Here is a 57,671-nt window from a genome sequence, read left to right on the forward strand (position 1 = left end):
TAGCGTCGTGGACAGTCATTCATCTATTCTGTCTCACAAAGCAAAAACCCCGCCGAAGCGGGGTTCTATAAAGAGTGAAGCTGACCGATAAGCCGGGTTCTGTCGTGGACAGTCATTCATCTAGGCCAGCAATCGCTCACTGGCTCAAGCAGCCTACCCGGGTTCAGTACGGGCCGTACCTTGTGAACCCCTATTTGGCCTTGCTCCGGGTGGAGTTTACCGTGCCACGGACTGTTACCAGCCGCGCGGTGCGCTCTTACCGCACCCTTTCACCCTTACCTGATCCCACTTGCGTGGGCCATCGGCGGTTTGCTCTCTGTTGCACTGGTCGTGGGTTTCCCCCCCAGGCGTTACCTGGCACCCTGCCCTATGGAGCCCGGACTTTCCTCCCCTCCGCCCGTCTCCCCCGAAGAGGACGACGACGAAGCGGCGACTGTCTGGTCAGCTTCGGCGCGCAGTATAGAGGGTTCGTGCGCCTTTGTCACCCCGCACTACGCATTCCGATTGCCAGCGTGGCAGCGATATTCCTTGAAGCGCGGTAAATATTATCCGATGCCCCGCGGAAAGCGTCCTCCAGCGTGCCGATCCGGGTTAATACGCTAAACACCGCATCAATGCCATATTGGTGTACCACGTCCACATCGCGTGTCAGGCTACCCGCAATACCAATTACTGGTTTATGGTACTTCTTCGCGACGCTCGCCACGCCCACCGGCACTTTGCCATGCACACTCTGGCTGTCGATACGTCCCTCACCGGTGACCACCAGCGTACAATCGTGAATATGTTCTTCCAGATTGAGCGCCTGAGTCACAATCTCGATACCACTGCGCAGCTCCGCGCCTAAAAAAGCCATTAACGCGGCCCCCATTCCACCAGCCGCTCCCGCGCCAGGTACGTCTTTCACATCCACCCTGAGCGATTTTTTAATGATATCGGCATAGTGGGAAAGATTGCGGTCCAGCTCGACAATGTGTTCCTCAGTTGCCCCTTTCTGCGGGCCAAAAATGCGCGAAGCGCCAGAATCGCCAATGAGTGGATTGGTCACATCGCAGGCAACACGGATTGAACAGGTTTTTAAGCGCGGATCCAGCCCCGAAACATCGATGGTATTGAGGCAAATCAGGCTACCGCCGCCGTAACCGATTTCAGTACCGTTGGCATCACAGAGTTTTGCTCCCAGTGCCTGCACCATACCCGCGCCGCCGTCATTGGTCGCGCTACCGCCAATGCCGATAATGATACTTTTCGCACCGCTTTCCAGCGCCTGCAAAATCAACTCTCCGGTACCACAAGACGTTGTCACTAGTGGATTGCGTTTTTCAGGAGGAACCAACGCCAGGCCGCTGGCTGCAGCCATTTCGATAAACGCGGTTTTACCGTCACCGGACATGCCCCAGCAGGCATTCACTTTTTCACCCAGCGGCCCCGTCACCCACGCGGAATATTCACTCCCATGCGTGGCGGCAATCATGGCTTCGACCGTTCCTTCGCCGCCGTCGGCCACCGGAACTGAAACATATTGCGCATCGGGAAATATTTCCCGAAATCCTTTTTCTATTGCCTGAGCGACCTCAGTGGCAGATAGACTTTCTTTATAAGAGTCTGGGGCAATTACGATTTTCATAGTTATGTAGCCTGACTGTGCCGCGCAAGGCAAGAAATACAGGGCGCACATCCGCGCCCTTCTTGTTAGCGTGTGACTTCCACTTTCGCCAGTTTTTCGTAGTAGCATGCGAGCGCGCTGTGATCGGCGGTGCCCAGCCCATCTGCACGCAGCGCCTGCATCATCTCCATGACCGCAGCAGTCAGCGGCAACTGCGCGCCGACCCCATGAGAAGTGTCCAGCGCATTCGCCAAATCTTTGATATGCAGGTCAATACGGAAGCCTGGCTTGAAGTTGCGGTCCATAACCATCGGCGCTTTCGCGTCCAGCACGGTGCTTCCCGCCAATCCGCCACGGATCGCCTGATACACCAGATCCGGGTTCACACCCGCCTTGGTCGCCAGCGTCAGCGCTTCAGACATCGCCGCAATGTTCAGCGCCACAATCACCTGGTTCGCCAGCTTAGTGACGTTACCCGCGCCAATGTCGCCGGTATGTACCACTGAACCAGCCATCGCTTTCAACAGATCGTAATACTTGTCGAAAATCGCTTTATCGCCGCCGACCATCACCGACAACGTGCCATCAATCGCTTTCGGTTCGCCGCCGCTTACCGGTGCATCCAGCATATCCACGCCTTTCGCTTTCAGCGCGTCGCTGATTTCACGGCTGGCCAACGGTGCAATGGAGCTCATGTCGATAAGCACTGTGCCCGGTTTCGCCCCTTCAATAATTCCGCCTTCACCCAGCGCCACTTCCTTAACATGCGGGGAGTTCGGCAGCATGGTGATGATCACATCACACTGCTCAGCAATATCTTTCGCCGTGGCGGCGGTTTCTGCACCTGCGGCAATGACTTGTGCAATGGATTCCGGGTTACGGTCAGCAACCACCAACGAGTAACCTGCCTTGAGGAGGTTTTTACTCATTGGTTTACCCATGATACCGAGGCCAATAAAACCAACTTTCATTGTCATGTCTTTATCTCTCTCTACTGTCGATGGTGGTTATTTCTTAAAAGAATCAGCCAGTTTCTGCGTGGCTGAACGGAACACGCCAAGGTCGCTGCCAACAGCAACAAAGGTCGCGCCCCACTCCAGATAACGACGCGCATCCGCCTCTACCGGGGCCAGAATTCCGCTTGGTTTGCCATGTGCTTTCGCGCGGGCAAAAATGTGCTGGATAGCTTTCTGCACATCAGGATGTGACGCATTGCCGAGATGGCCTAGCGCCGCAGCCAGATCGCTTGGGCCGACGAAGACACCGTCTACGCCTTCGGTCGCCGCGATAGCGTCAACGTTATCAACGCCCTGCTGACTTTCGATCTGCACGATGATGGTGATGTTCTTATTCGACTGCGCAAAGTAGTCCGGTACGGTGCCAAACATATTGGCGCGATGGGAGACGGACACGCCGCGAATACCTTCCGGCGGATAGCGGGTCGATGCCACGGCGTTCACCGCCTCTTCTTGTGTCTCAACGAACGGGATCAGGAAGTTGTAAAACCCAATATCCAGCAGGCGCTTGATAATCACCGGCTCGTTGGTCGGTACGCGCACGACTGGCGCGCTGGCGCTACCTTTCAGCGCCATCAATTGCGGGATAAACGTCGAGATATCGTTCGGCGCGTGTTCGCCATCCAGCACCAGCCAGTCAAAACCTGCCAGGCCTAAAACCTCGGTACTGATTGGGTTGGCTAATGCAGACCAGCAGCCAATCTGAATCTGTTGCGCCGCGAGGGCCGCTTTAAACTTATTCGGAAAAATCGTGTTATTCATCGCCTATACCTTTGTTTATTTCTGCAATTCCATACGTTTAATGTCACCGACAATAAACAGGTAGCAAACCATCGCCATCAGCGCCGAGCATCCTACAAACATCAGCGCAGCATTAAATGAGTGCAGCTCGCTCACCAGATAACCAATCACCAGCGGGGTGACGATGGAAGCGACGTTGCCAAATACGTTAAATACCCCCCCGCACAGACCGACGATTTCTTTCGGTGCGGTATCGGAGATCACCGGCCAACCCAGCGCGCCGAAGCCTTTGCCGAAAAACGCCAGCGCCATCAGCGCGACGACCAGGGTGGTGTTATCGGTGTAGTTACACAGAATAATGGTTGACGCGAGCAACATTCCGAGCACAATCGGCAGCTTACGTGCCAGGGTGATGCTGAAGCCGCGTTTAATCAGATAATCAGAGAACACACCGCCGAGCACGCCACCGGCAAATCCGCACAGCGCAGGAATCGACGCCACCAGACCCACTTTCAGAATCGACATGCCTTTTTCTTGCACCAGGTAGATCGGGAACCAGGTCAGAAAGAACCAGGTGATGGTATTGATAAAATACTGTCCGAAGAACACCCCAAGCATCATGCGATTAGTCAGCAACTGCTTGATATAATGCAGCTTAGGACCGCCAGATGCCGCAGCGCCCGGCTTCTTGTGATCCATATCCACAACCGCGCCGTTGTCAGAGATAAACTTCAGCTCTTCCTGCGACATACGCGGGTGATCGGTTGGGTTATGAATAAACTTTACCCACAGGCCGGTGAGCACAAAACCGATAACGCCCATCACGGTAAAGACGTGCTCCCAACCCCAGGCGAAGGTCAGCCAGCCCAGCAGCGGCGAAAACAGCGCCAGAGAGAAATATTGTGCGGAGTTAAAAATTGCGGATGCCGTACCGCGCTCTTTCGTCGGGAACCAGGCCGCCACAATACGGGCGTTCGCCGGGAAGGACGGCGCTTCCGAGAAGCCCAGCATGAAACGCATGATGAACATTGAAATACCCGCCCAGGCCAGCGGAAACATATCCACGAATCCCTGCAGGAAGGTAAACAGCGACCAGAAAAACAGGCTGTAAGTGTAGACTTTCTTCGAGCCGAACTTATCGAGCAGCCAGCCGCCGGGGATTTGCATCAACAGATAAGCCCAGCCGAAGGCGGAGAAAATGTAACCCATTGAGATGGCGCTAAGCTGTAGCTCTTTCGCCACTTCCGTACCGGCAATAGACAACGTCGCACGGTCCGCGTAGTTAACGGCGGTAACAATAAAGATTATCAGCAATATTAAATAACGAGTGTGCGTACCTTTCTTTTTCTCTACCACCGTATCCAGTATCATACTATTTACCTCAGGTTACCTCGGGCACATGTCTTTTATTATTCGGCAGGCATTTTTAAGAATTAATTACCACCAATAAAAATACGCAATAATTTATCAGGTGCTATGAAACCGTGATTTAGTATAATCAGCACAACAAGGTTAATCATTGTGCAAATGCTCACTAAAGAAAATACGTTAGAATATTATCCTGGGCAAATGCACATAAGCATGGGCGCTAATGCACACATTTACGTATTGCCACCTCTGGCAGCATGATGTACCTGAGTTTAAGTGATCATGGTCACATTCTCAGATTTAATCTCCTGACATTCTTATTTCACAATACCAAGTTTTTATTGCTTTTAATTATCTGCAATATAACAACACCCATACAATTATTATCACCACCTGGCTGGAGAATACTGGACAATGGCCGACATCGAAATTAGACAAGAATCGCCAACGGCGTTTTATATTAAAGTTCACGACACAGATAATGTGGCGATTATTGTCAATGACAATGGTCTGAAAGCCGGGACATGTTTTCCGGATGGACTGGAGCTAATTGAACATATTCCCCAGGGTCATAAAGTGGCGCTCGTGGACATTCCTGTTCACGGCGAAATCGTGCGTTATGGCGAAGTGATAGGCTATGCCGTTCGCGATATCCCCCGCGGCAGCTGGATTGATGAATCAATGGTTGAGCTGCCCAAGGCTCCGCCGCTGGAAACATTACCGCTGGCAACCAAAGTCCCGGAACCGCTGCCGCCGCTGGAGGGGTATACCTTCGAAGGGTACCGCAATGCTGACGGCAGCGTCGGCACCAAGAATCTGCTCGGCATCTCCACCAGCGTGCACTGTGTGGCGGGCGTGGTGGACTATGTAGTGAAAATCATTGAGCGCGATCTGCTGCCCAAATATCCGAACGTCGACGGCGTGGTGGGGCTCAATCACTTGTACGGCTGCGGCGTGGCGATCAATGCCCCTGCCGCCATCGTGCCGATTCGTACAATCCACAATATTGCGTTGAACCCGAACTTCGGCGGTGAAGTAATGATCATCGGCCTTGGCTGCGAAAAACTCCAGCCTGAGCGCCTGCTGGAAGGTACTCACGATGTGAAAAGTATTCCGGTAGACAGCGCCAGTATTGTCAGCCTGCAGGATGAAAAACACGTTGGCTTTAAATCCATGGTAGAAGACATTTTGCAGGTCGCTGAGCGCCACCTGGCAAAGCTCAATCAGCGCCAGCGCGAAACCTGTCCGGCATCTGAACTGGTTGTCGGCATGCAATGCGGCGGCAGCGATGCGTTTTCTGGCGTAACGGCCAACCCGGCGGTAGGTTATGCCTCCGACCTGCTAGTTCGCTGCGGTGCGACCGTGATGTTCTCGGAAGTGACCGAAGTCCGCGATGCGATCCATCTTCTGACCCCACGGGCAGTTAACGAAGAGGTGGGCAAGCGTCTGCTCGAAGAGATGGCCTGGTACGACAACTATCTCGATATGGGAAAAACTGACCGCAGCGCTAACCCCTCTCCGGGTAACAAGAAAGGCGGTCTGGCAAACGTGGTGGAAAAAGCGCTGGGTTCTATTGCCAAGTCAGGCAAGAGCGCGATTGTCGAAGTATTGTCGCCGGGTCAGCGTCCAACCAGGCGCGGCCTGATTTATGCCGCCACCCCGGCAAGCGATTTTGTCTGTGGTACGCAGCAGGTTGCTTCCGGCATTACCGTGCAGGTGTTCACCACCGGTCGCGGTACGCCGTACGGTCTGATGGCCGTGCCGGTGATAAAAATGGCGACGCGAACTGAACTGGCTAATCGTTGGTTTGACCTGATGGACATCAACGCAGGCACCATCGCGACCGGAGAAGAAACCATCGAAGAAGTAGGGTTAAAGCTATTCGAGTTCATTCTCGACGTGGCCAGCGGTCGTAAGAAAACCTTCTCGGATCAGTGGGGATTACATAACCAGCTGGCGGTATTTAACCCGGCACCGGTAACCTGATTTTTCACTGTTTTTTCTTCAGGAGCATGTCTACGGGCATGCTCTTTTTTTTGGCATAAACTTTCGCAACCCTCCCATTACTTTCGAAACTTTCATTTTTCAGATCGAAATCACAAAAAAACATTACGAAACCCTATACTTTATTTCGAAGAAAGAAATCGAAAGACTTCGGAGGAAGTATGTTTATCATTTCAAGCAAAACGATGCTGAAGAAGGCTCAACAAGAAGGCTACGCCGTCCCCGCGTTTAACATCCACAATCTCGAGACCTTACAGGTTGTCGTGGAAACGGCTGCCGAGCTACGTTCTCCGTTGATCGTCGCCGGAACGCCAGGTACGTTTAGCTACGCTGGTGTAGGTAATATAGTCGCTATCGCCAGCGAGCTGGCCAGAAGCTGGAACCACCCCCTGGCAATTCATCTCGATCACCATGAAAGCGTCAGCGATATTGAAGCGAAAGTCTCCGCAGGGATTCGCTCTGTCATGATCGACGGCTCCCATTTACCGTTTACCGATAACATCGCGTTAGTCAAACGCGTGACGGATTACTGCCACCGCTATGACGTCAGCGTTGAAGCAGAACTGGGACGCCTGGGCGGGCAAGAAGATGATCTGATCGTGGATGGCAAGGATGCACTTTATACCCACCCTGAGCAGGCTCGAGAGTTCGTAGAAAAAACAGGTATCGACTCACTGGCAGTCGCCATTGGCACTGCCCATGGCTTGTACACCGCAGAACCAAAACTGGACTTTGAACGGTTAGCAGAAATTCGTCAATGCGTTGATATTCCTTTAGTTTTACATGGCGCTTCCGGCCTGCCCCCTCAGGATATTAAACGCGCAATCACTCTCGGGATCTGCAAAGTCAACGTCGCTACCGAACTCAAAATCGCCTTTGCTGACGCACTCAAAAACTACCTGAGCGCCCACACCGATGCAAACGATCCACGGCACTACATGGTGCCAGCAAAAACAGCGATGAAAGAGGTGGTACGTAAAGTCATTGCCGACTGCGGCTGCGAAGGAAAGCTGTAAGTCCTTCATTAATTTGAATTGCACGGGTGCTGACAAAGGTTTGTTTTTAAAGCTGGATCACGAAAGATGCTTTTACCCTTTGCCTTCAATCCAAAAATATTATGAAGATAAACAAAAGATATCGGAGATAGAAGTGAAAGAAATAATCTCTCGTCATAAAGCGGGTGAACATTTGGGCATTTGTTCTGTTTGTTCAGCCCATCCGCTGGTGATTGAATCCGCATTACGTTTTGATCTCAATACAGACAGTAAAGTGCTGATCGAAGCGACATCTAATCAGGTAAATCAGTTTGGCGGCTATACCGGGATGAAGCCTGCCGATTTCCGTGACTTTGTGCATAACATTGCAGAACAAGTCGGTTTCCCTCGTGAAAGACTGATTCTCGGGGGCGATCACCTCGGTCCTAACTGCTGGCAAAATGAACCGGCAGCAGAGGCAATGGCGAAATCCGTAGATTTAATTAAAGCTTATGTCGCCGCTGGATTCAGTAAAATCCATCTTGATGCCTCTATGTCCTGTGTTGACGATCCCACACCGCTGGATCCAATGGTTGTCGCCGAGCGCGCCGCTGTGTTATGCCAGGCCGCAGAAGCAACAGCCACTGAAGAACAGAAACGCCAATTAACTTACGTTATAGGGACAGAAGTTCCTGTACCTGGCGGAGAAGCCAGTACTATTGGTACCGTACATGTTACCCGCGAAGAAGATGCTGCCCGTACTCTGGAAACACACCAGGTCGCTTTTCGCGCATTAGGGCTTGAAGAAGCATTAACCCGTGTGATCGCCATTGTCGTCCAGCCAGGCGTAGAGTTTGATCACACACAGATCATTCACTATCAACCACAAGCCGCACAAGCGCTTTCCGCCTGGATCAAAGAGACGCCGATGGTCTACGAGGCGCACTCCACAGATTATCAAACCCGTCAGGCCTATCGTGACCTGGTACGTGACCACTATGCGATTCTGAAAGTCGGTCCCGCGCTGACTTTCGCCCTTCGCGAAGCTATTTTTGCGCTGGCACAAATGGAAAATGAGCTGATCTCTCCGGAACAACGGAGCCGGGTGCTGGAGGTGATTGATGAAGTCATGCTGAATGAGCCGGATTACTGGAAAAAATACTATCGTCCAACCTGGAGCCAGGCGATGGTCGATATTCACTTCAGCTTGTCTGACCGTATTCGCTACTACTGGCCTCATCCGCGTATTCGTCAAAGCGTAGAAAAGTTAATTGCCAACCTGAACGGTGTGGCATTACCGCTGGGGCTAATTAGCCAGTTTATGCCCGTGCAGTTTGAGCGCCTGTCAGAAGGAACGCTCACGGCTACACCACATAATCTGATTATCGACAAAATCCAGGACGTTCTGCGTGCCTATCGCTTTGGCTGCGCGCCAGTTATCGCCTGAAATCTGGAGAATATATGAGCCAACTCTTTGTCCGAACCGGAATTAACTTTAGCTCGTGTCAGCATGCGCTGGTGCACATTGGGGAAGAGATGCTGGCCAAAGGGGTCGTGCATGAAAGCTACCCGCAGGCCCTGATTGAGCGTGAAGCAACCTTTCCAACTGGAATCGCGCTGGAACATCATGCCGTTGCGATCCCGCACTGTGAAGCCGTTCATGCGAAATCGCCAGCTATCTATCTGATTCGCCCAGAGACGCCTGTCAACTTTCAGCAGGCAGATGATGATGAAGAGATAGCGGTCTCTTTAATTATTGCCTTAATCGTTGAGAACCCGACGGCGCAGCTGAAGCTCCTGCGTCGTCTGTTTAGTGAGCTGCAAAACCCGAACACCATTGAAGCATTATTGAATGCGCCAGATGCTGAACTGGCAATGCTCTTTCGGGAAAAAATCCTTGAGTCTGAGCCTTGCGCCCAGGCTTGATAAAAAACTGATAATAAAAGGAATACCCTATGAAACGTAAAGTAATTGTGGCTTGTGGCGGTGCTGTAGCAACTTCAACAATGGCAGCAGAAGAAATTAAAGAACTGTGTGAAGCCAACAATATCCAACTCGACCTGGTTCAGTGCCGGGTAACGGAAATCGAAACCTATATGGATGGAGCAGATCTTATCTGTACCACCGCCCGTGTTGACCGTACTTTTGGCGATATCCCTGTGGTCCACGGCATGCCTTTTGTTTCAGGCGTGGGTATCGAAGCGTTGCAGCAAAAAATACTGACTATCCTCGTGGGGTAACGCCATGTTTAGCGAAATAATGCGTTATATCCTCGATTTAGGTCCAACGGTTATGTTGCCGCTCGTGATCATCATCTTCTCAAAACTATTGGGGATGAAGCTCGGGGATTGTTTTAAATCTGGTCTGCATATTGGGATCGGCTTCGTCGGCATTGGTCTGGTTATTGGCCTGATGCTGGATTCTATCGGGCCTGCCGCAAAAGCAATGGCGGAGCAGTTTCAAATCAACCTGCATGTCATTGATGTTGGTTGGCCGGGTTCATCACCAATGACCTGGGCTTCGCAAATTGCGCTAATTGCGATTCCTGTCGCCATTGGTGTGAATATCCTGATGCTGGTTACCCGCATGACCCGCGTGGTGAACGTCGACATCTGGAATATCTGGCATATGACGTTTACCGGCGCCATGTTGCATCTGGCAACCGGTTCATACTGGCTGGGCATTCTCGGCGTGGTTGTTCATGCCGCCTTCGTCTACAAACTTGGCGACTGGTTTGCGAAAGACACGCGCGACTTTTTCGGTCTCGAAGGTATTGCCATCCCACACGGCTCATCAGCCTATCTGGGGCCAATAGCGGTCCTGGTTGATACGATCATTGAAAAAATCCCGGGTCTGAATCGCATTCATTTCAGTGCAGATGATGTACAGAAACGCTTCGGTCCTTTTGGTGAGCCAGTCACCGTCGGTTTTGTTATGGGCTTAGTGATCGGCTTGTTAGCCGGGTATGACATCAAAGCAGTATTGCAACTGGCGGTAAAAACTGCTGCCGTCATGCTGCTCATGCCGCGCGTCATTAAACCGATTATGGATGGCTTAACACCTATCGCGAAGCATGCCCGCAAACGCCTGCAGGCGAAATTTGGCGGTCAGGAGTTCTTAATTGGTCTGGATCCCGCATTGCTGCTCGGCCATACGTCGGTGGTTTCCGCCAGCCTGATCTTTATTCCGCTGACCATTCTGATTGCCGTCCTGGTCCCAGGTAATCAGGTTCTGCCCTTCGGCGATCTCGCCACCATTGGGTTCTTCGTCGCAATGGCGGTAGCCGTTCATCAGGGGAATCTGTTCCGCACGCTGATCTCTGGCGTCATCATCATGGGCATCACCTTGTGGATCGCCACCCAGACCATCGGCTTACACACTCAGCTTGCCGCCAACGCCGGGGCACTGAAAGCAGGTGGAATGGTCGCCTCTCTGGACCAGGGGGGCTCGCCGATCACCTGGTTACTGATTCAGCTCTTTACCTGGCAAAACGTCGTGGCGTTTGCAGTTATTGCCATCATTTACTTCGCAGGTGTGCTATTGACCTGGCGCCGGGCACGTAATTTCGTCGCCGCCGAAAAAGCAGCCGCTATCTCAGAAAGCCAGCCCACATCTTAATTTCTGGGGAGCATTTGCTCCCCTTCACATTTCTGGAGACTCTTATGAAATCAGTGGTTATTCACGCTGAGGGAGACGTACGCGTTGAAGAACGTCCCATGCCCCAACTGCAAGCCGATAACGATGTATTGGTCAGGGTGGTTAGTTCAGGACTTTGCGGTTCTGATATCCCGCGTATTTTCTCTCATGGTGCGCATTATTACCCAATAACGCTGGGTCATGAATTTAGCGGTTATGTTGAATCCTATGGCACTGGCGTTACTGATATGCAACCAGGCGACGCCGTTGCCTGCGTGCCGCTGCTCCCCTGCTTCCACTGTCCTCAGTGTGAGCGTGGTTACTTTTCGTTATGTAAGCAATATCAGTTTGTCGGTTCGCGTAGCGAAGGGGGCAATGCGGAATATGTGGTCGTAAAACGCGCCAATCTGTTCCGACTGCCATCAGATATGCCGATTGATGACGGGGCATTCATCGAACCGATTACCGTCGGTTTGCATGCCTTCCATCTGGCCCTGGGCTGCGAAGGCAAAAACGTGATTATCGTTGGCGCAGGCACTATCGGTTTGCTGGCGATGCAATGTGCCCGCGAACTCGGTGCAAAAAGTGTCACGGCAATTGATATCAACCCACAAAAATTGACGTTAGCGAAAGAGTTGGGAGCCACTCACGTATTCAATAGCCGGGAGATGGGCGCGGCGGAAATCTATTCTGCACTGGCCGATTTGCAGTTCGATCAGCTTGTACTGGAGACAGCAGGAACACCACAAACCGTAGCCCTGTCTGTAGAAATTGCAGGTCCTCGCGCACAGGTAGCGTTAGTGGGTACATTGCATCAGGACCTGACGCTGACTTCCAGTGTATTTGGCCAAATACTGCGTAAGGAATTAACGATTCTCGGCAGTTGGATGAACTACTCCAGCCCATGGCCAGGAGAGGAGTGGGAAACCGCTGCACGCTTGTTGACCGAAAAACGTTTACAGCTGGAGCCGTTAATTGCCCATAGCGGCGATGCTGACAGTTTTGCCAAAGCGGTAACATCGCTCAATGGCGCACCGATGCAGGGAAAAATTCTGCTCAAATTTGCCTGACCTCACGAGCCAGCAACCTGCGCTGGCTCACATTTCCTTTCGAAATTTAGCGTTCACCTTTCGCAATCCTTCGATTAAACTAGTGATAGTTAAATTATCAGGTAAATCAATATGAACTCATTTGAGAGAAGGAACAAAATTGTCGACCTGATTAATACGCAAGGCAGCGTGCTGGTAATGGACCTTTCGAATACCTTTGGTATTTCTGAAGTGACTATTCGCGCCGACCTGCGGTTATTAGAGGAGAAAGGTCTTGTCACCCGTTTTCACGGCGGAGCGGCAAAACCAGGAAGCCACCTGGCTGAAGGCGACAATCAGGAAGTGATATTGGAAGAGCGGTATCAACTTGCCAGCGATCCGAAAAAAAGGATCGCCCAGGCCGCGACCGCAATGGTCGAAGAAGGCATGACCGTCATTCTCGATAGCGGAAGCACCACCTTGCTTATCGCGGAGGCGTTAAACCGAAAAAGTAATATCACCGTTATTACCAATAGCCTACCCGCCGCATTCACGTTGTCGGAAAACAAAGACATTACGCTGGTCGTCTGCGGTGGAACCGTGCGCCATAAAACGCATTCAATGCATGGCACTATCGCTGAACGTTCCCTACAAGGGATCAGCGCTGACCTGATGTTTGTGGGTGCCGATGGGATTGATGCCACAAATGGCATTACGACATTTAACGAAGGCTACTCCATTAGCAGCGTCATGGCAGCTGCCGCACATAAGGTCATCGCGGTGCTGGACGCGACAAAGTTCAATCGCCGTGGCTTTAATCAGGTATTGCCGATGGAGAAGATTAATTGCGTGATAACCGACGATAGCATCAGCAAGCAGGACAAATCAGCGCTGGCTAAAACAGGCGTTGAGTTACTAATCGTTTAGTTTTTTACCCGCCACATCCCGCTTTTCTTCGCACCAACGCGTTGCAACTTTCCTTTTTGCTGCAACGCTTTCAGATAGCGTTCAACTGTTCGGGGTGAAATTTCACACTCATCAGCGATACTTTTGGCAGTTCTACCAGGCTGATTCGACAAGATTCGTAGAATGCGCTTTTCCATATCCAGTAAATCAGACGGCATTTCTTCCGACATTTCTTCCGACATTTCTTCCGACAGGGTCGATGATTGTCCTAATCCCTCTTGCAAAGCAGAGATAATGTTTTCCAGAATAAATTCTATAAATGGCGTGCAGCTGCTTTGCCGATCGCACACTCCTAGCACCTGGTAATAGCGATCCTGCTGGTAGTGGATCAGCGTTTCCACCGGCAACCAGGCTAATTCTGAACGCCACTCACTCAGGATTAATGTCTGCCACAATCGCCCCATCCGTCCATTGCCGTCGGCAAAAGGATGAATAAATTCGAACTCATAATGGAATACAGCACCAGCGATAAGCGGGTGAAGTTCTGTCGTTTTTAACCAGTCCAGTAAGTCATTCATCAAGCGAAGAACTTGTGAGACCGGCGGGGCCATATGAATCAGCTGTTTTTCCCTGTAAACACCGACATTGCCAGATCGCAATTGGCCCGGGTTATCGACAAGCCCCATCATCAGGACTTGATGTGCCTGTAAAAGATCGGAGAGTTTTTCACTTTTCCACTCCGACATTTTTTCATATGCCAGAATCGCATTTCTGACTTCCTGTATATCTTTAGCCGGAGCCAAAATACGCTTACCGTCCATCAGGGCTGTAACCTGATCCGTCGTCAACGAATTATGCTCAATCGCTAAAGAGGCCTGAATAGTGCGAATACGATTCTCTTTACGCAAAAGAGGAGATGCCCTGCCCGCCATCACCGCCCAATGCCCCATCAGTTCACCAATCTCAATAACTTGATTGAGGATCAATGGCGTAACGGTAAAAGGCGGTTGATAGGTGCTCACGTTTACTCTCCCTGCTGTTCCAGTGCGTGCTTATACAGTGCATTCTTTTTCACGCCGTGGATTTCAGCGGCCAGCGCGGCGGCCTTTTTCAGCGGCAGTTCTGCCTGTAATAAAGCCAACGTACGCAGCGCATCGGCAGGCAGGTCATCTTCCTGCGCTTTATGCCCTTCGACAATCAGCACCATTTCTCCTTTACGACGGTTTTCATCTTCCTTGACCCACGCCAGCAGTTCGCTGACCGGTGCGCCGTGAATGGTTTCCCAGGTTTTGGTCAGCTCGCGCGCCAGTACCACGTAACGGGATTCGCCCCAAACGGCAACCATGTCTTCCAGGCTATCCAGCAAGCGGTGGGTAGATTCATAAAAAATAAGCGTACGCGGCTCTGCCTCAATGGCTTTCATCGCATCACGACGCCCTTTCGATTTGGCAGGCAGAAAACCTTCATAGCAAAAACGGTCTGAAGGCAGACCAGCAGCGCTCAGGGCAGCAATCGCCGCGCAAGGGCCCGGCAGAGGAACAACGCGGATCCCCGCTTCGCGACAGGTGCGCACCAGATGGTAGCCAGGATCGTTAATCAGCGGCGTTCCGGCATCGGAAACCAGCGCAATGTTTTGCCCTTCTTTGAGTTTCGCCACCAGCGTTTCCGCTTTTTGTTGCTCATTGTGATCGTGTAACGCAAACAAACGGGCGTTAATCGCGAAGTGTTGTAACAATAATCCGGTATGACGGGTGTCTTCAGCGGCAATCAAATCAACGGCTTGTAAAACTTCGAGCGCTCGTTGGGTAATATCAGCCAAATTTCCTATAGGAGTAGGTACAATAAAGAGTTGGCCTTGAGAATTATCCGCCGATTCGTGTTGTTTCATTGTGTCGTCCGTATTGCCGATTTAATATTGAGCATTGAGTAAAAAAATATCACTGGATACAGTATGGTACCCTCAACATTTTCTCGTTTGAAAGCCGCGCGCGCGCTACCAGTCATTCTGGCTGCACTGATTTTCGCAGGCTGTGGCACCCAGGCGCCAGACCAGAGTGCAGCCCATATGCAGGGCACTGCGCAGGCTGATTCCGGCTTTTATCTGCAACAAATGCAGCAAAGCTCAGATGATAGCAAGACCAACTGGCAATTACTCGCCATTCGTGCACTGCTGAAAGAAGGCAAGAGCCAGCAGGCTACCGAGCTATTCAACCAGCTACCGCAGAAACTCAGCGATACTCAGCGTCGTGAGCAGTCGTTGCTCGCCGTCGAGATCAAGCTCGCGCAGAAAGATATCGCTGGCGCTCAGGCCCTGCTGGATAAACTCACTCCTGCCGATTTCGATCAAAACCAGCAGGCCAGATACTGGCAGGCGCAAATCGACGTCAACCAGGGTCGCCCGTCGTTGACGCTATTGCGCGCCTTGATCGCCCAGGAACCGCTGCTGGCCGCGAATGCTAAGCAGAAAAACATCGATGCCACATGGCAGGCGCTGTCATCCATGACCCAGGAACAAGCGCAGGCGCTGGTCATCAATGCAGATGAAAACGTGCTGCAAGGCTGGCTGGATCTCCAGCGCGTCTGGTTCGATAACCGTAACGATCCGGACATGATGAAAGCAGGTATTGCTGACTGGCAGAAACGTTATCCGCAAAACCCGGGCGCAAAAATGCTGCCAACGCAGTTGGTTAACGTGCAGAGCTTTAAGCCCGCCTCCACCAGCAAAATTGCGCTGCTGCTGCCGCTGAACGGTCAGGCCGCTGTATTTGGCCGGACTATTCAGCAAGGCTTTGAAGCGGCGAAAAATATGGGTACTCAACCCGTAGCGGCCCCTGCTGTAGCTGCGCCTGCTGTGGATACAACAGCTGCGACGACCACAGAACAGCCGCAAACGACTGACGGCGTTGCCAGCCCTTCTCAGGCGTCAGTCAGCGATCTGACCAACGAGACGCCAGCTCAGCCAGAAACACCTGCTGCGCAGCCCGCAGCACCCGCTCAGCCAACAACCGCCAGCGCACCGGCGAATCCATCAGCAGAGCTGAAAATCTACGACACCTCATCACAGCCGCTGAACCAAATCCTGACTCAGGTCCAGCAGGATGGCGCCAGCATCGTGGTTGGTCCGCTGTTGAAAAACAATGTTGAAGAGCTGATGAAAAGCAACACGCCATTAAACGTGCTGGCGCTTAATCAGCCGGAGTCGGTGAAAAACCTGCCGAACGTCTGCTACTTCGCTTTGTCGCCAGAAGATGAAGCGCGCGATGCCGCACGCCACATCCGTGAACAAGGAAAACAAGCACCACTGCTGTTGATCCCGCGGAGTTCGTTAGGTGATCGCGTTGCCAATGCCTTTGCTCAGGAATGGCAAAAACTGGGCGGCGGCATGGTGCTGCAGCAGAAGTTCGGCTCCACCGCCGAGCTGAAAATGGGCGTCAACGGCGGCTCGGGGATTTCCCTGACGGGTAGCCCGGTGGCGTCCTCTGTACCTGCGCAACCTGGCGTGACGATTGGCGGTCTGACGATACCGGCTGCGCCTACCGATGCCCAAATCACTGGCAGCAGCGGTCGTGTTGATGCCGTGTATATTCTGGCAACGCCGGAAGAAATTGCCTTTATTAAGCCGATGATCGCCATGCGTAACGGCAGCCAGAGCGGTGCGACACTGTACGCCAGCTCCCGCAGTGCGCAGGGTACCGCTGGCCCGGATTTCCGTCTGGAGATGGAAGGTTTGCAGTACAGCGAAATACCGATGCTGGCAGGCGGCAACGAGCCGCTCATGCAGCAAGCGCTGAGTGTAGTACGCAATGACTACTCACTGGCGCGCATGTATGCAATGGGCGTCGATGCCTGGTCGCTCGCTAATCATTTCTCGCAAATGCGTCAGGTGCAGGGCTTCGAAATTAACGGCAACACCGGCGCATTGACCGCAACGCAGGATTGCGTAATTAACAGGAAGTTATCATGGCTCAAATACCAGCAAGGACAGGTCGTCCCCGCCAGTTAACGAGCAAACAGACCGGTGACGCGTGGGAATCCACCGCGCGTAACTGGCTGCAAAGCAAGGGACTGCATTTTATCGCCGCCAACGTGCGTGAACGTGGCGGCGAAATCGACCTGATAATGTGTGAAGGCAGCACCACCGTCTTTGTTGAGGTTCGCTATCGGCGCTCGGCCCAGTTTGGCGGCGCAGCGGCGAGTGTGACCCGGAGCAAACAACACAAATTATTACAGACCGCCCGCTTGTGGCTTGCACGCCACAATGGGAGTTTTGATACTGTGGATTGCCGGTTCGATGTGTTAGCCTTCACCGGAAATGATGTTGAGTGGTTTAAGGATGCGTTCAAAGACCGCTCATAGTTGAAGATTCAGAGCCTGGTTCTTAAGGATTAGCGTGTTAGATAGAATTAAAGTCTGCTTTACTGAAAGCATTCAAACTCAGATAGCTGCGGCTGAAGCACTCCCGGATGCGATCTCCCGTGCAGCCATGACGCTGGTTCAGTCCCTGCTCAATGGCAACAAAATTCTCTGTTGTGGTAATGGGACGTCCGCTGCCAACGCACAGCATTTTGCTGCCAGCATGATCAACCGTTTTGAAACAGAACGCCCAAGTTTACCTGCGATTGCACTAAATACTGATAATGTGGTCTTAACTGCGATTGCCAACGATCGCCTGCACGACGAAGTTTATGCAAAACAAGTCCGTGCGCTGGGACATGCAGGTGATGTTCTATTGGCAATTTCTACGCGTGGTAATAGCCGCGATATCGTAAAAGCCGTTGAAGCAGCCGTTACGCGCGACATGACGATCGTTGCGTTGACCGGTTATGACGGAGGGGAGCTGGCCGGGTTGTTGGGGCCACAGGATGTTGAAATCCGCATCCCGTCACACCACAGCGCCCGCATTCAGGAAATGCATATGCTGACGGTCAATTGCCTTTGCGATCTCATTGATAACACGCTTTTCCCTCACCAGGATGATTAAGGAGTACACATGAAGGCATTTTCGCCGCTCGCCGTCGTTCTCTCAGCATTGCTGTTGCAAGGCTGTGTAGCTGCCGCCGTTGTCGGAACAGCAGCTGTCGGGACGAAAGCAGCAACGGATCCTCGCAGTGTCGGCACCCAGGTAGATGATGGGACCCTGGAATTACGCGTCAATACGGCGTTGTCGAAAGATGCCCAGATCAAGAAAGAAGCGCGAATCAACGTGAGCGCATATCAGGGTAAAGTGCTGCTGGTCGGTCAGTCGCCAAATAGCGAACTGTCTGCGCGGGCAAAACAGATTGCGATGGGCGTAGAAGGTACGACTGAGGTCTTTAATGAGATCCGTCAGGGCCAGCCAATCGGTCTGGGCGATGCATCCAACGATACCTGGATAACCACCAAAGTACGTTCCCAGTTACTGACCAGCGATCAGGTGAAATCCTCTAACGTGAAAGTCACCACCGAGAATGGAGAAGTGTTCCTGTTAGGTCTGGTGACCGAACGCGAAGCGAAGGCGGCGGCAGACATCGCCAGCCGGGTAAGCGGCGTGAAACGCGTCACTACGGCCTTTACGTTTATTAAATAATACTGATGCCGGATAGCGACGCCTGAGCGTCTTATCCGGCCTACAGGACGTTATCGTTTGTAGGTTGGATAAGCGTCAGCGCCATCCGGCATTTTATTTAGCCCTTTCGCGCAGCTCTGAAGAGGTCAGTATCGTAACGCCCTCCGGTCCAGGCGCCAGCGCCTCCGCCAGCATAGCTCGCGCAACATCGTGCGCTTCAATCGACTTCCAGTTACCCGGCAGCAACCGAAATAATGGCGCTAAAAACATTTCATTCGCCCGCTGTTTATCCCGATCACCCAGTAGCATAGAAGGCCGGGCAATCGTCAGCCGGGGCCATTTCTGCGCGATCAGCGCCTGCTCCATTTCCCCTTTCACCCGATTATAAAAAAACGGCGAATGTGCATTGGCTCCCATCGAACTCACCACCAGCATATGCTGTGCCCCCAGCCGACGCCCCGCCAGAGCTGTATCCACTACCAGCGTATAATCCGCGTGGATAAACGCCTCTTTACTACCCGCTTCACGTCGGGTCGTACCCAGACAACAAAAGACAATATCGACCGGATCGGTAACCTGCGCCAGAGCATCGGTTAGCTGCGGATCGTGGGGATTATAGATGCCAACCGTATCAGCCAGCGGTCGACGCGTCGGCGCCGTAATGGCATTGATCCGGGGTTCATTCAGTAGCATCCGCAATAAATGTCCACCCACCAGACCCGTTGCACCGGTTATTAACACCTGGCTCATCGTTTATTTTCCCCTGACGCTTCAATCACTCTTTTAACTATAGATCACGTAGCCAGTGCATCTTTTTACCGAAGCCCAGCGTGTTGTCAGTGAATTTGACTTCATCCAGTCGAATCTCCCACACGGGCGCTGGCAACATTCTGGCGATGGGGAAACGGCGGTTGTAGGCGTTACGCGCGGTTTCACTCTCCTGCCCTTCAAGACGGCGAATTTCCCCCTTAAACTGCACGCCACGAATCAGGGCGACCGTTTTGGGCTGACCGTTTACCGTGCCGGCAATCGGTGCACACGGTCCCGACATCTGCGCATGGCGTGTTTTATCTTCGGTCAGCACATAGAATGCCATCTTCTGCGCATCAAACAGGTAAAACGCATTGGCGCACCACAATTCACCTTCATGGTGTACACACCAGGTCACGACGTGCTGTTTTGCCAGCCAGCGAGACACCGCAGTCAGTGTTTCCATTTCTGTTCTCTTTTATACTGTAGGCCTGAAAATTATCACGTCGATGGTGACAATGACACCCTGGTATCTGTACCTGATCCGTACTGCGGACAATGCCTTATACACCGGAATAACCACCGATGTGCAGCGCCGCTATCAGCAGCATCAGAGCGGGAAAGGTGCGAAGGCGCTACGTGGAAAGGGGGAACTCACGTTGGCATTTGCGGCGCAGGTTGGCGACCATTCGCTGGCCCTGCGCATAGAGTATCGGGTCAAGCAGCTTACAAAACGCCAGAAAGAGCATCTTGTGGAAGGCGAAGGGCTTGAGGCTCTACTGAGGAGCCTGCAAACCCCCGACACTTAAAAGCGATTGAAATGGTCGTGATATTCCACCAGGCCAGAGACGCCCTCCAGCGCATCTTCTGCCAGGCGATGCACCTGGAATGCACTTTCTGTACCCGGCCAGCGACAACGCAGGTCATGATGCGCTGCCAGCTCAAAGCCAAAGCGGCTGTACAGTGCCGGATCGCCCAGCGTAACCACCGCGGCGTAGCCAAACTCGTTCAGGGAATCGAGTCCTTCATAGACCAGTTGACGCGCCAGGCCCTGTCCCCGGTAGTTTTCATCCACCGCGAGCGGCGCCATGCCGACCCATTGCAGATCTTCACCCTGCACATCAACAGGGCTGAATGCGACGTAGCCCACTACCTGACCTTCATCATCGGTAGCAACCAAACCCAGCGTTAAGAAACCATCTTCACGCAGGTCGTGGACTAATTTTGCTTCCGCATCGCTCTCAAATGAACGGCGCAGCAATGCATCAATACCAGGGGCATCAATGGGAATCTCAACTCGAATCAGCATGGCTCACCTACCGAGGTCTGTTTGGTTTCTGGCGACGTTTTCATACCCGCCTCAACAAAATCCGCCAACTGCAGCAGCATGACACGTAACGCTTTCGGCATCTGCTCCAGTTCGATGGCGTCCATCAGATTTTTAACATACAGCCCTAATTCTGTATCACCTTCGATCACCAGGCGACGCTGGAAGAAAAGCGTATCCGGATCCTGCTTGCGGGCCGCGATCATCAGGAGATCGCTGGCATCGGCGCTAAAACTCACATCCGCATCTGCATTCTGGCTGACGATAAGTTTATCGTTCTCAACAGAGGTATACCATTTGAGGTCAATGTCACGCACATGAATGCTCAGCCAGCGACCTTCGAGAAACTCCAGCTCCCCATCGGCCAGCGCCTGACTAAACTGCCAGCTCAGGACCTGTTCCAGAACCTGGCGCTTCAGCGCAAAGGGCGTCAGTTTAACCGGTACACTGATCAGAGAAGGACCTAAATGTACTAAGCGTGAACGCAGTTTATCCAACACGAGCTTTACTCCCTGTTTCAATAGTCCTGCTATTTTGCCATATCAAATAAACGACATAGCGGCATAAATCAACAATTCGCTACGAAATTGTTACCTCTTTATTGGTGTCACCAATACGACTTTAACTGCCTCAAATCAAAAATTGTCTCAGCAAGGTTAACTAAAATCCCTCTTCGTTAACATTTCTGCGCCCTACATGGCGCAACGTTCAGGATAAATTATGGAGCTGCTCTGCCCTGCCGGAAACCTCCCGGCGCTTAAGGCGGCCATCGAGAACGGCGCTGATGCTGTCTACATCGGGCTGAAAGATGATACCAACGCCCGTCATTTCGCCGGCCTTAATTTTACCGAGAAAAAATTGCAGGAAGCGGTGAGTTTCGTTCATCAGCACCGCCGTAAGCTGCACATTGCGATTAACACCTTTGCGCACCCGGATGGTTACGCGCGCTGGCAGCGTGCCGTTGATATGGCAGCGCAACTGGGTGCAGATGCGCTGATCCTCGCCGACCTCGCCATGCTTGAGTATGCCGCAGAGCGCTATCCCCATATTGAGCGCCATGTCTCCGTTCAGGCATCTGCGACTAACGAAGAGGCAATTAATTTCTACCATCGCAACTTTGACGTTGCGCGGGTCGTACTGCCACGCGTGCTGTCGATTCATCAGGTGAAGCAATTAGCCCGCGTAACCCCAGTTCCGTTAGAAGTGTTTGCCTTCGGCAGTCTGTGCATTATGGCAGAAGGTCGTTGCTACTTATCTTCTTATCTGACAGGCGAATCGCCAAACACCGTGGGTGCCTGCTCCCCTGCTCGCTTTGTGCGCTGGCAACAGACCCCACAAGGGCTGGAATCCCGTCTAAACGAAGTTCTGATCGATCGCTATCAGGATGGAGAAAACGCCGGTTATCCGACGCTGTGTAAAGGTCGCTATCTGGTTGATGGCGAACGCTATCATGCACTGGAAGAGCCCACCAGTCTGAACACGCTGGAACTGCTGCCCGACTTACTGGCCGCCAATATTGCTTCGGTCAAAATCGAGGGACGTCAGCGCAGCCCGGCTTATGTCAGCCAGGTGGCGAAAGTGTGGCGTCAGGCGATCGACCGCTGTATGGCCGATCCTCAAAACTACGCCCCGCAGGACGCGTGGATGGAAACGCTCGGTTCAATGTCCGAAGGCACGCAGACCACGCTTGGCGCGTATCACCGTAAATGGCAGTGAGAGAAGCAATGAAATATTCCTTAGGGCCGGTGCTGTGGTACTGGCCGAAAGAAACGCTGGAAGATTTTTATCAGCAGGCCGCCGTAAGCCAGGCCGACGTTATCTATCTTGGCGAAGCGGTATGCAGTAAACGTCGCGCCACCAAAGTGGGCGACTGGCTGGATATGGCGAAATCACTCGCGGGCAGCGGTAAACAGGTGGTGCTCTCTACGCTGGCGCTGGTGCAAGCTTCCTCTGAGCTGGGAGAACTGAAGCGCTATGTTGAAAACGGCGATTTCCTGGTGGAGGCCAGCGATCTCGGCGTGGTAAACATGTGCGCCGAGCGCAAGCTGCCGTTTGTCGCAGGACATGCGCTCAACTGCTACAACGCGGTAACCCTGCGTTTGCTGCTCAAGCAGGGCATGACGCGCTGGTGTATGCCGGTTGAGCTGTCCCGTGACTGGCTGGTAAACCTGCTCAACCAGTGTGATGAGCTGGGTATTCGCAATCAGTTTGAAGTCGAGGTGCTGAGCTACGGGCATCTGCCGCTGGCGTACTCTGCTCGCTGCTTTACCGCGCGTTCCGAAGATCGGCCAAAAGACGAATGTGAAACCTGCTGCATCAAATACCCCAACGGGCGTGATGTGCTGTCGCAGGAAAATCAGCAGGTCTTTGTCCTCAACGGGATCCAGACCATGAGCGGCTATGTCTACAACCTCGGCAACGAGCTGACATCGATGCAGGGTCTGGTTGATATTGTGCGTCTGTCCCCTTCAGGCACTGAAACATTCGCCATGCTCGACGCCTTCCGCGCCAATAAAAATGGCACGGCCCCATTACCCCTTGCCGCCCACAGTGACTGCAACGGCTACTGGAAGCGACTGGCTGGTCTGGAGCTGCAGGCGTAAAAAAGCTCACTTTGTTAACAACGGTAATCAAATTTTAATGCAGTATTAAAAGATTAACCGGTAACAAAGTGAGCCGTTATGACTGACAAAACTATTCCGTTCTCGCTGCTGGATCTGGCACCGATCCCTGAAGGTTCTTCTGCAAAAGAGGCCTTCACACACTCGCTTGATCTCGCCCGACTGGCCGAAAAGCGCGGCTACCACCGCTACTGGCTGGCAGAACATCACAACATGACCGGCATCGCCAGCGCCGCAACTTCAGTGCTGATTGGCTATCTGGCTGCCAATACCACCACACTGCATCTCGGTTCCGGTGGCGTTATGCTGCCTAATCATTCGCCGCTGGTGATCGCCGAGCAGTTCGGTACCCTGAATACGCTGTATCCGGGACGCATCGATCTTGGGCTTGGCCGCGCGCCGGGGAGCGATCAGCCAACGATGCGTGCGCTGCGCCGCCACATGAGCGGTGATATCGATAACTTCCCACGCGACGTAGCTGAACTGGTGGACTGGTTCGACGCCCGCGATCCTAACCCTCATGTGCGCCCGGTTCCCGGCTACGGCGAGCAGATCCCGGTCTGGTTATTGGGCTCCAGCCTGTACAGCGCACAGTTGGCAGCCCAGCTCGGCCTGCCGTTTGCCTTCGCGTCGCATTTTGCTCCAGATATGCTGCATCAGGCGCTGCATCTGTATCGCACCCAGTTCAAACCCTCAGCGCGGCTGGCAAAGCCGTATGCGATGGTGTGCATCAACATCATTGCCTCTGACAGCAATCGCGACGCCGAATTTCTTTTCACCTCAATGCAGCAAGCGTTTGTGAAACTGCGTCGTGGCGAAACTGGCCAGCTACCGCCGCCGGTAGAGAATATGCATCAGTTGTGGTCCGCTTCTGAGCAATACGGCGTACAACAGGCGCTGAGCATGTCGCTGGTCGGTGATAAGGCGAAAGTGCGGCACGGTCTCGACGCGATTTTGCGTGAAACCCAGGCCGATGAGATTATGGTTAACGGCCAGATTTTCGATCATCAGGCACGGCTACATTCGTTTGATTTGGCGATGCAGGTGAAAGAAGAGTTGCTGGGGTAGTACGTTGTTTTGCCCGGTGGCGCTTCGCTTACCGGGCCTACAGGATCAAGTAGGCCGGATAAGGCACAGCCGCCATCCGGCACAACAACGTTACTGATAAACCGGTAACAGATTAAAGCTCGACAGAATATGGATAATCGCGTTGCCAATACCAAATACCAGGATCAGCGCAATCATCGGCTTGCCGCCCCAGACGCGGAATTTCGGGCTACCGAAACGCTCGCGGGATTTACGCGCCAGCAACGCCGGAACAATGGCGGCCCAGATGGTTGCCGCGAGTCCTGCATAGCCAATGGCGTACAGGAAACCGTTCGGCCACAGCAATCCACCCACAATTGGCGGGACAAACGTCAGCAATGCCGTTTTAAAACGCCCCATCGCCGAGTCATCAAAGCCAAACAGATCCGCCAGATAGTCAAACAGACCGAGCGTGACGCCGAGGAATGAACTCGCCACCGCAAAGTTAGAGAACACCACTAACAGTAGATCCAGGCTGCGGCTGTTCAGCACACCGCTCAGCGCCTGTACCAGCACATCAATGTTACCGCCCTGCTGCGCAATACCGATAAACTCCGGACGTGGAATATTCCCCATCGTTCCCAGTAACCATACGGTATACAGTACCAGCGCCAGCAACGTGCCATACACCAGACACTTCACAATGGTTTTCGGATCTTTACCGTAGTACTTCATCAGGCTCGGGACGTTACCGTGGTAGCCGAACGACGCCAGACAAAACGGCAGCGTCATCAACAGGTACGGTGTATATGAAGCGTTGCTTTGTGCCACGTTAAACAGCGTAGTGGGCGTAACATGCCCCAGCAGACTGCCAAAGGTCAGGAAAAAGGTAATCACCTTTGCGCCCAGCACAATTGCCGTCATGCGGCTAACCGCTTTGGTGCTTAACCACACCACAAATGCCACCAGCAGCGCAAAGCCAAGACCTGCCGCGCGCGCCGGAACATTCAGCGACATCTCGGAGAAGGTGTGATGCAGAATCGACCCGCTCGCTGAGATATAGGCGTAGGTCAGGATATAGAGAACGAAGGCGATCGAAATGCCGTTCACCACGTTCCAGCCTTTACCCAGCAGATCTTTCGTGATGGTGTCAAAGCTGGAACCAATGCGGTAATTGAGGTTCGCTTCGAGGATCATCAGTCCGGAATGCAGCATACAGAACCAGGTGAAGATCAGCGCCGCCATTGACCAGAAAAACCACGCCCCGGACATGACCACTGGCAGAGAAAACATCCCCGCGCCAATAATGGTGCCGCCGATAATCACCACGCCGCCGAGCAGCGAAGGTGACGTTTGGGTGGTGGTTAGTGTTGCCATTTAGCCATCTCTCCAGTCATTTATATTGTGACTACATCTCAATGTGCTGCACTGTACCAGTACACGAGTACAAATGAAATAAAAAAAGCCCCGATTGTTGAGATCGGGGCTGTATATATTACTTTACGCAGTGAAACTTATGCGTCACCGCCGAAACGACGACGACCAGCGGAGTCATCACGACGCGGAGCAGAAGAATCGTCACGACGCGGACCACGGTTGCCTTCACGACGTTCGCCGCTGAAACGACGACCATCGCCACGACCGCCTTCACGGCGCTCACCGCTGAAATTACGACCGCCTTCACGACGCTCGCCGCTGAAACGGCCACCGCCACGACGCTCACCACCGGTGTGCGGAACTGCATCGCCAACCAGCTGCATATTCATCGGCTTGTTCAGGATGCGAGTACGGGTAAAGTGCTGCAGCACGTCGCCCGGCATACCTTTCGGCAGCTCGATGGTGGAGTGGGAAGCAAACAGCTTGATGTTACCGATGTAACGGCTGCTGATATCGCCTTCGTTAGCAATCGCGCCAACGATATGACGAACTTCAACACCGTCATCACGGCCCACTTCAATGCGGTACAGCTGCATATCGCCAACGTCACGACGTTCACGACGCGGACGATCTTCACCACCACGGTCATTACGCGGGCCACGATCGTTGCGGTCACGCGGACCACGATCGTCACGGTCGCGGAATTCGCGTTTCGGACGCATCGGCGCATCTGGCGGCAGGATCAGCGGACGTTCGCCCTGAGCCATTTTCAGCAGTGCGGCTGCCAGCGTTTCGATATCCAGCTCTTCTTCCGGCTGCATTTTCGCCAGCAGAGCACGGTACTGATCCAGATCGCTGCTTTCCAGCTGCTGCTGTACTTTAGCGGCGAATTTTTCCAGACGGCGTTTGCCCAGCAGTTCTGCGTTCGGCAGTTCTACTTCCGGAATCGTCAGCTTCATGGTGCGTTCGATGTTACGCAGCAGACGACGCTCACGGTTCTCAACGAACAGCAGCGCACGGCCAGCACGACCCGCACGACCAGTACGGCCGATACGGTGAACGTAAGACTCGGAATCCATCGGGATGTCGTAGTTAACAACCAGGCTGATACGCTCAACGTCCAGGCCACGGGCCGCAACGTCGGTTGCAATCAGAATATCCAGGCGGCCATCTTTCAGGCGTTCCAGAGTCTGCTCACGCAGGGACTGGTTCATGTCGCCGTTCAGTGCAGCGCTGCTATAACCGCTACGCTCCAGCGCTTCTGCCACTTCCAGGGTCGCATTTTTGGTACGAACGAAGATAATCGCCGCATCAAAATCTTCTGCTTCCAGGAAACGCACCAGCGCTTCATTTTTACGCATGCCCCATACAGTCCAGTAGCTCTGGCTGATGTCAGGACGCGTAGTAACGCTGGATTGAATGCGTACTTCCTGCGGCTCTTTCATAAAGCGGCGGGTAATACGACGAATCGCTTCCGGCATAGTCGCGGAGAACAGAGCGGTCTGATGACCTTCCGGGATCTGCGCCATGATGGTTTCAACGTCTTCGATGAAGCCCATACGCAGCATTTCGTCTGCTTCGTCCAGTACCAGACCGCTCAGTTTAGAGAGGTCCAGAGTCCCGCGCTTCAGGTGATCCAGCAGACGGCCCGGCGTACCGACGACGATCTGTGGTCCCTGACGCAGGGCACGTAATTGCACGTCATAACGCTGGCCGCCGTACAGGGCAACCACGTTCACGCCGCGCATGTGTTTAGAGAAATCCGTCATGGCTTCTGCAACCTGAACCGCCAGTTCGCGGGTCGGTGCCAGCACCAGAATCTGAGGTGCCTTCAGCTCAGGATCAAGATTGTTGAGCAGCGGTAAAGAGAACGCTGCAGTTTTGCCGCTACCTGTCTGGGCCATACCCAGAACATCGCGACCGCCCAGCAGATGCGGAATGCACTCTGCCTGGATTGGAGATGGTTTTTCGTAACCCAGATCGTTAAGGGCTTCAAGGATAGGAGCCTTCAGGCCCAGATCTGCAAAAGTGGTTTCGAATTCAGCCATGTAGTACGTGTGCCTCAAAATTAATGGCGGCCAGTCTACATAACTCATCATGAAATTGATCTGCAATTTTCATTGAAAAGTGTGAACCGGCTCAAAGTAGGTGTATTAACGAACAACAACGCCCTCACCCGTGAAGGTGATGGCAATCAAAAAAGATTACGGGCTGATGTGTACGTCAGCTATTGCTGGTCCGATTCTGCCAGGTCATCTTGGTCCTGGCCCAGGAGCGATAATTCCAACAATGCGTATCGGTGCTCAACAAAGTTATGAACGTTGTTAGCCACCGCCAGTTTGAACAATGCCGTAGCGTTGCCCAAATCCCCCAGACTTAGGTAGTACTTACCTAAATAGAAGTTGGTTTCACTGAGATGCTCAGCGAGCGAGGTGTTATCCGTTGCGTCCGCCTTCAGGCGTTCCATCAGCGTTGCTTCGCTAATGTTGCCCAGGTAGAACTCGACAATGTTCCATCCCCATTGCTCTTTATCCGATTTCTCAAAGCGTTGCTTTAACGCTTCTTTAGCCTGCTTCTCATCGAGCTTCTGCTCGGCGAGATAAAGCCACAGACTACGGAAAGGATCATTGGGATCGTCTTGATAAAACGCTAGCAGATCATCTTGCGCTAACTTGTCGCGACCGCCGTAATACAATGCGATACCGCGATTTAAGTGCGCGTAGTTGTAAGTTGGATCAAGCTCAAGTACAGAATCAAACGCTTCATAGGCAGCATCAAAATTGCCTGCCTGCGTTAAATATATACCTAAGTAATTGAATACTTCAGGCATATCTGGTCGGATTGCCAGCGCTTGTGAAAAATCATTTCGCGCCAGTGCCCTCAGACCGAGACTATCATACAACACTCCGCGCTCATATAAAAGCTGTGCGCGTTCGTCATCGGTTAAAGCCCGACTGGCAAGAATTTGTTCCATACGTGCCAGAATCACTTCCTGCTGCAAAGTCGGTTGCAATGGTACTGCGAGGACTTCACTCTTACGCCAGGTGGAATTACTGCATCCAGCCAGCGTGAGTGCTGTCGCAACGAAACACCAGCGCAAAAAAGGCTTCATTTCCCACTCCCGAAGACAACGATTGAATGAACGTCCAGGTTCCCCGGTTGCTAACAAGGCATCCTGCCGGGTTAAAGGCCCTCCGCTCTCACGGAGGGCAATGGCAACCTTACTCGCCCTGGCTTGCCGGAGCTTCCGGTTCGCCTGCAGGCTGAGACTGCTCAGTTGCTTCTTTAATGCTCAGACGTACACGGCCCTGGCGATCAACTTCCAGAACTTTGACCGGTACTTCCTGACCCATCTGCAGGTAATCGGTCACTTTCTCAACGCGCTTATCAGCGATCTGAGAGATGTGTACCAGGCCTTCTTTACCGCCACCGATGGCAACGAATGCGCCAAAGTCAACGATACGGGTCACTTTACCATTGTAGATACGGCCTACTTCGATCTCTGCGGTGATCTCTTCGATACGACGGATAGCATATTTCGCTTTTTCGCCGTCGGTCGCAGCAATCTTCACGGTACCATCATCTTCGATTTCAATGGTGGTGCCGGTTTCTTCGGTCAGAGCACGGATAACAGAACCGCCTTTACCGATAACGTCTTTGATCTTGTCCGGGCTGATCTTGATGGTGTGGATACGCGGAGCAAATTCAGAGATATCGCCACGCGGTGCGTTGATCGCTTGTTCCATCACACCCAGGATGTGCAGACGCGCACCTTTAGCCTGGTTCAGAGCAACCTGCATGATTTCTTTGGTGATACCTTCAATTTTGATATCCATCTGCAGTGCAGAGATACCGTCGCGGGAACCCGCCACTTTGAAGTCCATATCGCCCAGGTGGTCTTCGTCGCCCAAGATGTCAGACAGAACAACATAGTTGTCGCCTTCTTTCACCAGACCCATCGCGATACCCGCAACGGCGGCTTTGATTGGCACGCCTGCGTCCATCAGCGCCAGGGAAGCGCCACATACGGAAGCCATAGAAGAAGAACCGTTAGATTCGGTGATTTCAGAAACCACACGCACGGTGTACGGGAATTTATCCAGTTCCGGCATCACTGCCAGTACGCCACGTTTCGCCAGACGACCGTGACCAATCTCACGACGCTTCGGAGAACCGACCATACCGGTTTCACCTACGCAGTACGGAGGGAAGTTGTAGTGGAACAGGAAGTTGTCAGTACGCTCGCCCATCAGTTCGTCGAGGTTCTGTGCATCACGAGTGGTGCCCAGGGTCGCGGTAACCAGCGCCTGAGTTTCGCCACGGGTGAACAGTGCGGAACCGTGAGTACGCGGCAGAACGCCAGTACGCACGTCCAGGCCACGGATCATGTCTTTTTCACGGCCATCGATGCGCGGCTCGCCTGCCAGTACGCGGCTACGAACAACGTTTTTCTCGATAGCGTGCAGAATTTCACCCAGTTCGTTAGCGTCCAGGGTTTCGTCTTCAGCCACCAGAGTCGCGATGGTTTCAGATTTGATTACGTCAACCTGAGCATAACGCTCTTGTTTGTCGGTGATGCGGTAAGCGTCGCTCAGGCGAGCTTCTGCCAGTGCGGCAACGCGCGCGTTCAGCGCTTCGTTGACGGCTTCTGGCTGCCAGTCCCAACGCGGTTTGCCAGCTTCTTTCGCCAGCTCGTTGATGGCCTGAATAACAACCTGCTGCTGTTCGTGACCGAATACCACAGCGCCCAGCATCTGGTCTTCGCTCAGCAGTTCAGCTTCGGATTCAACCATCAGTACGGCAGCTTCAGTACCCGCAACAACCAGGTCCAGCTTGCTTTCTTTCAGTTCGTCCTGAGTCGGGTTCAGTACGTACTGGTCATTGATGTAACCAACACGTGCAGCACCGATCGGGCCGTTGAATGGAATACCAGACAGAGTCAGCGCAGCAGATGCACCAATCATTGCCACGATGTCTGGGTTAACCTGCGGGTTAACGGAAACAACGGTGGCGATAACCTGAACTTCGTTAACGAAGCCTTCCGGGAACAGCGGACGAACCGGGCGGTCAATCAGACGCGCAATCAGGGTTTCGCCTTCGCTCGGACGGCCTTCACGACGGAAGAAGCTACCTGGGATACGGCCAGCAGCGTAGGTACGCTCCTGATAGTTAACGGTCAGCGGGAAAAAGTCCTGGCCTGGTTTCGCTTTTTTCTGGCCAACAACGGTAACGAATACCGCGGTGTCATCCATGCTAACCATAACAGCGGCAGTCGCCTGACGCGCCATCATGCCGGTTTCCAGCGTAACGGTATGCTGACCGTACTGGAATTTACGAACGATCGGATTAAGCAAAATAATATCCTTTCTCTATTTTTTGACGGCACATTTTTGCGCCATCGTTAATACCCGATCTTCTGCGCATCCTCGCGACTAATGACAACCCTAACCCATAAGCATGAGTAAAGCCTCTCATTAGCCGCGCGAACCTCTGCAACGGAAGATCATTCATAGCAACAATACATTAGTTTCCAGCGAATTGCTGCCATCTGCTGGAAAAAAGGGGCCATGAAGGCCCCCTCTTTCTGAAACTCGAAAGAATTAGCGACGCAGACCCAGACGCTCGATCAGCGCGGTGTAACGTGCAACATCTTTACGTTTCAGGTAGTCGAGCAGTTTACGACGCTGAGAAACCATGCGCAGCAGACCACGACGGCTGTGGTGATCTTTTTTGTGCTCTGCAAAGTGGCCCTGCAGGTGGTTAATCTGTGCAGTCAACAGAGCAACCTGAACATCGGTAGAACCGGTGTCGTTTGCATCACGACCAAACTCAGAAACGATTTTAGCGGTAGCTTCAGTACTTAGAGACATTGTAAAACTCCAAAGTTATAAGAATGAAAGGATGCCGATCTCTAATTCAGCTATCCCAGTGTATACACTTCATCCTTCAAGCTGACTCTGCGTTGGCTGCGTCCGCTCACCTCAGTCACTTACCTGAGTAAGCTCCTGAGGATTCTCAGACTTGCCGCCTTGATGCAGCTTGAATGATTTTGTGTATACGCCACGCAGATTGTTAAACAATTCACGCGACGTTAAGCGGCAGTATTCTACTCGCAGCGCCCTTTTATCGCAAGACAGAGAGCGCTATGCAGGATACTCAACCACCAGGCGGCGGGGAGCAACACGACCTTCATCGTCCATTTCCCCCATGCCGATAAACTTGCCTTCATCACCTTCCGTCACGCGCACCAGTCCTTCCAGCGGCGCACCTGACGTCCGTACCGGATTACCATTTTTAAAGTAAACCGACGATGTTAAAGGTAAATTAACTACCGGATAGTCTGATGCCGGACTGTCCATTGGCATCAGCAAAGGATCAAGCAACTGCGCCGCCGGAATATTTTGCTGTTCTGCCTGCTCAACCAGTTCACGCAGATGCTCCAGCGTGACCATACGATCCACCGGATACTTGCTGACCGTCAGACGACGCAGATACGTGACGTGCGCGCCGCAGCCCAGCTTCTCACCGAGATCGTCAACGATGGTGCGAATATAGGTGCCTTTGGAGCAGTGAACTTCCAGCTCCAGCTCGTTACCTTCATGGCGAATAAACAGCAGCTCATAGACGGTAATCGGGCGCGCTTCACGCGGCACTTCAATGCCCTGACGCGCATATTCGTACAGCTTCTTACCCTGATACTTCAGCGCCGAATACATTGACGGGATCTGCTCGATATCGCCGCGGAAAGTCTCCAGCGCGCTTGCAAGCTGCTCAGCGGTGAAGGTTACCGGACGTTCCTGCACGATTTGCCCATCAGCATCCGAGGTGTCAGTACGCTGGCCCAGACGGGCAACCACACGATAGCGTTTATCAGAATCCAGCAAATACTGTGAAAACTTCGTCGCTTCACCGAGGCAAATCGGCAGCATGCCTGTCGCCAGCGGATCCAGCGCGCCGGTATGTCCCGCGCGGTTGGCATTGTAGATGCGCTTTACTTTTTGCAGTACGTCATTGCTGGACATGCCTTGCGGTTTGTCCAGCAGCAGAACACCGTGAATGTCGCGACCACGACGACGAGGACGACTCATCAGTCCTCCTTGCTGTCGTCCGCTGGGTTCACACGACGCTCATCGTCATGTTTCACCACGCTGGTCACCAGGTTGGACATGCGCATCCCTTCGACCAGTGAGTTGTCGTAGAAGAAGGTCAGTTCCGGCACGATACGCAGACGCATGGCTTTACCCAGCAGAGAGCGGATAAAACCAGAAGCTTCCTGCAGCGCCTTAATACCATTTTTAACGGCAGCTTCGTCCTGGTCGTTCAGGAACGTCACGAATACTTTGGCATACGCCAGATCACGGGACATCTCAACACCAGACACGGTAGTCATCATGCCCACGCGTGGGTCTTTGATTTCGCGTTGCAGGATGAGTGCGATTTCTTTCTGCATCTCCTGCGCGACGCGCTGCGGGCGACCAAATTCTTTCGCCATAATAAATTCTCCAGAATAAAGACAAAAAAGGGGCAATAAGCCCCTTTTTAAATTTCTTGCCGGGTGGCGCTTCGCTTACCCGGCCTACGCTTAATCATCTTCTCAGGATTTTGGGCTGCAAGTTGCGGCCCAAAAGACGACGAAGATTATGCGATGGTACGTTTGATCTCAATGATCTCGAACACTTCGATCATATCGCCAACGCGAACGTCGTTGTAGTTCTTAACGCCGATACCACATTCCATGCCGTTACGGACTTCGTTGACATCATCTTTGAAGCGGCGCAGGGATTCCAGCTCACCTTCATAGATAACCACGTTGTCGCGCAGTACGCGGATTGGGTTGTGACGTTTAATCGTACCTTCGGTAACCATACAGCCTGCGATAGCGCCGAATTTCGGTGATTTGAACACGTCACGAACTTCAGCCAGACCAATGATCTGCTGTTTCAGCTCCGGAGACAGCATGCCGCTCATCGCTGCTTTCACTTCGTCGATCAGATGATAGATGACGGAGTAGTAACGCAGATCCAGGCTTTCAGATTCGATAACTTTACGTGCAGAGGCATCAGCACGGACGTTGAAGCCAACCAGAATCGCGTTGGATGCCGCTGCCAGAGTCGCGTCGGTTTCGGTGATACCACCTACGCCGGAACCAATGATCTTCACTTTGACTTCGTCGGTAGACAGTTTCAGTAAAGAGTCAGAAATCGCTTCGACAGAACCCTGCACGTCGGCTTTCAGGACGATGTTCACTTCGTGAACTTCACCATCAGTCATGTTAGCGAACATGTTTTCAAGTTTAGATTTCTGCTGACGAGCCAGTTTAACTTCACGGAATTTGCCCTGACGATACAGTGCAACTTCACGGGCTTTCTTCTCGTCACGAACGACAGTAACTTCGTCACCTGCAGCCGGAACACCGGACAGACCGAGGATTTCCACCGGAATGGATGGACCTGCTTCCAGTACTTCCTGACCCAATTCGTTACGCATCGCACGAACGCGACCGTATTCGAAGCCACAGAGTACGATGTCGCCTTTGTGCAGCGTACCTTCACGCACCAGTACGGTAGCAACCGGACCACGACCTTTATCCAGGAAGGATTCGATAACCGCACCGCTCGCCATACCTTTGCGCACAGCTTTCAGTTCCAGTACTTCGGCCTGCAGCAGGATAGCATCCAGCAGCTCGTCGATACCGGTACCCGCTTTCGCAGAAACGTGAACGAATTGGCTCTCGCCGCCCCACTCTTCCGGCATGATGCCGTACTGGGACAGTTCGTTTTTAACGCGATCGGGATCCGCTTCCGGTTTATCGATTTTGTTGACTGCAACCACTACCGGCACACCTGCCGCTTTCGCGTGCTGGATTGCTTCGATAGTCTGCGGCATCACGCCGTCGTCTGCTGCAACAACCAGAACAACGATATCCGTTGCCTGAGCACCACGAGCACGCATGGAGGTAAACGCGGCGTGACCCGGGGTATCCAGGAAGGTGATCATACCGTTGTCAGTTTCAACATGGTATGCACCGATGTGCTGAGTAATGCCGCCTGCTTCGCCAGAGGCCACTTTCGTAGAACGAATGTAGTCCAGCAGAGACGTTTTACCGTGGTCAACGTGACCCATGATGGTGACTACCGGTGCGCGCGGTTCAGCCGCAGCGCCGGTGTCACGGTCGCTCATTACTGCTTCTTCCAGCTCGTTTTCACGACGCAGGATAACTTTGTGGCCCATCTCTTCGGCAACCAACTGTGCGGTTTCCTGGTCGATGACCTGGTTAATGGTCGCCATTGCGCCCAGTTTCATCATCGCTTTGATGACCTGAGAGCCTTTAACTGCCATTTTGTTCGCCAGATCGCCAACGGTGATGGTTTCACCGATCACAACGTCACGGTTAACGGCCTGAGCTGGCTTCTGGAAGCCCTGCTGCAGAGCGGAACCTTTACGCTGCTTACCGCCTTTACCACCGCGAACCGCGGCACGCGCTTCTTCACGGTCAGCTTTAGATTCAGCGTGTTTGTTGCCTTTCTTCGCCGGACGCGCTGCTTTCGTGCTGCGAGTACGACCACGGCCGCCTTCGACTTCACGATCGTTCTCGTCTTCAGCCTGGCGAGCGTGCTGGGAAGTGGTGACGTGATAATCGCTGGTATCTTCAACAGGTTCAGCGTTATTCACACCATTTTTCTCATTTTCTTCCGCCATACGGCGAGCTTCTTCCGCTACGCGGCGCGCTTCTTCTTCAAGCTTGCGACGTGCTTCTTCTTCCGCTTTACGCTTCAGTTCAGCGGCTTCATTTTCACGGCGGGCTTTTTCGGCCTGGGCGGTTTTAGTCATATCGTCGGTCTGTTGATTGCTCACTTTGTCTTTTTCCGCAGCTTCACGTTTCGCTTTATCAGCGGCTTCACGCTTAGCTTGTTCTGCGGCCTCACGTTCGGCTTTTTGTTGCGCCTCGCGTTTAGCAGCTTCTTCTGCCTCACGACGGGCTTGCTCTTCCGCTTCACGCTGCGCCTGCTCTTCCGCGGCAAGGCGTTCAGCCTCTTGCGGATCGCGTTTCACAAAGGTGCGTGTCTTGCGGACTTCGATTTGTACCGATTTACTTTTCCCACCGGTACCTGGAATATTGAGAGTACTGCGCGTTTTACGCTGCAATGTCAACTTATCCGGCGCAGAGCCGTTTTCACGGTTCAGGTGCGCCAGTAAGGTTTGTTTCTCTTGTGCGGATACAGAGTCGTCAGCAGACTTCGGGATACCTGCATCAGCAAATTGCTGTACCAGGCGATCCACGGAGGTCTGTATCTCTGCAGCCAGTGTTTTTACGGTTACATCTGTCATACTGTTCCTTCCTGCTACAGTTTATTACGCTTCGTCGCCGAACCAGCAAATATTACGGGCAGCCATAATCAGCTCACCGGCTTTTTCGTCGGTCAACCCTTCGATATCAGCCAGATCATCAATGCCCTGTTCAGCGAGATCTTCCAGCGTACAAACACCACGGGCAGCCAGTTTGAAGGCCATCTCACGATCCAATCCTTCCAGATTCAGCAGATCGTCAGCCGGTTTGTTATCACCGAGGCTTTCTTCCTGGGCCAGTGCCAGAGTGGTCAGTGCGTTTTTAGCACGCTCGCGCAGCGCTTCAACGGTCTGTTCATCCAGGCCGTCGATTTCCAGCAGCTCTTTCATTGGCACGTAGGCCAGTTCTTCCAGCGTCGCAAAACCTTCTTCCACCAGAACGGTCGCGAAATCTTCATCGATATCGAGATATTTGGTGAAGGTGTCAATGGCTGCATGTGCTTCTGCCTGATGCTTCGCCTGCAGGTCATCAACGGTCATCACGTTGAGTTCCCAACCGCTCAGTTGTGAAGCCAGGCGGACGTTCTGACCATTACGTCCAATCGCCTGCGCCAGGTTACCGGCTTCAACCGCGATATCCATGGTGTGTTTGTCTTCATCCACCACGATAGAAGCGACGTCTGCTGGCGCCATTGCGTTAATCACGAATTGCGCCGGGTTATCATCCCACAGGACGATATCAATACGCTCGCCGCCCAGTTCGGTAGAAACCGCCTGAACGCGCGCACCGCGCATACCAACACACGCGCCGACCGGATCAATACGCTTGTCGTTGGTCTTAACGGCGATTTTCGCACGCGATCCTGGATCGCGAGCTGCCGCTTTAATTTCGATCACTTCTTCGCCAATTTCTGGCACTTCAATGCGGAACAGTTCAACCAGCATTTCCGGTTTGGAACGAGTTACGAACAGTTGCGCACCGCGCGCTTCCGGGCGTACAGAGTACAGAACGCCACGAATACGGTCACCTGGGCGGAAGTTTTCACGCGGGAGCATGTCTTCACGCAGGATCACGGCTTCAGCATTGCTGCCCAGATCCAGAGAAATGTTGTCGCGGTTTACTTTCTTCACCACGCCAGTAACGATTTCGCCTTCGTGCTCGCGGAACTGATCAACAACCATTGCACGTTCAGCTTCACGTACTTTCTGTACAATAACCTGTTTCGCGGTCTGGGTAGTGATACGGTCAAAGGTGACAGATTCAATCTGATCTTCAACATATTCGCCCACGTTCAGACTTTCGTCTTCGAAGCGTGCCGCTTCCAGCGTAATTTCTTTGGTCGGCTGAGTAACTTCTTCTACGATTACCCAACGACGGAAGGTATCGAAATCACCGCTTTTACGATCGATTTCTACGCGAACGTCGATCTCTTGCTCATATTTTTTCTTTGTTGCTGTAGCCAGCGCACTTTCCAGCGCTTCAAAAATTTTCTCGCGTGGCAGCGCTTTTTCGTTGGATACGGCTTCAACAACAGCCAAAATTTCTTTGTTCATCGCGGGCTTTTCACCTCAATCCAGACTGTTAAAAGTGGGGAACCAGGTTCGCCTTCTGGATATTACTCAGCGCGAACACTTCATCTTTGCCTTCGACTGTGACCGTGATCATCTCACCGTCCACCGCTTTGATAACGCCCTGCCATTTACGACGGTTTTGTACCGCCATACGAAGAACCAGCGTGACTTCTTCACCCAGGAAACGCACGTAGTGTTCAGCTGTGAACAGAGGACGGTCGAGACCCGGAGAGGAGACTTCCAGGTTATAGGCAACGGTGATCGGGTCTTCGACATCCATCACGGCGCTTACCTGATGGCTCACATCAGCACAATCATCAACATTGATGCCATCTTCACTATCAATATAGATGCGCAGTGTGGATGTGCGACCGCGAATAAATTCGATGCCGACCAGTTCGTAGCCCAGGGCTTCAACCGGCGCTGTAATCATCTCTGTTAATTTTTGCTCTAATGTGGACAAGCCCACCCCCAAGACATAAAAAAAGGGCCTAAAGCCCAGTTATTCTGTAGTCAGATAACAAAAAACCCCGATAAATCGGGGCTTTAGATAACTGAACCCTATAACCGCACCTGCGGTTCGGAGAACCTTCCGAAAGAATTTTTTTCAAATCCAGCTAAGAAGGCCTAAGTCTTCACAGTATATTTGAAAAAGAACTCTAAGGGAAAGTGGTTGCGGGGGCCGGATTCGAACCGACGACCTTCGGGTTATGAGCCCGACGAGCTACCAGGCTGCTCCACCCCGCGCCTGAAACGTGGCAAATTTTACTTGTTTTGGGTAAAAAATGCAAATACTGCTGGGATTTGGTACCGAGGACGGGACGTAAAATCTGCGCACAGTATATTGATTCACTATGTGTTATGTCAACCTTGTTACGACTATGCAAATCAATGAATGCTAACCAGCACAAATACGGCGGAAGACAGGAAAGATAAATCCGCCATCTACAGCGTTATTTAACGAAATTATCACTAAACTCTTCCTGTCATCGTTAAAAGATGGTTAAATGAAAACTCATTTATTTTGCATAAAAATGCAATTAACATAAAAAGCCGACCTCTTCACCAGTCTATCAAGCAGGGTTTTATTTTATGACGACGATTCTCAAGCATCTCCCGGTAGGTCAACGTATTGGTATCGCTTTTTCCGGCGGCCTGGACACCAGTGCAGCACTGCTGTGGATGCGACAAAAAGGGGCTGTCCCATATGCATATACTGCGAATTTGGGCCAGCCGGATGAGGATGACTATGACGCCATTCCTCGCCGTGCAATGGAATATGGTGCTGAGAATGCTCGCCTGGTTGATTGCCGCAAGCAGTTGGTTGCCGAAGGGATCGCTGCCATTCAGTGTGGTGCGTTCCATAACACCACCGGCGGGCTGACCTATTTCAATACCACCCCACTGGGCCGCGCAGTGACAGGCACTATGTTGGTTGCCGCCATGAAAGAAGATGGCGTGAACATTTGGGGTGACGGTAGTACCTATAAAGGCAACGATATTGAACGTTTCTATCGTTATGGTCTGTTAACCAACGCCGAACTGCAGATTTATAAACCGTGGCTGGATACCGATTTTATCGACGAACTCGGTGGTCGCCATGAGATGTCCGAATTTATGATCGCCTGCGGCTTCGACTACAAGATGTCTGTCGAAAAAGCGTATTCCACCGACTCCAATATGCTCGGCGCGACTCACGAAGCAAAAGATCTGGAATTCCTGAACTCCAGCGTCAAAATCGTCAACCCGATTATGGGCGTTAAGTTCTGGGATGAGAGCGTGAAGATCCCGGCTGAAGAAGTGACCGTACGCTTTGAACAAGGCCATCCGGTTGCGCTGAACGGTAAGACCTTCAGTGACGACGTTGAGATGATGCTGGAAGCCAACCGTATCGGCGGTCGTCATGGTCTGGGTATGAGCGACCAGATTGAAAACCGTATTATTGAAGCAAAAAGCCGCGGTATCTATGAAGCCCCGGGGATGGCGCTGCTGCACATCGCCTACGAGCGTTTGCTGACCGGTATTCATAACGAAGACACCATTGAGCAATATCACGCGCACGGTCGCCAGCTCGGTCGTCTGTTGTATCAGGGGCGCTGGTTCGACTCACAGGCGCTGATGCTGCGTGATGGTCTGCAACGTTGGGTAGCCAGCCAGATTACCGGCGAAGTCACGCTGGAACTGCGTCGCGGTAACGACTATTCAATCCTTAACACCGTGTCTGACAACCTGACCTACAAGCCAGAACGTTTGACCATGGAGAAAGGTGATTCCGTATTCTCGCCAGACGATCGTATCGGTCAACTGACCATGCGTAACCTGGATATTACCGATACTCGTGAAAAGCTGTTCGGCTATGCACAGTCTGGCCTGTTGACCGCCTCTTCCGCAACCGGTCTGCCACAGGTTGAGAATCTGGAAAACAAGGCGAAGTAATCCCTTTACATAAATGACAAAAGCCGCTTGCGCGGCTTTTGTCATTTAAAATTTATGAACGCAGCAGCTATATGTAAATGCATAAAAGTAATCAACCTATTGATGATTTGTATTCATGCAGTTTTATACCTCAGCCTTTCGCTAAAGCGTATTAACATTGCTCAAAGTTAGTTAACCGATTGTTCACTCAACTGTAAAAATACACATCTCACTTACCACGTATTAACCGCTAATAAAACCGCCAGGATTAATAGTATCTCCCCATTCCCCTCTGCGCGCTAAGGAAGAACTTACTCATCAAGAGTGAAATAACGTAGCCAAACCGGTTAAATGCCGCAGTATTGACAACATCTCCGCCAAACGGCAAAATGCTCCAGCATTTATCATTTGTTTCAATAAGCAAAATCTTACCAGACAACAGGTATGCTTTAGTGATAAACCCGTATAATTTCATGTTTTGTAACCTGTTGAATGATATAAAAACTTGATATTTTGCCGTACTCAGGTAATGAGATGGTGACTCACAAAACATATCTGAAGGCATCGTTCCTGAAGAACTCCCGAGTTGATTTTGGTTGTAGTACTATGCTGAAGCAACCCACAGCCTGGTTTTCCTGCGGTACTTCACCTAACTGACTGAAAATATAGCCATCCAGTTCTACATGAAAAAATGTGTGTAATCAACACGTTGAATGGCAATAGTCACAACAGAAAAGATCCGCAAGAAAATGCTGATTTTCGACCATTACAGGTCTAAAATACTGAAGCTATCTGCATATTTAAAAATAGCGGTTGTGAAGTTAAGTTTAAACATCACTTAACTTTTAGTTCAAAATCTTATAGCCTTCATTGCTTGTACAAGCATGGCTAGGGCGGTAGCGTTCCTAAAAAAAGCATGAAGGCAACAGAATGATGCCAGATACTGGTCATTCGGTGATGGCAGAACATACATCCTCAACTCGTTTTTAGCACATATATTGTAATTTAGACTAAGAAATAACCTCCTGATGCCTCATTTGTAATTTAACAAAAATGCTTACTGCTATAATCTATACATCACACAAAGAGAATTTTTCAAATAGGAATTATCTCGTTTTAGCCCATATTAGATATACATTGAATTAAATACCTTTAACACCAGAGGTAATAAATTTGAATCTCAAAATAAACATTTATTTATGTTTGGCGATATTTATTGGTAAGATTTTTTTAGATGCTATTTTATTTAAAGGGTTTACGGTTGATAGCTGGACATATTATGACTTATCAAAACAAATATTTTCTGGATATGAACCATCTTTCATCAGACAGTATCAATATAATTCGTTACATAGCCCTTCGTTTCCTTTTTTCTATCCTTTACTGATACACTTCATAGACACCATTTTAAATATCGGAATTTACTCTTCACTGGTATTAAATATTTTAATATTAATAGCCTGTTGTATTGTTTCAGGAGCAATATTAAAAAAATTAAATTTAAATCAAGAACGACTAATAATAATCTCATTTATATTATTATACCCCCCCTTTTTTCAGGAGGTGGCTTATGGAAGATCAATACCACTGGCGACGCTAGAAATATTATTAATTAGCTATATTTTCATCTCGCAGCAATATCTTAGCACCAAGCAATTATTTACTATTGGCTTAATTTTTTCAGTATCCATACTGACACGTTTTGAATTTCTCATCTCATTTATAATTTTCACATTATGGGTGTTATTTAAAGAGAAAAAGGTAATTGGGAAAATTTTATTCTTAGTCCCACCACTAATATCTATTGTAATATGGATAACGTATTCTGAGCGATATTTCAATACGTTATGGATAACTGAAAGCTCTAAATTAGTGTTGATGCCACCCCAGTTTGGTGCTCTAGATTATGTACCATCAATTGAAAATAATAGTTTTTTAAGTTTCATAACAAATATCATAGTAAAAGAAATAAAAACATTTACTTCATTTATACTATGGGGGGCATTAACACCTACATTTATAATATTAGCATATCTGATTTATAAGTATATTTCTCATAAGAAAAATATGCTTATCACGTTAAAGGGATATATAGGTACTAAACTAATTTTCCTGATCGTTACTATTAGTTCAGTAGTGCCTATTGTAGGACTCACAGGATATACTGATGGTAGATATTTCTTTAACCTATACTTATTAATAACGCTTTTCTTACTTTATACAACGCCTGCAATTTACAGTAAAAATAAGATAACGACACTGTGTTTGATCTATACAATTATAATTAGTTCAGCCTGGACTATCGGGAGAACGGTAAAAAAAAGCATATCAATTGACAGCTCACAAGAATATATAACACTGATAGATAAAGATAACATACGGCAATGTGTTGAAAAGCATAATTTGGAGAGGATTTTGTTTATTACAGAAAATGGCTTTGAACAAGTATCTGTATCCGAAGACGCTATAACCAGTACAGCATTGTATTTTTTGTCTCCGACTAATATTGACAAAAATAATATCAATAGATTTATTCACGACTATAATATTGATGCCATTTACAGTAAGAATTCAATATTAACAGACTTACCGACTATTCAATGCACTAGTAAATTGCATATTATCAAAAAATGAAATTTTTCATATCAATTTTTAGTGGCAGTTTGTTATCACAAGTGCTTGGAATAGGCATCATGCTGGCTCTTGTGAAATTTTATTCAGTAGAAGCTTTCGGCCTTTATGCAACAATTATGGCATGGTCAGGCCTGATATCCTACGTCGGTGCATTACGACTGAATCTTTTGCTAATCACCAGTGATATCTATGAAAAGCGGTTGCTCTTTCGTGCTTGCCAGATACTATCGTTGAGTACAACGATAGTATCATCGCTAATAGTGGTTATCAGTGTTCTATTTTTCAACTTATCAATTATTTATATTTCTATACCAATCCTTATTTTTTGCTTCAACTCATTTGAGATTCTCTATGATTACCACACATCAACCGGTAACCATCGAAAACTAAATATAATGCAACTAAATAGAGTTATATTAGTTGGTTTATCACAATTAGCACTAATGAAGTTTCAGTATGGGCTTATTATCGGGACAATCATTGGCTCAACGATTGTACTGATTATTAGTAGAATCAAGTTTGATAATAGCAAAGAGAAATGGTTAGGCGCGTCAATAAGTATTGTCAGAAAAAATACTAAATATATGATTATCCATACAACATCATCGATGATTCCATCTATAGGAACTCATTTACCAATAATATTTATTTCCAGTTTCTTTGGCTATCATTCCTCAGCACTGTATGCAATCGCAGAAAAAATAACCACGGTCTTTGTCACGCTAATGAACTCGGCAATGAGTCGCGCAGTGCTTTATAGCCTCTCAAATAAAGAAAAAAGAGCATTATTTAAATATGGCATTATCGGCATCATATTAGGCGTTATATATATAATATCATCGTACTTTATATTACCTGCAGTTGTTTATCTAATTGGCAATAAATGGAGTGGTAGTATTATATACTTGCAGAGTTTATCTTTCTGGCTTGCGGCAATATTAATTCTGTCCCCCAGTTATAATCGCGCTATTTTTTTTACTGCTACAAAGGAAATTTTCTTTATCGATTTATTGAGATATGGATTGAAACCTATTTTCTATATAACACTCTCAGTAATAGGTATAAAGCTACATAACATTGTAGCTTTGACATCTGTCAGCATGTACATACTGGCAATAATAGTCTTTATATTTTTATCTTTAAGGTGGAAGGATGTCTCGAATAGCTTTTATCAAAAATAGTTTAGAGTATCTACCTGAGATCGAAATTTACAAAGATTATTTCTCCAACCTTGGGTTACAAGTATCTATCGTAGAACATCCCGAAGATATATTAAATGCAGATATATATTGGTTTTTTATGGGAGTGGAACATAAAAAGAAAGTATCAGGACTGCATATTCATGAATATGCTTCACTTTCCACTCCGCCCTACGGAATTGTAAAAGACAAAATAAAAAGATTAATAAATATCGTTCCAGATGGAAGAGTGTTTTTAAATGAAACAATAAAACAAAAGGCATTCTTTAACGACCATGTCCCATTTACATATAGAGATATGGGGGTTAGCGAACACTTCTTTAGGAAAAATAATAATATAACAAAAGAATATGATTTCGTGTACATTGGGAGTCTCTCAGCAAAAAGAAACATAAGAAAACTACTGCAGTGTTTTAGTGAAAAATATTATCAGTACACATTACTTGTGATTGGCGAATGCCCTAATGACTTATATAATGATTTTAAAGCCTTTCCTAATATAATATTTTCTGGTCGGCTAAATTACAAGGATATACCAGCATTAGCCTGTAAAGCAAAGTGTGGGATAAATTACACCCCTAATATTTACCCTTATAAATATCAGACATCAACAAAGGTACTAGAGTATTTAGCGATGGGACTAAACGTATGCTCAACTCGAATTGAATGGGTTGAGTCTTTTGCTAAAAATAAAAAAATTGATAACATTCAATTTTTCAATGAAAGCCTAATTGATTTTAGACCTGAGGACTATTTATCAAATGGCGAGTATTGGGCGCACATTAAAGAATATAACTGGGATAAAATAATGGATAAGGCCAATCTACTTAACTTTATCCATTCAATAATAAAAAATAGGAGAATTGATGAACATAACAAATGATTCTATCATTATTGGCGGAGGCTTTTTTGGTGTTTATATCGCTAACTATTTAGCTTCCCAAGGACATAAGGTCACTCTGTTTGAAAAAGAATCGTCTTTAATGGAGCGTGCCTCGTATGTAAACCAGGCTCGCGTACACAATGGTTATCATTATCCACGCAGCCATCTCACAGCATTAAGGTCCAGGGCATCATTCCCAATTTTCTGTAATGATTTTAAAGAATGTATTGATGATGAATTCTCAAAATTTTATATGGTCGGGCGCATTCTTGGAAAAGTAACTGCACGTCAGTTTCAGTTATTTTGCCAAAGGATAGGGGCGCCTTGTGATATCGCCCCACATTGGATCAGAGATCTAACGAATAAAAACCTAATTGAAGAGGTTTTTACCACTAAAGAGTATGCCTTTGACTCCCGAAAACTACGTTCTATTATGCTGTCCCGTCTGGCAGATAGCGGCGTAACCATTAAATATGAAACGGTTGTTACAGGTGTACAGGAAGAAAGCTCAGGCTTGACTGTCAAAACTCAAAATGTCAATGATCCTGATGGCGCATCAATCGAATATTACAAAACAAAACAAGTTTTTAACTGTACTTATTCGATGACGAATTTCGTCTTGCATGAATCAAAAATAGATTTAATTCCTCTCAAGCAGGAATTGACAGAAATGTGTATCGTAAAAGTTCCTGATATTTTTGAGAAAACGGGGATTACAGTGATGTGCGGACCATTCTTTTCTGTCATGCCTTTCCCTTCCAAAGGTCTGCACTCATTTAGTCATGTACGCTATACTCCCCATCATGAATGGAATGAAAGCAACGAAAGTTATTTCCCGTCACATCAATATTTTAATGAAGTACAGAAGAATACTCTTTGGCGCAAAACTATATCCGATGCTAGTCGGTATATACCTGTTTTATCTGAATGCGAATATAAAGAATCGATTTGGGAAGTTAAAACACTTCTGCCAAGAAGTGAAACCGATGATTCTCGCCCTATTCTTTTCAAAGCCAATCACGGTATGAAAGGCTTGCATTGCATTATGGGTGGGAAAATTGACAATGTTTATGATGTTATCACAGTAATTAATGAGTTAGGATTGAACAAATGAATTTAACTAGTGCTACAAAGAAGGATATTTTTGTATCAGTTGTACTATCCTGCAAAGATCAAGCAGAAGATCTAAAAAATAAAATTAGACCTATTAACGATCTTTTGTCAAAAAACTATGTCGATTTTGAAATCGTAATTATTGACAACCATTCTTTTGATGACTCTGAAACCTACATCACTTCTCTTCTCACTGAATTAGAGTCTATACGATATATTAGACTTTCTTCAGAAGTATCTGCAGATGTATCTCTATCAGCCGGATTAGAAAATGCAATAGGTGATTTTGTCGTATTATTTGATATTAGTACGGACCCAGTTTATGTCATTGAAAATGTAGTCGAAAAATCCCTTGCAGGCAGTGATGTAGTTATTGGTGTTGCTAAACAGAACTCATCTCTTGCGTACGCAATAGTTCGACCTATTATGAATCATTTCTTAAGTCGGATTGGTTATAAGTTGCCAAGAAATGCCACAAATCTCCGTTGTTTAAGTAGAAGAGCTGTCAATGCAGTAACGGCAAACGGTCGCTTCCATCACAAAATGATGATGAGAATATCTAATACAGGATTCACATCTACTACGGAGACCTACGAACTTGCCCAGGTTAATGAGAAAAAAATTCTTCTTTCAGGAATTCGTGACACGATTAAAATAATGATATTTAACTCAACGAAACCACTGCGCTGGATGAGTTTATTGGGAGTATTCGGTAGTTTTTTAGCATTTATTTTCAGCCTATACAGCCTAATTGTTAGAATAATTAATAATCATGTCATTGAGGGATGGACAACACAAATTATATTTATGTCAATCCTATTTATGCTTATCTTTACTATGCTGGCGTTCTTCGGGGAATATTTAGGTCGATTGCTTGATGACCGTTCCGAACATACTGATTACAATATAGTATATGAGAAAAACAGTTCAGTAATGATTGACTCACACCGCGTAAACGTATTAACAGAGTCAACTTCTGATGTAATCAATCTGGTTCAGACAGGGCGTAACAAGTAATGGAAAAAAATTATACCTGGGAAGTACCTGCATATACTGAGACAAGAGTAAGACCTAAACAGAATGACTATTGCACATTAATTTTCGTGATTAATGAAGGTGATAAACTAATAAAGCAACTGGCACGTATGAATGCTGCAAGAAGTTGTACAGATATAATTATTGCCGATGGTGGCAGCACTGATGGATCAACCTCTACTGAAAACTTAGAAAAGTATGGTGTGACAAGCCTGTTGGTTAAAACCGGTGCAGGAAAGCTTGGCAGCCAAATGCGTATGGGTTTCGCATGGGCACTTCTGGAAGGTTATAAAGGCGTTATTGTTGTCGATGGCAATAATAAAGATAGCGTTGATGATATTCCAAACTTCGTTCGCCAATTAGAAAATGGGATGGATCATATACAGGGATCGCGTTTTATTCCCGGTGGCAAACATGTAAATACTCCTATGTCACGACTCATCGGATTAAAGGTAATTCATGTTCCCCTAATGAGATTCTTCTCCGGTTTCAAATATACTGATACCACAAATGGCTTTCGCGCTTACAGCGCCAAATTTTTATCAGATGAGAACGTAGCTGTGTTCCGTAATATTTTTACTGGCTACGAACTTCATTATTACCTGGCGATACAAGCGGCTAAGTTAGGATTTAAATGCATTGAAATACCTGTAATGAGAACTTATCCTAAACATGGCAAGACACCGACAAAAATTAGTCCTATCAGAGGTAACCTACAGGTTATTGCCAGGTTACTACAAGTTTGCTTAGGAAAGTATGACAAAAAGTAGGTAAAGTTACCTGCTATTTTCTTTTCAAGAAGCTAGATAGAGACTATCTAGCTTGATTTTTATATAATTATGGGTTATCACAATGAATGCTCTAATTGGTTATACTGGCTTTGTTGGCGGAAATTTGCTTAAACAATACGATTTCGACGATTTATATAATTCAAAGAATATAAATGACATTCGAGGCAAGCATTATAATAGATTGTTCATCTGCGGAGTTCCGGCTGTAAAATGGTGGGCAAATCAGCATCCTGTTGAAGACTGGGAAAATATTAGCGGCCTCATTGACATTCTAAAAACCGTAACTGCCGAAGAAGTTGTTTTAATTTCTACGGTTGATGTATACCCTAATCCAATCGATTTTGATGAAGATAGTCAGTTATCCCGAGACACTGGACAGCCCTATGGATTACATCGTTTAAAATTCGAAGATTTTGTTACTCAGCATTTTACCAATGCTTATACTCTCCGTCTTCCAGGCCTCTTCGGCGAGGGTTTAAAAAAGAATATTATTTACGATTTTTTGAATAATAATCAGATTGAAAAAATTGATACCGGCAGTTCATTCCAATTCTACTGCCTCAATTTTCTTAAAACTGATATTGATAGAATGATCGAGAATAACATTCGCCTCCTCAACACATCTGTAGAGCCAATCCCAACGGCCGACATTGCAAAAATGATACTTGGTTATCCATATAAAAATATAACGAGTTCACATCCATCTCGCTATGACATCAAATCAAAGTATTCAACGCTTTGGGGACGGGAAAATGGTTACCTTTATAATAGGCAAGACTGCCTCGTTGAGTTAGAAAAATTCATTGAGGAATACCGTCGTGAAAAATAAAGGTCTATCCATTTCAAACATTGCATGGAATAGCGATGAAAACGATGCTGTGCTCGGCATCCTTAAAAAACATAGTATTGGTGCTATCGAAGTCGCGCCAGCAAAAGTTGTTAGCAATGTTCAGAATTTCTCTGATGATGAAGTTCTTTTATATAAAGAAAAAATGAATGATGCCGGAATCGTTATCAGCTCGATGCAGGCATTATTGTTCGGAGGTCCCTCCGGAAATATTTTTGGCAATCAAATTGAAAGTAATGCAATCCAGAATCATTTAAGCAAAATTATCCACATGGCAGGCCTTCTTGGTGCTGAAAAATTAGTCTTTGGTTCGCCTAAAAATAGATTAAGAAATGATATTTCATTTGCTAATGCAATAGAGATTGCAGCGAAGTTCTTTCAACCTTTGGCAATTAAAGCAAAGGATGTTGGTACCATGATTTGTATCGAGCCGAATCCAGAATACTATGGATGCGACTTTATTACAGACTCAAAAGAAGCTGTTGAGCTTGCATGTGCAATTGATCATCCAGGATTTGGTGTTCATTTAGATCTTGCAGGGCTAAGGTTATCTAAGGAAGACGTCTATAATAGAATTGCAATATTAAATGAAAAAATCGCACACTTTCATATAAGTGAGAAAGATTTAGCACCAATTGGTTTAGATATTGAAGCCCACAACCTGGCATGTAAAGGTTTGGAACACATAGCATACCATGGTTGGTTATCAATAGAGATGAAAAGATCAGAAATGCCATTGGTAGATATTGATTCAAGTATCTCGTTGGTAAAAGAAATTTACGGGCCAATATTATGCTAATCTTTGTTATTATTTTCAGCGTATTCTTCTCTTCATCATCTCAGCTTCTGTTAAAGAAAGGAGCCGCGCAAATATCTATTCCTTCTCAAATTGATTTAATAAATCTGACCAAACTTTTTAGTGAGCTGATTTTTAATTTTTATCTTGTTTCTGGTATCTTATTTCAAGTTGTTGCATTGTTAAGCTGGGTTTATGTATTAAAAAAGGTTGATGTGAGCTTCGCCTACCCTTTCATTTCATTAGGTTTTGTTTTTGTCATGCTTATGGGTTATCTGATATTTAATGAATCCTTAACACCAATGAAGGTAATTGGAACATTGGTCATTATACTTGGCGTAGTTATTATGGGGAAAGCATAACAAATGAAATCACTTCAGTCGTCTATAAAAAAATTATTCCTTTCCGATAAATGGCTAAATCTGTATGCTATTGGTATATCATTGCTTTCATTAATATGCGTAAGCATAATATATTATAATTCCGTATTATATTTTAACCGTGAACCTTGGGATGGGTCTTTTCAGACGCTATTCCCCCTTAGATCAATAGATATTGGTTCTTACCCAGCTATCGATTTTTCTTACTTCCATGGAAATGGTATCCCATATTTAATATATCCTCTTTATTACTTATTTTCACACATACTTGGTTTTGGTGTCATTGTGTCCGCATTGAATAGCACATTTATAGTAAATTGTGCATTCTTATACTTACCTATTTATTTTATATTGCGAAAAATAAGTAATTTCTCTACATCACTTATCTTCACGTTGTTCATTTCCATGTTGTTTGATTTTATACCTTACATTGGTGCTTATTTTTCACCTTTATTTTTAGGTGCACCAATGGCAGTAAGATTTTCTCCTCACATTCTATTAGCAATATGTTTCTATAATCTTATAACTTATTATGAAATTGCTGATAAAAAGAAAACATTAAAAACAGTTATAGTAACTCTCTTTGTTGCAGCCATTTCCCCCTTGCTTGGTGCAGAACAGGGGTTTTACGCAATTGCGGCATTTTGTTTAACTGTATTCATTTATTTTTTCATCCATGAAAAAAAGCGTGTCGCAGCTTTAGTCTATTCCGCATCTTTATTTATACTATCCATTTTAGCGCATGTGGCCATCCTTCTTATCCTCTTTCAAAGCCTGGAGTCGATCAGAGCCATAATAACAATCTCGAATGACCAAACCTGGGTTTTCGGCGTGTTCCCAAATTCATTTTTTGATTCATTCACCGAGTTATTCAGACTCGATAATATAAGTGCTGTAGTTACTCAGATTGTCACTTTGATTGCCATAATTTACACGTTAATAATTACATTTGTATACCGAAAATATAATTTAAACTCAAAATTTTACTATGCCTGCCTGGTAATGTTTTGGGGCGGGATATTATCATGGGCATCTAATTTAGGTTATATTGGTGCGCATCAGGCACCTCTTGAAATTAGATATATGACATTGTCGTTCTTCCCTATTCTGTTCTTTATTTTCACTGAAAATGCGAAACTAAAAAATGATTAATATTCTGAGAAATAAAGTTTTCACTCGCGCCCTTATTATAATTCTCTCTCTAATATCTCTTGCCTATTGGTATGGATATATGAGCCTGTCGAAGAGAAGCATTCCAAAAGACCAATATAATCTATCTCACGTCGAGGGAGTAAGATTATCAAAGCACCAGGATCTCCGTGGAGTAATTGGTTCACTTAATCAGAGGCATCAATATGGCGAATACTTATCCGAAGCCAGTTACTATATTTCCAGAGAGACTGGACAACGTTATTTACCAGATAATATCTCCTTTCCGACGTGGTTGAGATATGTCAACAATGATAAGGCATCATTATCTACAGTGCCTTTAGTCCCCATATGGAATCAGGATTACATTTTGGGTTTCAGTAATAAATCCACTTTCAAAATTTTAGAGAAAAACATTTTATTTCAACCAGGAGAGCCTCTAAAAAACGTATTCGTGGGTAAAACTGCCATTCTGAAAAATGATTATGCTGATTTTTATACTACTATTACAGATATAGATGGTTCCGGTAACATAACCGTCCAGGGTTACATTCCTTTCGACTTTTTTCCCAAGTCAATTCTTATCCCTTCGGGAAAGAAAAAGAACAAGCATATGATGTTTGAAAGTGACACTATGGGCTGGATACGTGGTGGACGATTTACACTGGACCCAACCGGATATACGTATGTCATCCGCCCAGTACCTTCTCTCAGTTTGTCCAAAACCACTTTAGAAGATGGAGATACGTTATCCTGGGATGGGATAAATGGACCTACATCAACACGTATTGAGTCTGTATACGGTTTTAACAATACATATATTGTTAAGCTAGATAAGAAACTTCCACCATATTTCGACTTCAGAAAAAACATTATAACTGTTACCCGAAATAAAGACGACTTTGATAAACAAGAAATGCTACTCAACGTCGATACAGACGAAATAAATGAGAAATTCTTTCTTGGTAAAAAGCGCAACATTAGTTTTGTAGTTTCTTCAATTAATGATATTGCGCCAGGTAGTGTAGTGGTTGCAGAAGGAAACAACGTCCCACTGTATGTATCTATGGTAGCTAAAGATAGTAACGTCATTACTATAGATTTATTTAAAAGCGCAGTTATCAAGGAATGCTTAAGTACAAAATCCAAACAAAGCTATGACAGTTGCCTTTATAACATCGACCTATCTAAATTTGAGTATACTAATGTAAAATGGGCAAAAGAAAATCTTGCGAATGATAAGAATTTTGATAGTTTTGGCCCATGGGAAATGTGGAACAAAGGTGGCGCTCTGAATATTCAATATGCCACAAATATTGTTAAGCGCATAGATATCCCTGCAGAAAACTCAAAAAATGAAAATACTATTGCAAGCAAACCACCACAAAAATCACTCAATGGTTTAATTTGGGAGATATACCCAGGTTCATTGCTAAATATATTTTATGGAACCCACAACCCTGCACCGACAGAAATGCTAATACACGTACTTGGTCGAGAGGCGAGGGATAAATACTATTCCTCTTTCGTAAAAACCAAACCTGAGTATATTTCATTTGCGAAGCCTGAGCGATTTACTCCCTGGTTGCTTAACTGGCATTGGCCATTCTTTAGGAATATGATCAACAACTATGATTTAGCCGTAGATAAGAGTGAGTTTTCATTGTGGCATCTAAACAATAATAACAAATGGGATGACTTCGGTCCGGAACAATTAAAAATGCAGGGTGACTTCTCTGTTAATAAGCCCATTGACCTTGATATCAGCAAATCAAAAACACAGTCATGTGATATAAAATTAATGACCGCAGTAGTAAAATATGATATTAAAAACCCGATATCATCTCTGCCGCTTATTGGTAAATTGACACGATACCTGATAGAAATTGAGAATACTGGCCTGCCATCAAATATGCCAGTTAGTTTACCATGGAGTGAACACACTTTCTCTTTCCCGATTTTTTATAGGGAGGGATTTAATCCAACGATTACCCCACGAACCTTATCTAACTTCCTTAATTTGACATCACTAACTATTAAGGAAATCACGCTTTATCAAGAAAATGTTGATGCCAAAAATATATACAGCTTATATTACGACTATCCTGCTGTTGGTGCTGCAGCAAGATATGAGTGTAATGATAGAAAGCACTGAGATAAGGGCTAATTATTCCGGTCAGTAACTATTGACTATTTTGGATAGTGCCGTTCACTTAAGATATTTTAAGTGAACGGTGCATGATGGGCTTGTCAGTAATTCGGTGAAACTGCCGATGTATTAAAGGTGATCGCTCAGGCGGTCACCAATCTCGATAATAAAATGGCTCATTGCCAGCCGCAAGTTCTGGATTGGCATACTCCATTTTTTCAACGCATCCTTGATCGCCAGATAAACAACCTTTCGTACCTAGTCATCTGTCGGGAACACTATGTGTTTCTTAATCGCCGCCCGGATCACGCTATTCAGCGATTCGATTGCGTGTGTGATGTAGATGGCCTTGCGGATGATCTCTCCCCGGTAAACAGTCCCTATCTAAACTGAAGGCTTCGGTCTTTCTTTCATTAAACAAAAAGATCATTCCGTCATGAAAAAGACCCACTATGCTGAAAAACAGATCGCGTTTGCGCTGAAGCAAGCCAAAACCAGCATCCAAGTGGAAAAAATGTGCAAGAGGATGGGCATTTCTTAGGCAACTTTTTAACTCTATGAACTACCTCCGTTTTGCAGGTACTGAATCTGGCTTGGGTTGTTGCTTGCATCTATCCGGCATCAGGAAAATCTGTGCCTAAATGGGTAATCAGCACACAATCGCCTCAACAACTGTACGGCCGCTGAGGCCAGTATAAAAATCTTGTTCCGATTGTGCAGGTGCAACCAGCCACCATTTCTCAGTACGCTGCGCAGAGGGAGGTAAGTAATATCGGCGCCCCGGACCTGCTCTGGTTCAGAGGCGATAACCTGTACAGGGCCAGGCTTTAGCAGGCCTGGATGCAGGTAAGAGTGATGATGGTTGTTAGTAGTTTTGTGATATACCCGCTTCACGGGTACCAGGAGCCGATATTCATCCAGCAGGTTAAACAGGCGGTCCCGCCCGATAGCCAGTGCTTTACCGGCCTGAGCATTCAGCAGGTAGTGCAGTGCCGGGTACGGGCAACAAAATCCGGAACCTTAGCATGATGCTCCTGCCTTTTATTACATCTTGTGTTGTACTGGTACCACGCCTGTCTGCTGTGCCCCAGGAACTAACATGCACGCGTAACTGTTATTTTGAGGGCCTGACTTTGCGTGAGGACTTGCCGGGCCGCTTTTTTACAACACTCACCCCGCAATCATTTTTCAGAACATTGATAACCGATTCAAAAAACTCAGCTTTCTGGTTTGCCAGCTTAAGCTATTCTTCAAGTTCCCTGATTCTTTGCTCGGGTGTAGGCGGAACAGCCGTCTGAGCCACTGGCCGTTTCCTCTTCACCAGGTCAGGAAGTGCGGGGCTCCAGTCAAGCCGGCCATATTTACACAACCAGACAAGAACGGTGGAGCGCCCTTGAATGCCATACCGCTGCTGGGCCTGCTTGTAAGGCATCTCGCCTTTTTCGACCTGCCCGACAACGGCTAATTTAAAGGATAGAGGATAATCACGTTGGGTGCGATTGTACCCGGTCATCATCACGTTCTCCGGACTTAAGCCAGGAACGCGTCAACGCTATTCAGGACGGGTCACAGACGAAAAAAAAGACGCTTTTCAGCGTCTTTTTTTCGGAATTTGGTACCGAGGATGGGACTCGAACCCACAAGCCCGTTAGGGCACTACCACCTCAAGGTAGCGTGTCTACCAATTCCACCACCTCGGTACAGAATACTTAGTGCGGGATATCGCTGGTCGGCTGAGCCGGAGCAGCTGGCTGAGTTTGCTCGGTTTTCGCCGGTGCGCTCAGATTTTCCCACTCACTTCCTTTATTGGTCTTATTGCTGTTCATGTTACCCAGCACCAGACTGATAATGAAGAACAGAGTTCCTAACACAGCTGTCATACGGGTCATGAAGTTGCCAGAACCACTTGAACCAAACAGTGTACCAGAAGCGCCTGCGCCAAAAGAGGCTCCCATATCAGCGCCTTTGCCTTGCTGCAGCATGATCAAGCCTACCAGGCCAATTGCCACAATAAGGAAAACTACTAAAAGAGCTTCGTGCATAATCAACCTGTTCCTTGCGGAGTTGCCGCGTACAATGCTTCGACCATTAAAGCGGGAATATTTACTGTTTCCCACTGAAGCGGGTGTGAATACTAACCAAAGCGAATAACCTTCGCAAGGGCAATTTGTTAGCATTGTATCAAGTGCGGAAAAAATCGCCACATCAATCAAAAACGCAGCAACTTATCCCAGCATCGCTGCATTACTGACCGCTGATCGTCAAGGTTTGCCCAAACAACAATTGGGATCTCACAAACCAGATCCGAATTTTCTGGCCAACACTGAATGATCTCCTGATTCACCAGCTCCTCAGCCACCATTGATTCAGGTAACCATGCCATTCCCATATGGCGCAGTACCATTTCTCGTATTGTTTCGCTTAGCCCAGTCTCAAACACTTTTTTCAACCGTGGGCGCACTCGTTGTTCTGCCGGATCAATAATACGTCTGACAAAGGTATAGTCGCTGTAGCATAGCCAGGGGATCGCGGTATGCGGATCATCCAGTTTGTCCGCGAGGTGCGCAGAAACCACCGGGATAAAACGCTCATATCGCCATAAAGAACGTTTCAGCCCTCCGGCAATCTCCAGCCCCGGTTGTGAAGAGGGTAAATCGTACGTCACCAGCATATCAATTTGCCGGTTTATCAGGGCATTAAAGTGATTATCAATCCCCTGGATGCTGGCATTTACCGTGAAGTTTAATTGCGGTTCACTTTGGCGCAAATAGTTGATCATATCCGGCAAGATATTCACCGACAGCGTATGCAGGCTAACCATTACCAGCGTATTGTCCGTTGCTGGCATCATCGCCGACAGCTCGTGGCGCGCCTCTGTTAACGTGCTGAGGACGTGCCTGGCATAAGGTTCAAAGCGTTCGCCATAACAGGTTAGTGTAACGGGCGTCGTGGTGCGGTCAAACAGCGGGACCCCCAACATCTCCTCCAGAGCCTTTATACGTCGGCTTAGCGCGGGTTGGGTGATATGCCGCTGTATCGCTGCCTGGGAGTAATTCCCATACTGGCTCAACGCCAGAAAATCTTCTAACCACTTCGAATCCACGTCTCATTCCCCATCATGCCATAACCGTATCCACCGATGACAAATCGGCAATAGTCACAGTTATAGTAATGGCTTTAATGTGGGCATCATAACAACAATATTCTGTTTCACCTGCCGACTCTCACCCTCGACGTTTGACAGGACCGATATGTTTACTTTACTGACCAATGCCCGCGTTTTTTCTCCGGAGGATTTAGGCCTCTGTTCCCTGCTCATACATGCCGATCGCATTGTGGCTGTTGAAAAAGATATTGCACTCTTTGATGGTGTCAAAGAGGTCATCGATTGCCGCGGTAAGTGGGTAATTCCCGGAATTATCGATCAGCATGTTCATCTTACCGGAGGCGGCGGTGAAGCCGGCTTTGCCAGCCGGACGCCCGCCGTCAAGCTGCGCGATCTGATTCAGGCGGGTATTACCACGGTGGTTGGCGTGTTAGGCACCGATGCCATTTCTCGTTCGCCCAAAGACCTCTACGCTAAAATGCAGTCTCTCAACCTTGAGGGATTACGTGCGTTTATGCATACGGGAGCCTATGCCGTTCCCAGCCCAACCATTACGCGATCCATTCGCGATGATATGGCATTTATCCCGGCAATCCTGGGTGTCAAAATCGCCCTCGCCGACCACCGTGGCTCTTACCCCTCTTTCCAGGAATTATTGAGGATAGTCAGTGATATCCGCGTGGCTTCACTGCTGGCCGGAAAAAAAGGGTTGCTGCACGTACACCTGGGCAATCTGCCGGAAGGGATGTCACAGCTGATGGAACTGTGTGATGCCGGTATTCCAATTCATCACATTTCACCGACGCATGTCGCGAGGACAGAAGCATTGTTCGAACAGGCTATCGCTTTCGCACATCGCGGTGGCCATATCGACGTGACGTCTGGCGGCAGTCGATTTATGCCCCAGGAGCAAGTGATTCTCCACGCGCTGGAATCACAGGTTCCGGCCGATCGCATCACCATTAGCTCTGATGGCAATGGCAGCGTGCCGCGCTTTAATGCGCAAGGCATCGTAGAAGGGTTAAGCGCCGCGCCGGTAGCTGGCAACCTCAACCTGCTGCCTCGTCTGATTGATGTCGGTATTCCAGTGTCTCAGGCGATCGCGATGTTGACGGCGAACGTCGCACGCTCACTGGGTATTTCTGGCGGCGTACTTTGCGCAGGAGAACGTGCTGATATTTGCGTGCTCAATGACGACCTCTCACTGGCCCACCTGTTTGCCGCTGGAAAGCCGCTACTGCGTGATGGTGAGTGTCTGGTTACCGGCAACTTCGAGTAAGGGGGCGAGAATGTCATTATTACTGGCGCTACTCGCCATCATTTTTGCCGGACGTCTGATCCTGAAAAAGTACCACCCTCAGTCGGTGTTGCTCTTAACCGGGATCGTACT

General features: G+C 48.5%; 53 protein-coding genes, 2 tRNA genes, 1 other RNA gene and 2 pseudogenes (1 of these 58 running past the window's edge). 30 read left to right on the plus strand and 28 right to left on the minus strand.

The window, feature by feature from the left end; genetic code table 11:
* Positions 1-72: 72 nt before the first annotated feature.
* The 5 genes from rnpB to garP form a co-directional block, all read right to left on the minus strand.
* Positions 73-449, minus strand: an RNA gene (rnpB, locus tag SK32_RS24030) — RNase P RNA component class A.
* Between the two features lie 32 nt (positions 450-481).
* A complete protein-coding gene (garK, locus tag SK32_RS17055; protein WP_048213365.1) occupies positions 482-1,627 on the minus strand; it encodes a glycerate 2-kinase in 1,146 nt (381 codons plus the stop codon).
* A gap of 65 nt (positions 1,628-1,692) precedes the next feature.
* On the minus strand, positions 1,693-2,583 hold the full coding sequence (gene garR, locus SK32_RS17060) for a 2-hydroxy-3-oxopropionate reductase (protein WP_048213366.1): 891 nt from the start codon (positions 2,581-2,583) through the stop codon (positions 1,693-1,695).
* 30 nt (positions 2,584-2,613) lie between these two features.
* Positions 2,614-3,384, minus strand: a complete 771-nt coding sequence (gene garL / locus SK32_RS17065) for a 2-dehydro-3-deoxyglucarate aldolase (protein ID WP_048213367.1) — start codon at positions 3,382-3,384, stop codon at positions 2,614-2,616.
* Positions 3,385-3,399: 15 nt separating this feature from the next.
* Positions 3,400-4,734: a galactarate/glucarate/glycerate transporter GarP gene (garP, locus tag SK32_RS17070; RefSeq protein WP_048213368.1), complete on the minus strand. Its 1,335-nt coding sequence runs from the start codon at positions 4,732-4,734 to the stop codon at positions 3,400-3,402.
* A 411-nt stretch (positions 4,735-5,145) separates the two neighbouring features.
* On the opposite strand from garP, the gene garD reads away from it, so the two are divergent.
* The 8 genes from garD to SK32_RS17110 all read left to right on the plus strand — a co-directional run bounded on the left by garD (position 5,146) and on the right by SK32_RS17110 (position 13,300).
* Positions 5,146-6,717 (plus strand): galactarate dehydratase, encoded by a 1,572-nt coding sequence (gene garD / locus SK32_RS17075; protein WP_048213369.1) that lies wholly within the window; start codon positions 5,146-5,148, stop codon positions 6,715-6,717.
* Positions 6,718-6,896: 179 nt separating this feature from the next.
* Positions 6,897-7,751, plus strand: a complete 855-nt coding sequence (locus tag SK32_RS17080) for a tagatose bisphosphate family class II aldolase (protein WP_048213370.1) — start codon at positions 6,897-6,899, stop codon at positions 7,749-7,751.
* A 133-nt stretch (positions 7,752-7,884) separates the two neighbouring features.
* Positions 7,885-9,156 (plus strand): tagatose-bisphosphate aldolase subunit GatZ, encoded by a 1,272-nt coding sequence (gene gatZ / locus SK32_RS17085; RefSeq protein ID WP_048213371.1) that lies wholly within the window; start codon positions 7,885-7,887, stop codon positions 9,154-9,156.
* Between the two features lie 14 nt (positions 9,157-9,170).
* On the plus strand, positions 9,171-9,635 hold the full coding sequence (gatA, locus tag SK32_RS17090) for a PTS galactitol transporter subunit IIA (RefSeq protein ID WP_048213372.1): 465 nt from the start codon (positions 9,171-9,173) through the stop codon (positions 9,633-9,635).
* A gap of 29 nt (positions 9,636-9,664) precedes the next feature.
* On the plus strand, positions 9,665-9,949 hold the full coding sequence (gatB, locus tag SK32_RS17095; protein WP_003828616.1) for a PTS galactitol transporter subunit IIB: 285 nt from the start codon (positions 9,665-9,667) through the stop codon (positions 9,947-9,949).
* A 4-nt stretch (positions 9,950-9,953) separates the two neighbouring features.
* The gene (locus SK32_RS17100; protein ID WP_048213373.1) at positions 9,954-11,327 is read left to right on the plus strand and encodes a galactitol-specific PTS transporter subunit IIC; all 1,374 of its coding nucleotides are present in this window, start codon (positions 9,954-9,956) and stop codon (positions 11,325-11,327) included.
* A gap of 44 nt (positions 11,328-11,371) precedes the next feature.
* Complete coding sequence (gene gatD / locus SK32_RS17105; RefSeq protein ID WP_048213374.1) at positions 11,372-12,415, plus strand: galactitol-1-phosphate 5-dehydrogenase; 1,044 nt, start codon at positions 11,372-11,374, stop codon at positions 12,413-12,415.
* Between the two features lie 111 nt (positions 12,416-12,526).
* Positions 12,527-13,300 carry a DeoR/GlpR family DNA-binding transcription regulator gene (locus SK32_RS17110; protein WP_048213375.1) on the plus strand — a complete coding sequence of 258 codons (774 nt, stop codon included), beginning with the start codon at positions 12,527-12,529 and terminating at the stop codon, positions 13,298-13,300.
* Here SK32_RS17110 and SK32_RS17115 read toward each other — a convergent pair.
* Positions 13,297-14,301 carry a Fic family protein gene (locus SK32_RS17115; protein WP_048213376.1) on the minus strand — a complete coding sequence of 335 codons (1,005 nt, stop codon included), beginning with the start codon at positions 14,299-14,301 and terminating at the stop codon, positions 13,297-13,299. The two genes, SK32_RS17110 and SK32_RS17115, sit on opposite strands and share 4 nt — an antisense overlap.
* Positions 14,302-14,303: 2 nt before the next feature.
* A complete protein-coding gene (rsmI, locus tag SK32_RS17120; protein WP_048213377.1) occupies positions 14,304-15,167 on the minus strand; it encodes a 16S rRNA (cytidine(1402)-2'-O)-methyltransferase in 864 nt (287 codons plus the stop codon).
* A 63-nt stretch (positions 15,168-15,230) separates the two neighbouring features.
* Between rsmI and SK32_RS17125 the strand changes: the two genes are divergently transcribed.
* From SK32_RS17125 to dolP, 4 genes are read left to right on the plus strand one after another with little or no spacing between them, the layout of a single operon-like run.
* Positions 15,231-17,282: a penicillin-binding protein activator gene (locus tag SK32_RS17125; RefSeq protein WP_048213378.1), complete on the plus strand. Its 2,052-nt coding sequence runs from the start codon at positions 15,231-15,233 to the stop codon at positions 17,280-17,282.
* Positions 17,240-17,635 carry a YraN family protein gene (locus tag SK32_RS17130; RefSeq protein ID WP_048213379.1) on the plus strand — a complete coding sequence of 132 codons (396 nt, stop codon included), beginning with the start codon at positions 17,240-17,242 and terminating at the stop codon, positions 17,633-17,635. Before SK32_RS17125 ends, SK32_RS17130 begins: the two co-directional genes overlap by 43 nt.
* A gap of 34 nt (positions 17,636-17,669) precedes the next feature.
* Positions 17,670-18,260 (plus strand): DnaA initiator-associating protein DiaA, encoded by a 591-nt coding sequence (diaA, locus tag SK32_RS17135; RefSeq protein ID WP_048213380.1) that lies wholly within the window; start codon positions 17,670-17,672, stop codon positions 18,258-18,260.
* Positions 18,261-18,269: 9 nt separating this feature from the next.
* The gene (gene dolP, locus SK32_RS17140) at positions 18,270-18,845 is read left to right on the plus strand and encodes a division/outer membrane stress-associated lipid-binding lipoprotein (RefSeq protein WP_048213381.1); all 576 of its coding nucleotides are present in this window, start codon (positions 18,270-18,272) and stop codon (positions 18,843-18,845) included.
* 93 nt (positions 18,846-18,938) lie between these two features.
* Here dolP and SK32_RS17145 read toward each other — a convergent pair whose 3' ends face one another.
* Together SK32_RS17145 and SK32_RS17150 are read right to left on the minus strand one after the other, a co-directional pair.
* Positions 18,939-19,574, minus strand: a complete 636-nt coding sequence (locus SK32_RS17145; protein ID WP_048213382.1) for an NAD(P)H-binding protein — start codon at positions 19,572-19,574, stop codon at positions 18,939-18,941.
* Positions 19,575-19,611: 37 nt separating this feature from the next.
* A complete protein-coding gene (locus SK32_RS17150) occupies positions 19,612-20,040 on the minus strand; it encodes a YhbP family protein (RefSeq protein WP_048213383.1) in 429 nt (142 codons plus the stop codon).
* Positions 20,041-20,083: 43 nt separating this feature from the next.
* Between SK32_RS17150 and SK32_RS17155 the strand changes: the two genes are divergently transcribed.
* Complete coding sequence (locus tag SK32_RS17155; protein ID WP_086523470.1) at positions 20,084-20,383, plus strand: GIY-YIG nuclease family protein; 300 nt, start codon at positions 20,084-20,086, stop codon at positions 20,381-20,383.
* On the opposite strand, the gene SK32_RS17160 is transcribed toward SK32_RS17155, so the two are convergent.
* Positions 20,380-20,883 (minus strand): GNAT family N-acetyltransferase, encoded by a 504-nt coding sequence (locus SK32_RS17160; protein WP_048213385.1) that lies wholly within the window; start codon positions 20,881-20,883, stop codon positions 20,380-20,382. The two genes, SK32_RS17155 and SK32_RS17160, sit on opposite strands and share 4 nt — an antisense overlap.
* Complete coding sequence (ubiT, locus tag SK32_RS17165; protein WP_048213386.1) at positions 20,877-21,401, minus strand: ubiquinone anaerobic biosynthesis accessory factor UbiT; 525 nt, start codon at positions 21,399-21,401, stop codon at positions 20,877-20,879. Before ubiT ends, SK32_RS17160 begins: the two co-directional genes overlap by 7 nt.
* 220 nt (positions 21,402-21,621) lie before the next feature.
* Between ubiT and ubiU the strand changes: the two genes are divergently transcribed.
* The 3 genes from ubiU (at position 21,622) to SK32_RS17180 (ending at position 24,590) form a co-directional block, all read left to right on the plus strand.
* Entirely contained in the window at positions 21,622-22,617 is a 996-nt protein-coding gene (ubiU, locus tag SK32_RS17170) for a ubiquinone anaerobic biosynthesis protein UbiU (protein WP_048213387.1), read from the plus strand.
* Positions 22,618-22,625: 8 nt separating this feature from the next.
* Positions 22,626-23,504, plus strand: a complete 879-nt coding sequence (locus SK32_RS17175; RefSeq protein ID WP_121585102.1) for a U32 family peptidase — start codon at positions 22,626-22,628, stop codon at positions 23,502-23,504.
* A 78-nt stretch (positions 23,505-23,582) separates the two neighbouring features.
* Positions 23,583-24,590: a luciferase-like monooxygenase gene (locus SK32_RS17180; protein WP_048213389.1), complete on the plus strand. Its 1,008-nt coding sequence runs from the start codon at positions 23,583-23,585 to the stop codon at positions 24,588-24,590.
* Positions 24,591-24,680: 90 nt separating this feature from the next.
* Here SK32_RS17180 and mtr read toward each other — a convergent pair whose 3' ends face one another.
* The 12 genes from mtr to SK32_RS17235 form a co-directional block, all read right to left on the minus strand.
* On the minus strand, positions 24,681-25,925 hold the full coding sequence (gene mtr, locus SK32_RS17185) for a tryptophan permease (RefSeq protein ID WP_005131807.1): 1,245 nt from the start codon (positions 25,923-25,925) through the stop codon (positions 24,681-24,683).
* 137 nt (positions 25,926-26,062) lie between these two features.
* On the minus strand, positions 26,063-27,973 hold the full coding sequence (deaD, locus tag SK32_RS17190; protein ID WP_048213390.1) for an ATP-dependent RNA helicase DeaD: 1,911 nt from the start codon (positions 27,971-27,973) through the stop codon (positions 26,063-26,065).
* The gene (gene yrbN / locus SK32_RS26080; protein WP_010723222.1) at positions 27,966-28,046 is read right to left on the minus strand and encodes a protein YrbN; all 81 of its coding nucleotides are present in this window, start codon (positions 28,044-28,046) and stop codon (positions 27,966-27,968) included. The genes deaD and yrbN overlap by 8 nt, the downstream gene beginning before the upstream one ends.
* A gap of 106 nt (positions 28,047-28,152) precedes the next feature.
* Positions 28,153-29,037: a lipoprotein NlpI gene (gene nlpI, locus SK32_RS17195; protein WP_048213391.1), complete on the minus strand. Its 885-nt coding sequence runs from the start codon at positions 29,035-29,037 to the stop codon at positions 28,153-28,155.
* Between the two features lie 109 nt (positions 29,038-29,146).
* Positions 29,147-31,279 (minus strand): polyribonucleotide nucleotidyltransferase, encoded by a 2,133-nt coding sequence (pnp, locus tag SK32_RS17200; RefSeq protein ID WP_047408353.1) that lies wholly within the window; start codon positions 31,277-31,279, stop codon positions 29,147-29,149.
* Between the two features lie 246 nt (positions 31,280-31,525).
* Entirely contained in the window at positions 31,526-31,795 is a 270-nt protein-coding gene (gene rpsO / locus SK32_RS17205) for a 30S ribosomal protein S15 (protein ID WP_000059465.1), read from the minus strand.
* Positions 31,796-32,068: 273 nt separating this feature from the next.
* Positions 32,069-33,013, minus strand: coding sequence for a tRNA pseudouridine(55) synthase TruB (gene truB / locus SK32_RS17210; protein WP_048213392.1), 945 nt, complete (start codon positions 33,011-33,013; stop codon positions 32,069-32,071).
* Positions 33,013-33,417, minus strand: coding sequence for a 30S ribosome-binding factor RbfA (gene rbfA, locus SK32_RS17215; RefSeq protein ID WP_003024988.1), 405 nt, complete (start codon positions 33,415-33,417; stop codon positions 33,013-33,015). Before rbfA ends, truB begins: the two co-directional genes overlap by 1 nt.
* A gap of 146 nt (positions 33,418-33,563) precedes the next feature.
* On the minus strand, positions 33,564-36,254 hold the full coding sequence (gene infB / locus SK32_RS17220; protein WP_048213393.1) for a translation initiation factor IF-2: 2,691 nt from the start codon (positions 36,252-36,254) through the stop codon (positions 33,564-33,566).
* A 24-nt stretch (positions 36,255-36,278) separates the two neighbouring features.
* Positions 36,279-37,766, minus strand: coding sequence for a transcription termination factor NusA (gene nusA, locus SK32_RS17225; RefSeq protein ID WP_043017784.1), 1,488 nt, complete (start codon positions 37,764-37,766; stop codon positions 36,279-36,281).
* Between the two features lie 28 nt (positions 37,767-37,794).
* Entirely contained in the window at positions 37,795-38,247 is a 453-nt protein-coding gene (gene rimP / locus SK32_RS17230) for a ribosome maturation factor RimP (RefSeq protein ID WP_003024996.1), read from the minus strand.
* Between the two features lie 207 nt (positions 38,248-38,454).
* Positions 38,455-38,531 (minus strand) — tRNA-Met (locus SK32_RS17235).
* Positions 38,532-38,876: 345 nt separating this feature from the next.
* Here SK32_RS17235 and argG point away from each other — a divergent pair.
* The 12 genes from argG (at position 38,877) to SK32_RS17300 (ending at position 53,181) form a co-directional block, all read left to right on the plus strand.
* Positions 38,877-40,220, plus strand: coding sequence for an argininosuccinate synthase (gene argG, locus SK32_RS17240; RefSeq protein WP_005131837.1), 1,344 nt, complete (start codon positions 38,877-38,879; stop codon positions 40,218-40,220).
* 1,152 nt (positions 40,221-41,372) lie between these two features.
* A complete protein-coding gene (locus SK32_RS17250) occupies positions 41,373-42,833 on the plus strand; it encodes a hypothetical protein (protein ID WP_168216434.1) in 1,461 nt (486 codons plus the stop codon).
* Positions 42,830-44,014 (plus strand): polysaccharide biosynthesis protein, encoded by a 1,185-nt coding sequence (locus SK32_RS17255; RefSeq protein ID WP_048213395.1) that lies wholly within the window; start codon positions 42,830-42,832, stop codon positions 44,012-44,014. The genes SK32_RS17250 and SK32_RS17255 overlap by 4 nt, the downstream gene beginning before the upstream one ends.
* Entirely contained in the window at positions 43,986-44,915 is a 930-nt protein-coding gene (locus SK32_RS17260; protein ID WP_048213396.1) for a glycosyltransferase, read from the plus strand. Before SK32_RS17255 ends, SK32_RS17260 begins: the two co-directional genes overlap by 29 nt.
* Positions 44,899-46,029, plus strand: a complete 1,131-nt coding sequence (locus SK32_RS17265; protein WP_048213397.1) for an FAD-dependent oxidoreductase — start codon at positions 44,899-44,901, stop codon at positions 46,027-46,029. Before SK32_RS17260 ends, SK32_RS17265 begins: the two co-directional genes overlap by 17 nt.
* Positions 46,026-47,045: a glycosyltransferase gene (locus SK32_RS17270; protein ID WP_048213398.1), complete on the plus strand. Its 1,020-nt coding sequence runs from the start codon at positions 46,026-46,028 to the stop codon at positions 47,043-47,045. Before SK32_RS17265 ends, SK32_RS17270 begins: the two co-directional genes overlap by 4 nt.
* Positions 47,045-47,833, plus strand: a complete 789-nt coding sequence (locus SK32_RS17275) for a glycosyltransferase family 2 protein (protein ID WP_048213399.1) — start codon at positions 47,045-47,047, stop codon at positions 47,831-47,833. Before SK32_RS17270 ends, SK32_RS17275 begins: the two co-directional genes overlap by 1 nt.
* An 82-nt stretch (positions 47,834-47,915) precedes the next feature.
* Positions 47,916-48,683 (plus strand): NAD-dependent epimerase/dehydratase family protein, encoded by a 768-nt coding sequence (locus SK32_RS17280; protein WP_053065235.1) that lies wholly within the window; start codon positions 47,916-47,918, stop codon positions 48,681-48,683.
* Positions 48,673-49,500: a sugar phosphate isomerase/epimerase family protein gene (locus SK32_RS17285; protein WP_048213401.1), complete on the plus strand. Its 828-nt coding sequence runs from the start codon at positions 48,673-48,675 to the stop codon at positions 49,498-49,500. Before SK32_RS17280 ends, SK32_RS17285 begins: the two co-directional genes overlap by 11 nt.
* On the plus strand, positions 49,494-49,859 hold the full coding sequence (locus SK32_RS17290) for an EamA family transporter (RefSeq protein WP_048213402.1): 366 nt from the start codon (positions 49,494-49,496) through the stop codon (positions 49,857-49,859). Before SK32_RS17285 ends, SK32_RS17290 begins: the two co-directional genes overlap by 7 nt.
* Before the next feature lie 3 nt (positions 49,860-49,862).
* Complete coding sequence (locus tag SK32_RS26085; RefSeq protein ID WP_048213403.1) at positions 49,863-51,029, plus strand: hypothetical protein; 1,167 nt, start codon at positions 49,863-49,865, stop codon at positions 51,027-51,029.
* Positions 51,022-53,181 (plus strand): hypothetical protein, encoded by a 2,160-nt coding sequence (locus tag SK32_RS17300; protein WP_048213404.1) that lies wholly within the window; start codon positions 51,022-51,024, stop codon positions 53,179-53,181. The genes SK32_RS26085 and SK32_RS17300 overlap by 8 nt, the downstream gene beginning before the upstream one ends.
* 123 nt (positions 53,182-53,304) lie before the next feature.
* Here SK32_RS17300 and SK32_RS25055 read toward each other — a convergent pair.
* From SK32_RS25055 to SK32_RS17325, 5 genes and pseudogenes are all read right to left on the minus strand, one after another.
* Positions 53,305-53,532 (minus strand): annotated as a pseudogene (locus SK32_RS25055) (transposase); the annotation flags it as partial.
* Positions 53,533-53,922: 390 nt separating this feature from the next.
* Positions 53,923-54,691: pseudogene (locus SK32_RS25790) on the minus strand (IS3 family transposase); the annotation flags it as partial.
* 97 nt (positions 54,692-54,788) lie between these two features.
* Positions 54,789-54,875: transfer RNA gene (locus SK32_RS17315), tRNA-Leu, on the minus strand.
* 9 nt (positions 54,876-54,884) lie between these two features.
* Positions 54,885-55,217, minus strand: a complete 333-nt coding sequence (secG, locus tag SK32_RS17320) for a preprotein translocase subunit SecG (RefSeq protein ID WP_006687886.1) — start codon at positions 55,215-55,217, stop codon at positions 54,885-54,887.
* A 167-nt stretch (positions 55,218-55,384) separates the two neighbouring features.
* The gene (locus SK32_RS17325; protein ID WP_048213406.1) at positions 55,385-56,278 is read right to left on the minus strand and encodes a LysR family transcriptional regulator; all 894 of its coding nucleotides are present in this window, start codon (positions 56,276-56,278) and stop codon (positions 55,385-55,387) included.
* A gap of 148 nt (positions 56,279-56,426) precedes the next feature.
* On the opposite strand from SK32_RS17325, the gene iadA reads away from it, so the two are divergent.
* Together iadA and dcuC are read left to right on the plus strand one after the other, a co-directional pair.
* Positions 56,427-57,560, plus strand: coding sequence for a beta-aspartyl-peptidase (gene iadA, locus SK32_RS17330; protein ID WP_048213407.1), 1,134 nt, complete (start codon positions 56,427-56,429; stop codon positions 57,558-57,560).
* Positions 57,561-57,570: 10 nt separating this feature from the next.
* On the plus strand, positions 57,571-57,671 hold the 5' end (the start) of the coding sequence (gene dcuC, locus SK32_RS17335; protein ID WP_048213408.1) for a C4-dicarboxylate transporter DcuC. 1,366 nt of this gene lie beyond the right edge of the window; the window shows 101 of its 1,467 coding nt (coding positions 1-101); it begins with the start codon at positions 57,571-57,573; its stop codon lies off the right edge, out of view.

It is taken from the genome of Citrobacter sp. MGH100 (assembly GCF_001034465.1).
GTDB lineage: Bacteria > Pseudomonadota > Gammaproteobacteria > Enterobacterales > Enterobacteriaceae > Citrobacter > Citrobacter youngae.

Bases quoted from the DNA above. Each gene is read 5' to 3' on its own strand.
- truB (WP_048213392.1), bottom strand. From the start codon at position 33,013: ATGAGTCGTCCTCGTCGTCGTGGTCGCGACATTCACGGTGTTCTGCTG.
- iadA (WP_048213407.1), top strand. From the start codon at position 56,427: ATGTTTACTTTACTGACCAATGCCCGCGTTTTTTCTCCGGAGGATTTA.
- nusA (WP_043017784.1), bottom strand. From the start codon at position 37,766: ATGAACAAAGAAATTTTGGCTGTTGTTGAAGCCGTATCCAACGAAAAA.
- SK32_RS17110 (WP_048213375.1), top strand. From the start codon at position 12,527: ATGAACTCATTTGAGAGAAGGAACAAAATTGTCGACCTGATTAATACG.
- SK32_RS17160 (WP_048213385.1), bottom strand. From the start codon at position 20,883: ATGCTGATTCGAGTTGAGATTCCCATTGATGCCCCTGGTATTGATGCA.
- SK32_RS17300 (WP_048213404.1), top strand. From the start codon at position 51,022: ATGATTAATATTCTGAGAAATAAAGTTTTCACTCGCGCCCTTATTATA.
- SK32_RS17130 (WP_048213379.1), top strand. From the start codon at position 17,240: ATGGCTCAAATACCAGCAAGGACAGGTCGTCCCCGCCAGTTAACGAGC.
- SK32_RS17265 (WP_048213397.1), top strand. From the start codon at position 44,899: ATGAACATAACAAATGATTCTATCATTATTGGCGGAGGCTTTTTTGGT.
- argG (WP_005131837.1), top strand. From the start codon at position 38,877: ATGACGACGATTCTCAAGCATCTCCCGGTAGGTCAACGTATTGGTATC.
- garP (WP_048213368.1), bottom strand. From the start codon at position 4,734: ATGATACTGGATACGGTGGTAGAGAAAAAGAAAGGTACGCACACTCGT.
- rbfA (WP_003024988.1), bottom strand. From the start codon at position 33,417: ATGGCGAAAGAATTTGGTCGCCCGCAGCGCGTCGCGCAGGAGATGCAG.
- garK (WP_048213365.1), bottom strand. From the start codon at position 1,627: ATGAAAATCGTAATTGCCCCAGACTCTTATAAAGAAAGTCTATCTGCC.
- SK32_RS26085 (WP_048213403.1), top strand. From the start codon at position 49,863: ATGAAATCACTTCAGTCGTCTATAAAAAAATTATTCCTTTCCGATAAA.
- SK32_RS17270 (WP_048213398.1), top strand. From the start codon at position 46,026: ATGAATTTAACTAGTGCTACAAAGAAGGATATTTTTGTATCAGTTGTA.
- garD (WP_048213369.1), top strand. From the start codon at position 5,146: ATGGCCGACATCGAAATTAGACAAGAATCGCCAACGGCGTTTTATATT.
- SK32_RS17290 (WP_048213402.1), top strand. From the start codon at position 49,494: ATGCTAATCTTTGTTATTATTTTCAGCGTATTCTTCTCTTCATCATCT.
- SK32_RS17100 (WP_048213373.1), top strand. From the start codon at position 9,954: ATGTTTAGCGAAATAATGCGTTATATCCTCGATTTAGGTCCAACGGTT.
- gatB (WP_003828616.1), top strand. From the start codon at position 9,665: ATGAAACGTAAAGTAATTGTGGCTTGTGGCGGTGCTGTAGCAACTTCA.
- yrbN (WP_010723222.1), bottom strand. From the start codon at position 28,046: ATGAAAATTGCAGATCAATTTCATGATGAGTTATGTAGACTGGCCGCC.
- SK32_RS17150 (WP_048213383.1), bottom strand. From the start codon at position 20,040: ATGGAAACACTGACTGCGGTGTCTCGCTGGCTGGCAAAACAGCACGTC.
- gatA (WP_048213372.1), top strand. From the start codon at position 9,171: ATGAGCCAACTCTTTGTCCGAACCGGAATTAACTTTAGCTCGTGTCAG.
- SK32_RS17280 (WP_053065235.1), top strand. From the start codon at position 47,916: ATGAATGCTCTAATTGGTTATACTGGCTTTGTTGGCGGAAATTTGCTT.
- SK32_RS17260 (WP_048213396.1), top strand. From the start codon at position 43,986: ATGTCTCGAATAGCTTTTATCAAAAATAGTTTAGAGTATCTACCTGAG.
- garR (WP_048213366.1), bottom strand. From the start codon at position 2,583: ATGACAATGAAAGTTGGTTTTATTGGCCTCGGTATCATGGGTAAACCA.
- SK32_RS17255 (WP_048213395.1), top strand. From the start codon at position 42,830: ATGAAATTTTTCATATCAATTTTTAGTGGCAGTTTGTTATCACAAGTG.
- rpsO (WP_000059465.1), bottom strand. From the start codon at position 31,795: ATGTCTCTAAGTACTGAAGCTACCGCTAAAATCGTTTCTGAGTTTGGT.
- SK32_RS17155 (WP_086523470.1), top strand. From the start codon at position 20,084: ATGGTGACAATGACACCCTGGTATCTGTACCTGATCCGTACTGCGGAC.
- SK32_RS17145 (WP_048213382.1), bottom strand. From the start codon at position 19,574: ATGAGCCAGGTGTTAATAACCGGTGCAACGGGTCTGGTGGGTGGACAT.
- SK32_RS17180 (WP_048213389.1), top strand. From the start codon at position 23,583: ATGACTGACAAAACTATTCCGTTCTCGCTGCTGGATCTGGCACCGATC.
- infB (WP_048213393.1), bottom strand. From the start codon at position 36,254: ATGACAGATGTAACCGTAAAAACACTGGCTGCAGAGATACAGACCTCC.
- deaD (WP_048213390.1), bottom strand. From the start codon at position 27,973: ATGGCTGAATTCGAAACCACTTTTGCAGATCTGGGCCTGAAGGCTCCT.
- gatD (WP_048213374.1), top strand. From the start codon at position 11,372: ATGAAATCAGTGGTTATTCACGCTGAGGGAGACGTACGCGTTGAAGAA.
- ubiU (WP_048213387.1), top strand. From the start codon at position 21,622: ATGGAGCTGCTCTGCCCTGCCGGAAACCTCCCGGCGCTTAAGGCGGCC.
- garL (WP_048213367.1), bottom strand. From the start codon at position 3,384: ATGAATAACACGATTTTTCCGAATAAGTTTAAAGCGGCCCTCGCGGCG.
- mtr (WP_005131807.1), bottom strand. From the start codon at position 25,925: ATGGCAACACTAACCACCACCCAAACGTCACCTTCGCTGCTCGGCGGC.
- rsmI (WP_048213377.1), bottom strand. From the start codon at position 15,167: ATGAAACAACACGAATCGGCGGATAATTCTCAAGGCCAACTCTTTATT.
- SK32_RS17275 (WP_048213399.1), top strand. From the start codon at position 47,045: ATGGAAAAAAATTATACCTGGGAAGTACCTGCATATACTGAGACAAGA.
- dolP (WP_048213381.1), top strand. From the start codon at position 18,270: ATGAAGGCATTTTCGCCGCTCGCCGTCGTTCTCTCAGCATTGCTGTTG.
- secG (WP_006687886.1), bottom strand. From the start codon at position 55,217: ATGCACGAAGCTCTTTTAGTAGTTTTCCTTATTGTGGCAATTGGCCTG.
- SK32_RS17080 (WP_048213370.1), top strand. From the start codon at position 6,897: ATGTTTATCATTTCAAGCAAAACGATGCTGAAGAAGGCTCAACAAGAA.
- SK32_RS17125 (WP_048213378.1), top strand. From the start codon at position 15,231: ATGGTACCCTCAACATTTTCTCGTTTGAAAGCCGCGCGCGCGCTACCA.
- SK32_RS17175 (WP_121585102.1), top strand. From the start codon at position 22,626: ATGAAATATTCCTTAGGGCCGGTGCTGTGGTACTGGCCGAAAGAAACG.
- nlpI (WP_048213391.1), bottom strand. From the start codon at position 29,037: ATGAAGCCTTTTTTGCGCTGGTGTTTCGTTGCGACAGCACTCACGCTG.